The 57,671-nt window shown below is 43.7% G+C and carries 41 protein-coding genes and 1 pseudogene (2 of these 42 cut by a window edge); 30 read left to right on the forward strand and 12 right to left on the reverse strand.

The window, feature by feature from the left end:
* Nucleotides 1-1,450 carry the 3' portion of an RNA-binding domain-containing protein gene (locus D0T66_RS10495; protein WP_163357243.1) on the forward strand. The gene continues 14 nt to the left of window position 1, outside the view, so 1,450 of the gene's 1,464 nt are visible here — the last part of the coding sequence; its start codon lies off the left edge, out of view; it ends in the stop codon at nucleotides 1,448-1,450.
* 421 nt (nucleotides 1,451-1,871) lie between these two features.
* Here the strand turns inward: D0T66_RS10495 and D0T66_RS10500 are convergent, their stop codons facing one another.
* Nucleotides 1,872-2,294, reverse strand: a complete 423-nt coding sequence (locus D0T66_RS10500; protein ID WP_221412208.1) for a nuclear transport factor 2 family protein — start codon at nucleotides 2,292-2,294, stop codon at nucleotides 1,872-1,874.
* Between the two features lie 147 nt (nucleotides 2,295-2,441).
* Between D0T66_RS10500 and D0T66_RS10505 the strand changes: the two genes are divergently transcribed.
* A complete protein-coding gene (locus tag D0T66_RS10505) occupies nucleotides 2,442-2,798 on the forward strand; it encodes a helix-turn-helix domain-containing protein (protein ID WP_163357244.1) in 357 nt (118 codons plus the stop codon).
* Nucleotides 2,799-2,824: 26 nt separating this feature from the next.
* On the opposite strand, the gene D0T66_RS10510 is transcribed toward D0T66_RS10505, so the two are convergent.
* From D0T66_RS10510 to D0T66_RS10540, 7 genes are all read right to left on the reverse strand, one after another.
* Complete coding sequence (locus D0T66_RS10510) at nucleotides 2,825-3,190, reverse strand: MmcQ/YjbR family DNA-binding protein (protein ID WP_163357245.1); 366 nt, start codon at nucleotides 3,188-3,190, stop codon at nucleotides 2,825-2,827.
* Between the two features lie 143 nt (nucleotides 3,191-3,333).
* Entirely contained in the window at nucleotides 3,334-4,113 is a 780-nt protein-coding gene (locus D0T66_RS10515; RefSeq protein ID WP_163357246.1) for a DUF4253 domain-containing protein, read from the reverse strand.
* A gap of 353 nt (nucleotides 4,114-4,466) precedes the next feature.
* Complete coding sequence (locus tag D0T66_RS10520; protein WP_163357247.1) at nucleotides 4,467-5,876, reverse strand: sialate O-acetylesterase; 1,410 nt, start codon at nucleotides 5,874-5,876, stop codon at nucleotides 4,467-4,469.
* A 21-nt stretch (nucleotides 5,877-5,897) separates the two neighbouring features.
* Nucleotides 5,898-6,740, reverse strand: a complete 843-nt coding sequence (locus D0T66_RS10525) for an alpha/beta hydrolase (RefSeq protein ID WP_163357248.1) — start codon at nucleotides 6,738-6,740, stop codon at nucleotides 5,898-5,900.
* 4 nt (nucleotides 6,741-6,744) lie between these two features.
* Entirely contained in the window at nucleotides 6,745-8,946 is a 2,202-nt protein-coding gene (locus tag D0T66_RS10530) for a glycoside hydrolase family 3 protein (RefSeq protein WP_163357249.1), read from the reverse strand.
* 9 nt (nucleotides 8,947-8,955) lie between these two features.
* Nucleotides 8,956-10,521, reverse strand: coding sequence for a glycoside hydrolase family 43 protein (locus D0T66_RS10535; protein ID WP_163357250.1), 1,566 nt, complete (start codon nucleotides 10,519-10,521; stop codon nucleotides 8,956-8,958).
* Between the two features lie 17 nt (nucleotides 10,522-10,538).
* A complete protein-coding gene (locus D0T66_RS10540) occupies nucleotides 10,539-13,055 on the reverse strand; it encodes a sugar-binding domain-containing protein (RefSeq protein ID WP_185154835.1) in 2,517 nt (838 codons plus the stop codon).
* 309 nt (nucleotides 13,056-13,364) lie between these two features.
* Here D0T66_RS10540 and D0T66_RS10545 point away from each other — a divergent pair, with 309 nt between their 5' ends.
* From D0T66_RS10545 to D0T66_RS10605, 13 genes and pseudogenes are all read left to right on the forward strand, one after another.
* Nucleotides 13,365-15,752: a glycoside hydrolase family 31 protein gene (locus tag D0T66_RS10545; RefSeq protein ID WP_163357251.1), complete on the forward strand. Its 2,388-nt coding sequence runs from the start codon at nucleotides 13,365-13,367 to the stop codon at nucleotides 15,750-15,752.
* Between the two features lie 231 nt (nucleotides 15,753-15,983).
* Complete coding sequence (locus D0T66_RS10550) at nucleotides 15,984-17,162, forward strand: glycoside hydrolase family 5 protein (RefSeq protein WP_163357252.1); 1,179 nt, start codon at nucleotides 15,984-15,986, stop codon at nucleotides 17,160-17,162.
* 46 nt (nucleotides 17,163-17,208) lie between these two features.
* Entirely contained in the window at nucleotides 17,209-18,423 is a 1,215-nt protein-coding gene (locus tag D0T66_RS10555; protein WP_255489804.1) for a cellulase family glycosylhydrolase, read from the forward strand.
* 227 nt (nucleotides 18,424-18,650) lie between these two features.
* The gene (locus D0T66_RS10560; protein ID WP_163357253.1) at nucleotides 18,651-20,711 is read left to right on the forward strand and encodes a beta-galactosidase; all 2,061 of its coding nucleotides are present in this window, start codon (nucleotides 18,651-18,653) and stop codon (nucleotides 20,709-20,711) included.
* A 34-nt stretch (nucleotides 20,712-20,745) separates the two neighbouring features.
* Complete coding sequence (locus tag D0T66_RS16355) at nucleotides 20,746-22,698, forward strand: glycoside hydrolase family 97 protein (RefSeq protein WP_255489805.1); 1,953 nt, start codon at nucleotides 20,746-20,748, stop codon at nucleotides 22,696-22,698.
* A 57-nt stretch (nucleotides 22,699-22,755) separates the two neighbouring features.
* On the forward strand, nucleotides 22,756-24,357 hold the full coding sequence (locus D0T66_RS10570; protein ID WP_370520795.1) for an alpha-L-fucosidase: 1,602 nt from the start codon (nucleotides 22,756-22,758) through the stop codon (nucleotides 24,355-24,357).
* 18 nt (nucleotides 24,358-24,375) lie between these two features.
* Nucleotides 24,376-26,367, forward strand: a complete 1,992-nt coding sequence (locus D0T66_RS10575; protein ID WP_163357255.1) for a glycoside hydrolase family 97 protein — start codon at nucleotides 24,376-24,378, stop codon at nucleotides 26,365-26,367.
* A 14-nt stretch (nucleotides 26,368-26,381) separates the two neighbouring features.
* Nucleotides 26,382-27,254, forward strand: a complete 873-nt coding sequence (locus D0T66_RS10580) for an esterase family protein (RefSeq protein WP_163357256.1) — start codon at nucleotides 26,382-26,384, stop codon at nucleotides 27,252-27,254.
* 292 nt (nucleotides 27,255-27,546) lie between these two features.
* The gene (locus D0T66_RS10585; RefSeq protein WP_221412209.1) at nucleotides 27,547-29,808 is read left to right on the forward strand and encodes a glycoside hydrolase family 3 C-terminal domain-containing protein; all 2,262 of its coding nucleotides are present in this window, start codon (nucleotides 27,547-27,549) and stop codon (nucleotides 29,806-29,808) included.
* Nucleotides 29,809-29,810: 2 nt separating this feature from the next.
* Nucleotides 29,811-29,960: a hypothetical protein gene (locus tag D0T66_RS10590; protein ID WP_163357257.1), complete on the forward strand. Its 150-nt coding sequence runs from the start codon at nucleotides 29,811-29,813 to the stop codon at nucleotides 29,958-29,960.
* Nucleotides 29,947-30,282: pseudogene (locus D0T66_RS10595) on the forward strand (DUF5110 domain-containing protein); the annotation flags it as partial. The gene D0T66_RS10590 and the pseudogene D0T66_RS10595, both read left to right, overlap by 14 nt.
* A 184-nt stretch (nucleotides 30,283-30,466) precedes the next feature.
* Nucleotides 30,467-31,456, forward strand: a complete 990-nt coding sequence (locus tag D0T66_RS10600) for a GSCFA domain-containing protein (protein ID WP_163357258.1) — start codon at nucleotides 30,467-30,469, stop codon at nucleotides 31,454-31,456.
* Nucleotides 31,457-33,928, forward strand: coding sequence for a bifunctional UDP-N-acetylmuramoyl-tripeptide:D-alanyl-D-alanine ligase/alanine racemase (locus D0T66_RS10605; protein ID WP_163357259.1), 2,472 nt, complete (start codon nucleotides 31,457-31,459; stop codon nucleotides 33,926-33,928).
* Between the two features lie 432 nt (nucleotides 33,929-34,360).
* Here D0T66_RS10605 and D0T66_RS10610 read toward each other — a convergent pair whose 3' ends face one another.
* The gene (locus tag D0T66_RS10610; protein WP_163357260.1) at nucleotides 34,361-35,536 is read right to left on the reverse strand and encodes an aminopeptidase C; all 1,176 of its coding nucleotides are present in this window, start codon (nucleotides 35,534-35,536) and stop codon (nucleotides 34,361-34,363) included.
* Between the two features lie 35 nt (nucleotides 35,537-35,571).
* On the reverse strand, nucleotides 35,572-37,665 hold the full coding sequence (locus tag D0T66_RS10615) for an HD family phosphohydrolase (protein ID WP_163357261.1): 2,094 nt from the start codon (nucleotides 37,663-37,665) through the stop codon (nucleotides 35,572-35,574).
* Between the two features lie 351 nt (nucleotides 37,666-38,016).
* On the opposite strand from D0T66_RS10615, the gene D0T66_RS10620 reads away from it, so the two are divergent.
* From D0T66_RS10620 to D0T66_RS10635, 4 genes are all read left to right on the forward strand, one after another.
* Nucleotides 38,017-42,078 (forward strand): two-component regulator propeller domain-containing protein, encoded by a 4,062-nt coding sequence (locus tag D0T66_RS10620; protein WP_163357262.1) that lies wholly within the window; start codon nucleotides 38,017-38,019, stop codon nucleotides 42,076-42,078.
* Between the two features lie 279 nt (nucleotides 42,079-42,357).
* Nucleotides 42,358-42,795 carry a DUF2141 domain-containing protein gene (locus tag D0T66_RS10625; protein ID WP_163357263.1) on the forward strand — a complete coding sequence of 146 codons (438 nt, stop codon included), beginning with the start codon at nucleotides 42,358-42,360 and terminating at the stop codon, nucleotides 42,793-42,795.
* Between the two features lie 106 nt (nucleotides 42,796-42,901).
* Complete coding sequence (locus D0T66_RS10630; protein ID WP_163357264.1) at nucleotides 42,902-43,525, forward strand: hypothetical protein; 624 nt, start codon at nucleotides 42,902-42,904, stop codon at nucleotides 43,523-43,525.
* Nucleotides 43,518-43,805, forward strand: a complete 288-nt coding sequence (locus tag D0T66_RS10635; protein ID WP_163357265.1) for a transcriptional regulator — start codon at nucleotides 43,518-43,520, stop codon at nucleotides 43,803-43,805. The genes D0T66_RS10630 and D0T66_RS10635 overlap by 8 nt, the downstream gene beginning before the upstream one ends.
* A 39-nt stretch (nucleotides 43,806-43,844) precedes the next feature.
* Here the strand turns inward: D0T66_RS10635 and D0T66_RS10640 are convergent, their stop codons facing one another.
* Nucleotides 43,845-44,354 (reverse strand): hypothetical protein, encoded by a 510-nt coding sequence (locus tag D0T66_RS10640; RefSeq protein ID WP_163357266.1) that lies wholly within the window; start codon nucleotides 44,352-44,354, stop codon nucleotides 43,845-43,847.
* Between the two features lie 111 nt (nucleotides 44,355-44,465).
* Here D0T66_RS10640 and pgeF point away from each other — a divergent pair, with 111 nt between their 5' ends.
* Entirely contained in the window at nucleotides 44,466-45,284 is an 819-nt protein-coding gene (gene pgeF, locus D0T66_RS10645; protein ID WP_163357267.1) for a peptidoglycan editing factor PgeF, read from the forward strand.
* Nucleotides 45,285-45,641: 357 nt separating this feature from the next.
* Here pgeF and D0T66_RS10650 read toward each other — a convergent pair whose 3' ends face one another.
* Nucleotides 45,642-46,907, reverse strand: a complete 1,266-nt coding sequence (locus tag D0T66_RS10650) for an FISUMP domain-containing protein (protein ID WP_163357268.1) — start codon at nucleotides 46,905-46,907, stop codon at nucleotides 45,642-45,644.
* Between the two features lie 203 nt (nucleotides 46,908-47,110).
* On the opposite strand from D0T66_RS10650, the gene D0T66_RS10655 reads away from it, so the two are divergent.
* The 10 genes from D0T66_RS10655 to D0T66_RS10700 all read left to right on the forward strand — a co-directional run.
* Nucleotides 47,111-47,341, forward strand: a complete 231-nt coding sequence (locus D0T66_RS10655) for a hypothetical protein (RefSeq protein ID WP_163357269.1) — start codon at nucleotides 47,111-47,113, stop codon at nucleotides 47,339-47,341.
* Nucleotides 47,342-47,966: 625 nt separating this feature from the next.
* The gene (locus D0T66_RS10660; protein WP_163357270.1) at nucleotides 47,967-49,010 is read left to right on the forward strand and encodes an agmatine deiminase family protein; all 1,044 of its coding nucleotides are present in this window, start codon (nucleotides 47,967-47,969) and stop codon (nucleotides 49,008-49,010) included.
* Between the two features lie 12 nt (nucleotides 49,011-49,022).
* A complete protein-coding gene (locus D0T66_RS10665; protein ID WP_163357271.1) occupies nucleotides 49,023-49,535 on the forward strand; it encodes a DUF2867 domain-containing protein in 513 nt (170 codons plus the stop codon).
* A gap of 6 nt (nucleotides 49,536-49,541) precedes the next feature.
* The gene (locus tag D0T66_RS10670) at nucleotides 49,542-50,417 is read left to right on the forward strand and encodes a carbon-nitrogen hydrolase (RefSeq protein WP_163357272.1); all 876 of its coding nucleotides are present in this window, start codon (nucleotides 49,542-49,544) and stop codon (nucleotides 50,415-50,417) included.
* Between the two features lie 4 nt (nucleotides 50,418-50,421).
* Nucleotides 50,422-51,060 (forward strand): hypothetical protein, encoded by a 639-nt coding sequence (locus tag D0T66_RS10675; protein WP_163357273.1) that lies wholly within the window; start codon nucleotides 50,422-50,424, stop codon nucleotides 51,058-51,060.
* A complete protein-coding gene (locus D0T66_RS10680; protein ID WP_221412211.1) occupies nucleotides 51,057-51,797 on the forward strand; it encodes a hypothetical protein in 741 nt (246 codons plus the stop codon). The genes D0T66_RS10675 and D0T66_RS10680 overlap by 4 nt, the downstream gene beginning before the upstream one ends.
* Nucleotides 51,794-52,699 carry a site-specific tyrosine recombinase XerD gene (xerD, locus tag D0T66_RS10685; RefSeq protein ID WP_163357275.1) on the forward strand — a complete coding sequence of 302 codons (906 nt, stop codon included), beginning with the start codon at nucleotides 51,794-51,796 and terminating at the stop codon, nucleotides 52,697-52,699. Before D0T66_RS10680 ends, xerD begins: the two co-directional genes overlap by 4 nt.
* A gap of 93 nt (nucleotides 52,700-52,792) precedes the next feature.
* A complete protein-coding gene (locus tag D0T66_RS10690; protein ID WP_163357276.1) occupies nucleotides 52,793-53,344 on the forward strand; it encodes a DUF3332 domain-containing protein in 552 nt (183 codons plus the stop codon).
* Between the two features lie 374 nt (nucleotides 53,345-53,718).
* Entirely contained in the window at nucleotides 53,719-55,671 is a 1,953-nt protein-coding gene (locus D0T66_RS10695; RefSeq protein WP_185154836.1) for a glycoside hydrolase family 97 protein, read from the forward strand.
* Nucleotides 55,672-55,999: 328 nt separating this feature from the next.
* Nucleotides 56,000-57,671 carry the 5' portion of a TonB-dependent receptor gene (locus tag D0T66_RS10700; RefSeq protein ID WP_163357278.1) on the forward strand. It continues 1,472 nt past the right edge of the window, so 1,672 of the gene's 3,144 nt are visible here — the first part of the coding sequence; the start codon lies at nucleotides 56,000-56,002; the stop codon falls past the right edge of the window.

Raw genomic sequence — 57,671 nt, forward strand, 5'->3', positions numbered from 1 at the left:
AGAACTACTCCAACTACTCCACGATACTGAAAGCTATCGAGTAGAGCGAACGACATCCAAGACAAATGCGGATAAATTCTGTCAGGCAATATGTGCGTTTGCTAATGATATTTCAGGCAATGGGAAGAATGGTTACCTGATGATTGGCGCGCATGACAACGGAGAGTTGAGTGGTTTAAAAGTAGATGATGAACTTTTGTTGACTATCTCCAATATCCGCACAGATGGGAATGTCCTTCCCCAACCGGTAATGACTGTTGAGAAATTCAGTTTTGAAAAGGGCGATTTGCTTGTTGCAGAGGTGCAGCCATCTGAATTTCCTCCGGTTCGATACCGTGGGCGTATTTGGGTGCGGGTTGGTCCGCGAAAGAGTTTTGCGACAGAAGCAGAGGAGAAAATTTTAATGGAGAGGCGCTTATCCAATATCCATACATTTGACGAGATGCCTTGCATGGGGACAACGATGAATGACCTTGATATTGATGTGATAAAAAGGGAGTTTTTGCCTCAGGCAGTAGCGGAAGATATATTGGCAGAAGACAAACGCCATGTTGAGGAACAACTTGCCTCATTGGGATATTATGATTTGCGGTATAATTGTCCAACCAACGGAGCGATTGTTCTTTTCGGTAAGAACCCGGAACGTTATCTGCACGGTTCGTATGTGCAATATGTGCGTTTCAAAGGCAAAGACCGAGCGGGAGATATTATCAACGAACAGGTTTTTAATGGAAATCTTTGTAGGGAGTTAGCAAGAATAGACACTTTCATTGAAACAAGTATTGCGCAGAAAAGACCGATTCCGGTCAGTGTGTTACGAGAGGAAACGGTTTCTAAATATCCCTACTGGGCAACACGCGAGCTTTTGATGAATGCCATCATGCATCGTGATTATCAGACGAATGCACCGGTGCTATTCTACGAATACGACGATCGTATTGAGGTACAAAATCCGGGTGGGCTGTATGGCAAAGTGAGTGAGGAAAATTTTCCGAATGTAAGCGACTATCGTAACCCATTCATTGCAAAAGCCATGAAGATATTGGGATATGTCAATCGTTTCAGTCGTGGTATCTATCGAGTACAAAAAGAACTGGTTGAGAATGGAAACGGCGAAGCGATATTTGATTTTGACCTGATAACCGCATTCCGAGCAACCGAGAATGTTTCACAACGGTATTTTGAGGAAGGTTTTGGGGCTGACACCCAAGAAAATGGGCAAGAAACGCCCAAGAAGCACCCAAGAAGCACCCAAGAAACGCCCAAGAATATTCAAGATGAAATAATAGAAGCAATAAAGAACAACTCTTCTATTACTCGTAAGGAATTGGAAGCCTTATTAGACCGTACACCTGATAGCATAAAATACCATTTGGCACAATTGACCAAGAAAGGAATAATAAAGCATATAGGTTCAACTAAAGCAGGCAAATGGGTTGTAATAGAATAAAATTTCGTATGTTTGTATTGGAAATAGCCTAAAAGCAAATATGTGCAGAACGCTGCAAGTTTTTGGTGACTTTTTAGAGATTATTCCTTTTTTTGAAAAATATATCAATCAGATTGATAGCCACTTAATCGAATAGTTCGATTCCTGGTGGCACCACTTTAAAAAGAAGCTAAATATCTGAAATAAAGATATTTAGCTTTGTTGTTTTGTGTAAAATGTACCCGAGTTTGTACCCATAAATTACATGATAGTGATTTTAGGGTTATATTATATCAGCAAATTGCGATCTATTATATTATTTATATTCAACCCTCTTCTATCTCTCATCAATAAACGAAACTTCAAAAAATAGACTATCAAAGTTTATTTAATCTCAGATTTATTCTTTTTCTTTATCTGAATAGTAAAAAAGCCCTTGCAATCAGCCTCCGACCATTGCAAGCGAATCGGCATAGTCCCTCCAATGGACAATTTTTCTGTCTTTCAGATATACGATAGAACAAAACTTGTTATCGTATCCTTTAGCATGTACCGCGTATTCCAGTACAATTACTTCGGGGTCGAGGCCTTTGCTTACTATCAGATTGTCTGCCGATTGCAGGGAAATCGGATATCCACCAAACCATTCCATATACGCATCCCGCCCCACTATTTTGGAGGTAAAACCCGGAATGTGATACATGAACTCAAAAACAGCATTTTCAGCCACTGCATCCCAAAAATGTTCTCCATCGACATAGCCTTTCAATCCTTCCATAACGATGCTGAAAAAGGGTTCTGCATTTTTGTTAAATCCCGGATGATTTCTGTCTACAACCTTTGTTTTACTTGAACTGTCTGTCATATACCTAATTATTAATTATACCGCAAAAATACCTATATTTGCTTTCCAATTGATATTACTTTCCCTTGGGAAAGCGCTATCGAAAAGGAAAGTAACAGGTAAAGTATGGATGAGAATAAAATTAAAAGAAAAACAACCTGCCAATCCATGAGTGAGGTTGATCGTCAACGAGAAATACTTTTGGTTCTTGATACGATGGCGGTTTTATCTGGGAAATGGAAAATTCCTATTATCACGACACTGTGGCTCGGCAGTAAACGTTTCAAAGAAATAATACGGGCTATTCCGGGACTGACAGATAAGAGTTTATCCAAAGAATTAAAGGAAATGGCGGAAGACCAACTTATTGAGCGTATAGTATATGATACTTATCCTCCCAAAGTTGAATACACACTGACAGAGCATGCCGAATCTTTAATTGAAATTATTGCGACATTGCGCGACTGGGGAGTGTTGCACCGGGAGAAAGTATTGGGAACGAAAATATCCACACATTGTAAATAAGATTTATGACAAACAGAGTAGCAGGACTACAACGAATAATTCTCCAGATATTCCGCTTGTGTCTTTTTAGGTAGTTTTTTCAACACTTCCTTTACTGAGTGACGAATCCAGTATTGAACGGTATCGTCGTTCATATCTCCGTTAAGAGTAATACTATTCCAGAATTTCTTGTTGAAATGCCAAGCTGCTTCCACGCTGGCGTAGCTTTCCCGTAAGTCAACCGCCTGCGTAGGATCGCATTTTACTGTTATTTTCAAGACAGGATCATCTAAGCGTATGACCGCAAACCATTTGTCGAATATCCTGAAAATAAGGTATTCGTCCTTAAAAGGCATATATTCTGTTGCTTCCTTTATAGAGAGGCAATATTCCCGTAATTCTTCGATGTTCATTTTTCTTGTTCCAGTCTTATTTTCATATCATTTATCGCCTGTAAAGGTACGCTTTTAGTCCATATTATAGCGGATCACATTTATCTATGTTACAACAGGTAACCACTCATGAATTAAGCACATTCAATTCATAGGCGTAAGTATTAATCCCACCACAGATAGATACCATTCATACGCTCCATTTCTTTAATAAGTTCGGTTTTGTTACGATAAATTTGTGTTATTGAATCGGGGCAGAATTGAATCACTTCATCGGCAAATTTCTTGAACTTCGGCGTGCGTTCGTTCCACAATTTGTGTTTCTTGTGATATTTTTCGTTAGTCGCACCCAACTGAAAATCATATTTGGGTTGTTCGTGAATGAAAAATATATGCAACCAATCCCTGCCACAACCCCAAAGGACTAAATCATACTGTTGTTGCCATTCTTCGATTTTGGCGATCACATCCGAATTATCAAGACCGTGATTTATTCCATTGGTTTGTTGCCACCTCAAAATATCGCTTGTAGTTTTATTTTTTGCTAAAGCCATGTAATATTCTCCATATTGCTTGCCGTCAAAATAGAATAGGGTATACCCTTTGTCCAAATATTTTTGTTTATTTCGGTAGATTATACGGTGAATTTCTTCCATTGACTCATCGTCCTTACGAACATAAAAGGCACAAATACCATCTAACCCAGACTTTTCAAAATCCAGATTTCGGTAGTCTAAAATAGAGGGTAATATCTTAATTTCGGAAACGTTATGCGATTTTATGATTTTTGCTAAACGCGGGTCTATACCAACTGATTGACACAATTGCTTTTCTTTTTCGGTCAGCTTGATGTTTCGGCGAGACAAATTATAGAAAAAATCCCTTATTTTCTCTATCGTTTCATCCGAGAATCCTAAAACCTTATTTACTTTATACCAATCCATGCCATAGACTACTTATATGTTTCTTTATCAATGACAAAATTAGCAAATAACTTGCGATCAGTCGTTATTTTCACCTTCTTAAATAATTAAGCTCCCGCTCATTATATCCATAAACTTATCCAGTCGGTTCGTCCCATAGATTGTTCAAACCATTTCTGTATCCAATCTTTATATTATCATCTTCCATATTCACAACCGATTGATTTTCTATAAAAAAAAGTGTTTTCAGTCAAATTATTGCTGGAATTGATTCTGAACTATTTGTGGTTACAGACTTTTAGCAGGAAAGTTCTGATAAATAAGATATAATGTATTCGGTAGTTCCCGTATTGGATTTGTTTTTTCAGAAGATCCTACATATTTTTTATCTCTTCTGTTCGGAAAGCTACAACTGGAATCCCTTCAGTAGAAAACAAATTCCCGATACTATCATCATCAAAACAATAGCTGATATCCACTTTTGAGGTGGACTGCAATCCACTTGTCGATATAACTAATTTACTCCCTTCTATTTTACCGGAAACTTCTTTCCATATTCCGTCGTCCCCCGATATTCTCAATCCTTTTATTTTATTACCTTTAATAACTAAGCCTTTCTTTAGGCCGTCGAATGTAATAAATATCTTATTTCCTTTCCGGTAAGCTTCTTTGAACACAGGACTTTCGTAATCCCCGACAAACTTGCCGTATGTATCGTCCAAAGCCAGATAAGAGAGCCGTAAACCTGCTCCTCTTTTATCTCGTGGGTGTATATCCTGTACGTTATCTACCATATCGGATACGGTTATCATTTTAACTTTATTCATCATTTGGGGAAGCATTGCCTGCTGTTCGCGCAGCCGTGCCGGACCGTTATCTGTGGATTGGTATGTGAATGGAGCTATCTGAACAAGGTAAAATGGAATCTCTTTATTAAAACCTGTACGCCACGAACCAATCAATCGTTGCATCAAACGGGCATAAGTATTGGCATACGGATGGTTGGCCTCTCCCTGATACCAAATGCATCCGGCTATTTCGTATGGCATAACCGGGCGAATCATGCTGTTGTATAACGCACCTGGCTCCGCAGGCCACCACTGAGAAGCACCATAGAAATAATCAGACACTACAGGGTCTGACATCACATTCTCGCGCGGTGTCCACACCTCGGCGGGAGTCCCACCCCAAGCGGCGACAATAATTCCGACAGGCACATTCAGTTCTTCACTGATATTTCGCCCGAAAAAATAGCCGATAGCGCTTGTTTGGCGCATGGTTTCGGATGTGCAGAGCTTCCACTGCGAAAAGCAATTTTCCTGAGGTGTAGAGGCTCCTATCTGCGGGAGGTGAAAGATGCGGAGATTGGAAAAGTTAGCGTTCTGCGCCTCTTCATCACCGTTATTTATACCGTGGTTCACACTCCATTCCATATTGGACTGACCGCTGCATAGCCAGACTTCGCCGAGCATCACATCCGACAGTGTGACTTGCGAAGAACCGTTGATATGAATTTTGTATGGACCGCCCGCTTCTCCTGTCCGGATGCGTGCCGACCATCTACCCATATTGGTCACTCGCGTATTTATCGTATCTCCGTTTAGCCATTCGGGTACAATGCTGATGTGTTCGCTTGGAGTGCCCCATCCCCAGATGGTAACTTCGGAGTTTCGTTGCAATACCATGTGGTCTGTGAAGACAGCAGGTAGGCGGATTTCGGCTTGTAGAGCCGACAGGCAAAGTATCTGGATAAGAAGGAAACAAAATATGCTGTTTTTTTTCATAAGTTCTTTTCTGTTTATATATTAGTTAATTTCTTCTCTGAGCCATTTTTCCAGTTCTTCTGTCCACTGGCGTTTGTAGATGAAGCCGTCTCCATATCCCCAGCCATGACCGCCTATAGGATAGGTATGTAACGAAGCTGATACTTTGTTGCGTACTAAAGCCATGTAGTAATTCACCCCATTAGCTGCCGGAACTGCATCATCGTCGGAGGAGAGGAAAATAAAGGCTTTGGGCGTATCTGCCGTAACCTGCAATTCATTTGAATATTTTTCAACCAGTTCTTTCGACGGGTTTTCTCCCAACAAATTCACTCTCGAACCGCCATGCGTGTAACTATTATCCATCGTGATTACCGGATAGAAAAGTATCTGAAAGTCCGGGCGTGTTTCCTTGCTACTGTAGTGAGTGGCAAGGGTAGATGCCAAATGCCCTCCTGCCGAAGCTCCCATGATACCTATCAGGTTGGGATTAATATTCCATTCGGAAGCTTTTGCCCTAACCAAACGCATTGTTTGTTCGGCATCCGACAAAGGTATCTCGTGATTACCTACCGGCATCCGATATTTCAATACAATGTAGGTAATGCCCATACCGTTCATCCAGTCGGCCATGGCATGTCCTTCGTGATCCATAGCCAACCATCCGTATCCCCCACCCGGACACATGATGATGGCTTTCCCATTGGGATTCTTGGCCGGATACACGGTAATAGAGGGGTCATTCATTATAGAACTACGTGAATCTTCTTTGGGTATTCCGTTGTCGTTGGGCGCTCCATTGGGCCATAACGGCATCTCAATTTTGTTTTGAGACATGATGCCGGTACTTATACAGATTAAACAGATAAGTAGAATCTTTTTCATATTTTTATTTAATGCTAATGGTTATTGAATTCTTAATGTCAGTTGAAGAGGCTGCACAGTGTAACGTAAATTTATCATTTTCCACAACCCATGCGTGCGCTGTGTCGTCGAAGTAAGCCAAATCTTTCACAGGGATAGCTATCTCCACTGTTTTGCTTTCACCTGCTTTCAGGAATACTTTTTGGAAACCTTTCAATTCTTTGGTCGGACGAGGCAAAGAGGGTTTGTTTTGCGAAGCATATACCTGTACTACTTCTGCTCCGTCTACCTTCCCTTTGTTCGTAAGAGATACCGATACTTTAATAATATCATCCTTACTATATTCTTTTCGGTCGGTAACTGCTTTTCCATACTTAAAGGTGGTATATGATAAGCCATAGCCGAATGGAAAGAGCGCAGGAATCTTTTTGGTGTCGTGCCAGCGATAGCCTACCAAAATATCTTCCATATACACCTGACGGATGCTGTCGCCCGGATAAGACATTGTGCCAAACGACATGGCTCCATTATCCTCCCAACGTTTAGGGATACTGAATGGTAACCTTCCTGAAGGATTCGCTTCACCCGAAATCACATTGGCAGTAGCGCTTCCTGTTTCCGAACCGAGATACCACGACTGCATGAGTGCCGGAATTTTATCCAGCCATGGCATAGCAACTCCGTTTCCACTAATGATAATAATACCTGTGTTTTTATTTACTTTCAGCAAATCTTCAATCAGTTCATCTTGTCCGAAAGGCAATCCGTAAGAGAGACGGTCGCCCGACTCACAATCCTGATTAAAGTTTTTGTTCAATCCGCCAAAATAAAGCACTACGTCGGCATCTTTGGCGAGCGCCAAAGCTTCCTGTTTTAGAGAATCGGCATTGTAAGGAGATTCGGTAGCAAATCCGTAAGACGTCGGACCTGAGCCGTAGCCCATCGTATAGAAGACTTTATCAGCTCCGTATTTTTCTATTAATCCCTCCAGTGGAGTGATTTCTTTACTCACTTTCACATTCGATGAACCTCCGCCTGTACTTAATCTGCGAGAAGCATTTTCGCCGATAACCACTATTTTATTATAACGCCCTTTTGGGATAGGGAAAAAGCTGTTGTTGTTTTTCAATAATACAATACCTTCTTCGCCCACTTCTCTGGCTACGTCGTAGTGTTCTTTCGTCGTAAAGCTGCCATAAGGTTTGTTCCTGTCCATATTGGTGCGAAGATTCAATCGTAATATCCGTCTAACCTTATCATCAAGGCTCGAAACAGGAAGTTGACCGTTCTGTATTTTCTTTAGATAGGGGTCAGCCAAATAATATCTGTTGAAGGCGAACTTCTCTCCTGTGGTAAGACCATCTGTCCATGTCCCCATCTCAATATCCAAGCCGTTAAGGGCAGCTTCGTCCGTATTGTGCGTACTTCCCCAATCGGAGATAAGAACACCGTCAAAAGCCCATTCTCCTTTGAGGATGTCGTTGTTCAATCGCTCGTTGTGCGTGCACCACTGACCACGGTATTTGTTGTAAGAACCCATTATGGCCCATGCTTTTCCATCGATTACCCCGGCTTTAAATCCCGGTAGATAGATTTCGTACAATGCACGGTCAGACACTTCAACATCGATGTGTGCGCGCCATGTCTCCTGATTATTCAAGGCATAATGCTTGATACAGGCAGCCACCCCATTTTCCTGTACGCCTTTTACGTAAGCAGGAACCATCTTCGACACAAGGAAAGGGTCTTCGCCCATATATTCGAAGTTCCGTCCATTGGCTGGAGTGCGATAGATGTTGAGTGCAGGACCCAGCAATACATCTTTCTTCCGATAGCGTGCTTCTTCACCAATAGCTTGTCCATATCTTAATGATAATTCGGGGTTCCATGTGGCAGCCAGACAAGTCATGGCAGGGAAAGCGGTGGCGGCATCGTTTGTCCAGCCGGCGCTGTTCCAACTGTTCCATTCCAATTCCTTATTAACGCCGTGAGGCCCGTCAGTCATCATTATCTCGGGAATTCCCAAACGGGGAACACCGGGAGTAGTGAAATTAGACTGGGCGTGTATCATCGCTATTTTTTCTTCCAACGTCATTCGTGAAAGAGCATCCTCGATACGTGCTTCCATGGACTTGGAATCATCTAAATAGATGGGAGTTTGCTGACTTTGTGCTCCTGCATGTATTCCGAACAGGCTAAGTAATATGTAAATAAATAGTTTTTTCATTTTTAAATATTAATATGCATAATCAAACCAGTCAAAATCGGCAATCCCTTTGGATGACTTTTGTGAAGCCGCATAGAGTGCGAAGTAGATTCCTGTGAATCCTCCAACAGTTTCGCTGCTTATATAGCGCACATCCATTTTTCCCATAGGGTTGAATGTCTTGTTATCCGTAGAATAGGAGAAGCTGTAATAATCGTTGCTGCCCTCTACGCGTAGATAGAATTTACCTTTTGGCAGTTCTACTTCTTTCTCGATGTGCTTCATATTGCCCAGACGGTAGCGCAGTGTAATGATTTGTTTGTCTTTATCGCCCTGACGCACAAACAGGTCATAGCGGTGTTCGTTGGTCATATATACAGTGATACCCCCTTCATCATTAAGCGAAGCTTTATCCAGTTCAATGGCAGTAGTGGCGGTACAATTAATATGTTGTTGCCTGCGACCTACGAAAGTAGGAGTCGCACCTCGGTCATCCAGCTGAACAGTGGAAGTTTTCAGTCGCAAGTGTCCCGAACGTTCTGTCAGCGAGTAGTTCGACATTATAGGGTTGTAGAGGTAATTCCACTCAAGTCCCAGTTTCGGTGTATCGAAGTTATTCCGGACAGGCGCAGGTGTATGTGGTTTCAAAGGTAGCGTTTCGCAATCCATTTGCAGGTGCGCAGTGCCGTCGCCGTTGATTACAGGCCATGCGTTTTTGTCCCATCGTACGGGAACGAGGAAGGTCTCTCTTCCGAGCATATGATGTAATCCCGATTGCGGACGGAAGCCAAGGAAAACCATCCACCAACTACCATCATGTGCCTGTACAAAGTCGCCGTGTCCGACAGCCTGTATAGGGTTCATTTGCGCATTCTCGTTAATGTGCGTCATAATGGGATTGGCAGGGTTAGATTCGTATGGACCGTCGATTTTGCGGCTGCGCGCAATGGTTATTTTGTGACCATATTCTGTTCCTCCTTCGGCAATAAGCAGATAGTACCAGCCATCTTTCTTGTAGATGTGCGGCGCTTCGGGGTAACGTCCGCCTGTACCGCCCCAAATAGCTTTGGACTCGGTAAGTTGCTTGCCCGTTTTAGGGTCGATTTCGCATAGGGTGATTCGGTCAGGGATAGAAAGCATGTAGCATTTACCGTCTTCGAAATAGAGGGAAGGGTCGATGCCGCCTTGTTCCAGCCAAACGGGTTCCGACCATTCTCCGGCAGGGTCTTCAGTGTAAACAATGAAGTTGCCTTTGTCGCAGACATTAGTCGTTATCATATAAAAAGTACCTTCGTGATAGCGAATAGTAGGTGCGTATATGCCGCCTGAAGGAGCACACTTTTTCAGGTTCAATTGTGATTCCCTTGTAAGGCAGTTTCCGATTTGCTCCCAATTGACAAGGTCTTTACTGTGAAAGACAGGTACTCCGGGGAAGTATTCGAAAGTACTGTTTACCAAATAATAATCGTCACCGACCTTGCACACACTGGGATCGGGATAGAACCCAGGTATTACAGGGTTGCTGTAACCTTGCTGCGCTACGCAGGGTATGGTGAGGAAGATGAGAATAAATATTTGTAGAAAAATACGTTTCATATTATTTAAGTTTTTAATTATTTGCATTTTATGTTTATTGTTGCGCTTTTCAATCCCTCGGCGGTAGCTGTAAGCTCAATATCTCCCTTCTTGCCATCTGATTGTACTACTACCAATGCCTTTCCGTTGAATAACGCTCGCGAAGGCTTTTTGAGGGAATGATGATTAGTAGGGTCGCCATTGTCCGTTCCGGCAATAAAGCCATTGCCCTTGGTACTGAAATTAATCATATTATCTGCTATTGGCACCGGATATCCGTCGGCATCCAATGCCTCTACAGTAATGAAGGAAAGGTCTGTGCCATTGGCATCCAATGTATCCCGGTCGGCTGTGAGGCGGAGTTCAACAGGATTACCTGCAGTTTTTATTTCGCGAACGAGGACTTCTTTACCGCCTTTGCGAGAGATGGCTTTCAATGTACCTGCCTGATAAGGAACGCGCCACCATACTTTCACCTCATCGCCTTTTTTAGAGCGTTTACCCAATGATTCTCCATTTAAGAACAATTCCACCTCATCGGCCTGATTATAATATGCCCATATGTCTACAGCTTGTCCCGGTGTCCAATTCCAGTGTGGGAAGATGTGGAGCATTGCCTTATCTGTCCATTCGCTCTGATACATATAGTATACGTCTTTCGGGAAGCCGGCCAAGTCAATTATGCCGAAGTACGAACTACGCGATGGCCACCAGTACGGAGTCGGTTCGCCCAGATAGTCAAAGCCCGTCCAGATATACAAGCCCGAAAGGAAATCATATTTTTTGGTAAGTTGCCAGCTGCGTTCGTGAGTGGTTCCCCAAGGCGTGCGGCTATTGTCATAAGCAGAGCACTGGCTTCCCTCTTTTTCATACGGAGAATCCCAACGTTCGGGACGTATAAACATTTGATCGGAAGGCATCTCATAGTATCCGCGCGTCATCAGGGAAGACGTGGATTCGGTAATAATATACTTTTTACCCGGATACATTTCGGGAAGTTTGTCCCAAAGTTCGTCGCTGTAGTTGAAGCCGTAAATATCCAACGCTTCCGATTTAAAGAGGTTGTTATATGGACGCGGCTCTTGATTGCCGGCAGTGATGGGGCGGGTGGGGTCGAGTTCCTTCACTATATTGGCCAGCTTGATGGTAAGCAGGGCGTTGGCATGCAGGTCGTCAGAGTGCTCGTTTTTGTTCATGCTTTTGGCAAAGTTGAACAAGATATTGGCCTGCTGAAGGTCGATCGTATCTACGTCCATGTGTACCCATTGTTCCAGTACCTCATTGCCAATGCTCCACATGAATATGGATGGGTGGTTGCGGTCGCGCAGAATAAAGTCGGTGAGGTCGCGTTCGTGCCACTCGGCAAAGAACCGTGAGTAATCTTCCGGAGATTTCCGTTTGTGCCACATATCAAATGCCTCATTCTGAACGATAAAGCCCATACGGTCGCAAAGGTCGAGCAATTCGGGTGCAGGAGGGTTGTGTGCGGTACGTATACCGTTGCATCCCATATCTTTCAATATTTGAAGTTGACGCTCCAAAGCTCGTTCGTTAACTGCTGACCCGAGACATCCCAAATCGTGGTGCTGACATACACCCTTGATTTTCAATGGCTCTCCATTTAATATAAATCCTTTCGCACGGTCGAATTCAAAAGAACGGACGCCCAGCGGAGTATCGTATTCGTCGATTACCTTACCTTTTTCAATCACTTGAGTAGTGATGCTGTACATATAAGGGTGCGAATCTGACCATAGTTGAGGATTTTCGAACGTCATTATTTGTGCGGTTTCTATCTTCTCTTCTTTGAGAACAGTTACTTTATTGCTCACTTTTACTTTTACTTTTCCATCGGTATCTTTAATGGTCGATACCAGTTCAGCCTCACGTGTTTCTTCGCTATTGTTTTCAAGCGTTACCCGCAAATTTACCTCCGCCGATTCCGCCGATACATTTTCGGTAGTTACGTATGTTCCCCAATGGGCAATATGGAGTGGATCGACTGTCACGAGCCTTACATTCCGGTATATCCCCGATCCTGAATACCAACGAGAGTTGGGTTGTTTGCTATTATCCACCCTTACCGCGATGGTGTTGTTTTCTCCATATTTGAGATATGGAGTAAGATCGTATCTGAAGGAAATATAACCATTAGGTCTTTCTCCAAGTAAATGTCCGTTTATCCATACAGAACTGTTCCAGTAAATACCGTCAAAGTCGATGTATGTTTTTTTGCCTTTGTCGCCTGCATCCGGCGTAAATGTTTTTCGATACCAGCCAATTCCTCCCGGCAGAGCACCACCTCCCGGAGTTGCCGGATTATCTACTGAAAAATCTGCCTCGATACTCCAATCATGCGGAAGATTAAGTATCCGCCAAGAAGTATCGTCGAAGCTCTCGATTGAGGCTCTGGGATTATCGCCCAGTATAAATTTCCATTCGGAATTGAAGAGGCTGACTTTTCTCGCCTTTTCTTCTGTCGTACCTTTTCCGTTACATCCATAGAATACCAGCAGGGCGGTAAACAGGTACAAAATCGTGTGTTTTTGTATCATATTCTTAAATTTTAAGTATTATTTATTTCAGTTGCTATATTGTTGAAATTTGTCACATTACAAAAATAGGATATACAGTTTGCTTCATTAGTCCCGTATGTTTTGTATGTGAATACCTTATGGAAAAGCATAGGGGGATTTTTGTTTCATATTAGAGGGTTTTTTGATAACGTACGCCTTTCTAAAACATTTGCCACCAAGCTGGCTGATTATTTATTCTATTTTTGCAAAAAACGTTGTAATCGTTACACAAGGTTGATACCCATAATTTCTGTTTTAAGTTGATTTTATAAATTTCATCAAAATATCATGAAAAAGAATTTAAGTACAAGGGTGTTCCTCCTGCTGATATTGGCAACTTTCCTTATAACAGGACGAGCCGAAGCCCAAACTTATGAGCGCACCTCACAAGGTGTCAAAGCCACTATACAGAGCACTTCGGTTGAAATTTGTTTTTTTACCCCCTCTACAGTGAGAATTTTAAAATCTCCCGAAGGGTGGAATTATAATAAAGAAAGTCTCTCTGTTGTTGGTAAACTGGAAAATGTAAAATTATCGGTTACTCAAAAAGGAAACATATTAGCTATAAAAAGCAATCAGCTCACTGTTAACCTTAATCAGGAAACAGGGCAGATAGCCTTTACCTCTCCTGCCGGAAAATCACTTCTGGAAGAGCAGGGAGTAGGCTTCGATGATTTTAACGATGCGGGAGTAAAGACCTTTAGCGTTTACCAATCTTTCACGTTAGAAAAAGAAGAAGCCATTTATGGACTGGGTCAGTTGCAAAACGGCAAGATGTCGCAACGCAATCAAACCAAGCGGCTTATCCAAGACAATCTTGAAGATGTGATAACTTTCTTCCAATCTGTAAAAGGATATGGCATATTCTGGGATAACTATTCGCCAACTACTTTTAAAGACAATCAGGAGGAAACCTCTTTCCAGTCGGAAGTGGGAGATTGTATCGACTATTATTTTATGTATGGTGGAAACGCCGATGGGGTGGTTGCACAAATGCGCTATCTGACAGGTCAAGTGCCTATGTTTCCCTTGTGGACTTATGGTTTCTGGCAAAGTAGAGAGCGCTACAAAAGCCAAAAAGAAATAGTAGGTGTAGTGCAAAAATACCGCGAACTGGGGGTCCCTCTTGACGGGATTATTCAGGACTGGAGATACTGGGGTAATAACTATTTATGGAACGCAATGGATTTCCTGAACGAAGAGTTCCCCGACCCGAAGAAGATGATGGAAGATATCCATAACCAGAATGCGCACATGATTATTTCCATCTGGTCGGCTTTCGGTCCTCATACAAAGCCTTATCACGAACTGGATAAAGAAAACATGCTGTTCAATTTCAAAACCTGGCCTGAATCCGGATCATTTAAATGGCCTCCCAATCTGGATTATCCTGCGGGAGCACGTGTCTATGATGCGTACAATCCCAAAGCACGCGACATCTATTGGAAATACCTGAATAATAATCTACTGCCACTTGGTATAGACGGATGGTGGATGGACTCTACCGAACCCGACCATTTCCATATCAAACCGGAAGATTATAATACTCAAACCTATCTGGGCTCTTTCCGTAAAGTGCGGAATGCATATCCTTTGATGACAGTAGGTGGCGTATATGACCACCAACGTGCCGTTGCTTCCGATAAACGTGTATTTATTCTTACCCGTTTCGCCTTTGCAGGGCAGCAACGTTATGGTGCAAATACCTGGACAGGAGACATTACTGCATCATGGGAAGTATTTGAAAAACAGATACCCGCCGGATTAAATTTTTCTCTTTGCGGTATTCCGCACTGGAATAGTGATATTGGCGGATTCTTCCTTTGGCAACACCCGTTGATGCTGGAAGACCCTGATTATCGTGAACTCTATGCCCGCTGGGTACAATTCGGTACGTTCTGCCCGATGATGCGCTCGCATGGAGAGGGTGCTCCAAGGGAAATTTATCAGTTTGGAAAAAAAGGCGAGCCGGTATATGATGTGATTGAAAAATACATCAACTTGCGTTACAGCTTATTACCCTATATCTACACCACTTCGTGGGAAGTAACAGCCAATCAATCCAGCTTTATGCGCGCTTTGGCAATGGATTTTGCAGATGACCGTAATGTATGGGATATTCATAACCAATATATGTTTGGTAAGTCGCTATTGGTATGTCCTGTTACGCAACCGATGTACACTAAAATGGTTTCAAACACTATCCGTACAGAAGACTTTAGCACAGTAAAATCTACACGGGTATATCTGCCCGAAGGTACTGACTGGTATGACTTCTGGACAAACAAGAAAGAAACCGGCGGGCAACACATTCAAAAAGATACTCCTATCGACATTTTGCCGCTATATGTAAAAGCAGGTTCCATTCTCCCGATAGGCCCTGAGGTACAATATGCCACAGAAAAGAAATGGGACAATCTTGAAATAAAGATATATCCGGGGAGTAATGGTGAATTTATGCTGTATGAGGATGAAAATGACAACTACAATTACGAAAAGGGAATGTATAGTACAATCACCATGAAGTGGAACGACCGTACACGCACATTGACTATCGAAGACCGAAAAGGGGCGTTTTCAGGAATGCTGAAAGAACGAAAATTTAGTATAGTAGCCATAGACGGTACAAGAAAAACGGTTTCTTATAATGGAAGAAAAGTAGTGGTTAAGTTATAATTTGCAGACTAAATAGAGGGGCAAAATAAATTTACCATTAAGCCGAATACCCGTCATAAATAGCCTGCGGAGTGTGTATTAACAAAAGTTACCCTAATTAAAAACAACCCTGAGATGCCTTTGGTGTCTTAGGGTTGTTTTTTGAAACATTCAAGCATAAGTATCTCTGTTATGTCGTTTATTTTCGCAATACGGATTCTGTTCACCATTAAATGATTAAATACCATATCCATGAAAAAGCAATCGAATATAATGATTATACTGACTATCTTCCTCTTCACTTGCCTTGATGCGCAAGCGCAAAAAGATATTAGCATCCCCCCCGATAAGACCGGCATGGAAAGCGACGCTATCCAGTTATCTTCCAAAATAACGATGGGCTGGAACCTCGGTAACACATTGGAAGCTATAGGTGGAGAAACCCACTGGGGCAATCCGGTTACTACCGAAGCGATGATAAAAGAGATTAAAGCGCTGGGTTATAATGCTGTGCGCTTACCGTGTGCATGGGATCAATATTTGGAAGATCAAACCTCCTACAAAATAAAAGATTGGTGGATGAGCCGTGTGAAAGAGGTTGTGGACTACTGCATAAACAACGACATGTATGTACTGCTAAACATCCACTGGGATGGAGGTTGGCTCGAAAACAACTGTACGCCGGATAAGCAAGCTGCTGTAAACATAAAACAGAATGCTCTTTGGGAACAAATAGCTGTTTACTTCCGCGACTATGACGAACGTCTGATCTTTGCCGGATGTAATGAGCCTAATGCAAAGAATGAAGAACAGGCAGAAGTGCTTAGGAGCTACGAGCAAACGTTCATAGACGCTGTTCGCCGCAGCGGTGGTCGCAATGCTTACAGAAACCTCGTTATACCTTCCCCCGAAACGAATATTGGGCTGGCAGGAAGCATAATGAAACTGCCTGAAGATTGGGTCGAGAATCGTATGATACTTGAAGTACATTATTATGACCCTTTCAACTTTTGTATTATGGAGAAAGATGAATCGTGGGGAAAAATAGCGTATTTCTGGGGTAAAGGATTTGAGCAATATGCTGTAGGCGAATACGAAGGACGGTTCTCAACTTGGGGATTGGAAGATTATCTGCTCGAACAATTCCAGATAATTAAACGCAATTTCACCGATAAAGGTATTCCGACCTTCCTGGGCGAATTTGGAGTTGCAAGAAGACGATTCGATGACCCCAAGATGCAATTAGCCCACGATCAGTCGCGCGGTTACTTCTACCAGATTGTAACCGAGCAGGCCAAAAATCATGGAGCTGTACCTTTTATATGGGAAATAGGCGGGGTTTTCGACCGTCGCGACAATATGCGGATAACCGACCCCGAGGTATATAACGGCATGCTCCGTGGGGCTGCTGCCGGCAAATATCCATACTGACGATTAAGAAAATCAATACCATAATTATATTATTAAAACGACTACCATGAAAACATTATTGAGTTGCATGATTATACTAACATTCGTCCTTTCGGCATGTTCCGATAGCGACGGAAAGACAGAGATCGATATACAACAAACTTCCTTCAATTTCGCAAAAGAAGGAGGTTCAGAGATGCTTTACATACTCACCCAAGCAGATATAACTGTCCGAAGCTCCGAAACATGGTGTCAGGTCACCGTTCAGGGTTCCTCGCAAAATACTCAGCAGTATAAAATAACAGTAGGAGCCAATCCTTTGCAAGAAATTCGCCATGCTAAGCTCATTGTTAGCGCCGAGGGATTCGAAAAGGAAATACCTGTAGAGCAGGAAGCTTCTTTCGAGGAAAAGGGCAAATACATCGTACGCGAGAATCTCACTACTCGCCAACTGGTCGACGAAATGGGATTAGGCATAAACCTCGGTAATACGTTGGATGCCACCGGCGACTGGATTAACCCAAGCAGCATCTCTAATTACGAAACCGCATGGGGCAGCCCCATCATTACAAAGAAAATGATTGAAGGATACGCCAAGGCCGGTTATTCTTCGCTGCGAATTCCTGTTAGTTGGAGTAATATGATGTCAGATGATTATAAAATCCATCCCGACCTTATGGACAGGGTTGAAACGATCCTAAACTGGACACTCGACTGCGGCATGGTAGCCATCATAAACGTACACCACGAGAATGAGTGGGTAAAGAAAGTTCCGACAGACAATGAGGCTAAGAAGAAATTTACTTCGGTATGGGAGCAAGTATGCAAACGTTCTAAAAAATATGGAGACCAGTTGATGTTTGAACCGATGAATGAAATCGGCTATGATGAAATATGGACTCCGTGGGGCGGAACCCAAAACGATAAAGCAAAGGCATTTGGATATGTAAATGAACTCAATCAACTCTTTGTCGACATCGTAAGAGCTTCCGGCGGTAACAATGCAAAACGCCACCTTTTAATGGAAGTTTACAATACAGGCTTAGAATATGCCTATGATCCACTCACCAAAATTCCAAACGACCCGGCAAACCGCATAGCAGTGACTATGCATTATTATACACCGGCTACGTTTGCCATATTGGGCAACGGTGTAGACGCCGGATGGGGTATAGGTGTCCCTTCGTGGGGAACAACTGAAGAGTTCAAGGAGCTTAACGACAACATGGATTTGTTGAAGGTAAACCTTGTAGACAAAGGTATACCCGTACATTGTTGGTGAATATGCATGCGACGGCACGGGCAGGACGCGGGAAGTAGTAAGGCTATTTTGTGTTTCTGTGACCGAAGCCATCTATTCGAGAGGGATGTGCCCTATGCTTTGGGATGTTCAGGGAGCACAGCTCTACGACCGTAGAACCTGTACATGGGATCCTATCTTTGAGGAACAAATGAAGGCAATTCCGGCTAAATATCCTCGTAATAAATAACAATCATTCGCAAATAATCATGAAAACTAAATTAAGCCTGATTCTATGGCTGGCATTTTTGGCTGTTTCACACGTCAATGCACAATATACGTTTGAGAAACCTTTGTATGGTGCGGCATACTATCACGAGTATATGCCTTATGAACGATTAGACGAAGACATCCGCCTGATGAAAAATGCCGGACTTACCGTTGTGCGTGTCGGCGAATCTACTTGGGGCGTATTTGAACCACAGGAAGGCGTATTCGAATTTGAATGGATGGATCGCATCATAGATAAGATGCATCAGGCAGGAATTAAAGTTATATTGGGAACACCCACATATTCCATTCCTGCATGGCTGGCCTACAAACACCCTGAAGTATTGGCTGAGCATCAGCGTGGTAATAAAGCCTATTATGGTATCCGCCAGAACATTGACTTCACTAATCCGACATTTAAATATTACAGCGAGCGTATTATCCGCAAGCTGATGGAAAGATATGCCCAACATCCGGGTGTTATTGGCTATCAGGTAGATAACGAAACCGAAGCGCGAGGAGTGAATAACCGAGATTATTTCATCGGATTCAGAAATTACATCAAAAGTCGTTTCAACAATGATCTGGATCTACTTACAAAAGAGTGGGGAATGAACTACTGGGGCATGAATATCAATACCTGGGAAGAATTCTATGTCCGTGATGGTGTAACCAATCCTTCGTACAAGAACGAGTGGGAACGCTACAACCGCAAGCAGGTGGCAGACTTCCTCAACTGGCAATGCGATATCGTAAACGAATACAAGCGCAAAGATCAATTTGTGACGCACTGCTTTATGCCTGACTTCCAAAACATTGATCAGGTGGAAAGTTTCCGGCAGATGCAATATCCGGCAATTAATGTTTATCATGATGTGCAGGATAAGCAAGATGGGCAACGCATAGCCTATGCAGGCGACTTTGTTCGCACAGTGGCCGGCAACAATTATATTGTGATGGAAACCAATGCCCAAGGCATTGGCTGGGATGCACGCGGACAGTACCCGCCGTACGACAAGCAGTTGCGACAGAACGTATATGGGCATTATGCTTCCGGTGCAAATATGGTAGAATATTGGCACTGGTCTACTCTTCACTACGGGCAGGAGACTTATTGGCGAGGAGTTTTGGGGCACGATCTACAACCCAACCGCATATATAATGAGTTTAAGACTACGGCGGAAGAGCTTAAAAAGATTGGTAATTCTTTGGTTGACTTGAAAAAGAAAAACAAAGCAGCAATCCTCTATAGCCATGATTCATATCATGCCCTTAGTTTCATGCCTTATACTTATAAGAGCAATTACCCTATCGATATGGTACATAAGGCATTGTACTTCCAGAATATCGAAACCGACATTGTTCCTTGCGACAAAGTTACCGACTTTAGTCAGTACGATATGTTGGTTATCCCTCCTCTTTATGTCGCTACGGATGAGTTGTTATTGGCTATCGACCAGTTTGTAAATGATGGAGGACACGTAGTGATGATGCACAAAAGCGGATATTGCAACGAGCATTCAGCCGTTAGGGCAACATATGCTCCCGGGCCATTGCGCAAGGCTTGTGGATTTTACTATCAGGAGTATTCCACTATTGGCGGCATGTCGCTGAAAAACAACCCTTTTCAATTAGATAATTGGGATCAGATAAGCGATTGGTATGAGTTCCTGATAACTGAAACAGCAACACCGTTGGCTTACGCCGAACACGATTTCTTCGGTAAATGGCCTGTCATTACAGAAAACAATTATGGTAAAGGAAAATTGACCTATATAGGAACATATCCTTCTCAAAAGCTATTAGATGCTATCGTGAAAAAGGTTGCACTAGAAGCAAAGGTTATATCATCAGATAGCTATACTTTTCCTATTATCCAACGCTCGGGAACAAACAAGCAAGGAAAAACCGTGCGTTATATCTTCAATTATAGCGGCGAATCTAAGGATTTGGTTTATAAACATCCACAGGCTAAAGAACTGATTTCGGGTAAGACTGTGAAGGAGAATGATAATCTCACGCTGGGAGCGTGGGACGTGCTTATAATGGAAGAAAGATAATCTGTTGTAAATTAATTAATAACATACTAAAATAATGATGATGAGAACATGTATAATCAGCATATTGCTAAGTTTGTCTTTTGGCCTTTGTGCCCAAACTGTCAATTTGCAATCCCCCGATGGGCAAATCTCTTTGGACATCAACTTGTCCGACAAACTGTCTTACTCCGTTTCTTATAAAGGAAATCAAGTAATAAATACTTCACCTCTCGGTTTCGAGTTTCAGGACGAGCCAGCCATGCATAGCGGCTTTACCTTACTCAATAGCCCTCAATCTATCTCGCAGCGTGATTCTTGGACACCCGTAGTGAAAAATAAACACGCACACATAGATGTGCAGTGGAACGAAAGCCATATCGCTCTGATAGAAAAAGAAGGCGAAAGACGCCGGATGGATCTCTTTTTCAGGGCTTACAACAATGGTATTGCCTTTCGCTATCAGCTATATAGCAGCAAAACTATCGGCGACAGAGCCATTACCCGCGAGTTGACCGGATTCTCCCTACCTGCTCATGCTCATGCATGGGTAGCCGAATACTACGGCTACATTTCCAGTCAGGAAGGTGAATTTAATAAGCGCCCTGTTACTGAATTGACGGCACAATCCATAGCGGGACTACCTTTGCTGGTAGAAGTTGATAAGCAAAACTACCTCGCTATCACCGAGGCGCATATCGACAACTACCCGGGATTCTACATCGGTCGCAGAACTGACGATGCTGAAGAACAAGTATTACTTACTACCAAGCTTTCTCCGCTGCCGGGCGAAAAAGAAGAAGGAGCGAAAGCCCGCTTCTCCGATAAAATCTATACTCCTTGGCGTGTAGTGATGATTGGCGACAATCCGGGACGCTTCATCGAGTCCGAGATCGTTCAATCCCTTAACCCGTCTTGTGCTATCGAAAATCCTTCGTGGATAAAGCCAGGGCTTTGTGCTTGGGATCACTGGTGGAGTGGGGAAGTGAAAATGGAAATGCCTGTCATCAAAGAATATATTGATTTTGCTTCTGCACAGGGATGGCCTTATATGCTGATCGACTGGCAGTGGTACGGGCCATTTAACCAACCCGAAGCCAATATTACCCAACCTGCACCCCAAATCAATATGCCCGAAATACTCGCTTATGCCCGGGAGAAGAATGTGCGTATCTGGCTATGGTTATACAGCACGGATGCCAATCGGAATAATGCTTATGAAGAAGCATTTGCTCTGTATCAGCAATGGGGCATTGCCGGTGTGAAAATCGATTTTATGGATCGTGACGATCAGGAAATGGTAAACTGGTACCGTAAAGTTATCAAAAAAGCAGCCAAGCATAAATTAATGGTCAATTTCCATGGTTCTTACAAGCCTGATGGTATAGAACGCACTTACCCCAACATGATAACCCGCGAAGGCGTACTGGGAGAAGAATATTCCAAGTTTTCAGATAGGATCGTTCCCACTCATAATGTCACTTTGCCGTTTACACGTATGTTGGCAGGACCTATGGACTACACTCCCGGAGGTTTCCTCAATGTTACTCCTGAACAGTTTAAGAACCAGTCGCCGACTATGATTATGAATACACGGTGCGCCGAACTATCGAAGTTTGTGATTTACGAAAGTCCTTTTACCGTTTTTTGCGAACATCCGAAGCATGTGCTAGGCCAGCCCGGAAGCGACTTCCTTCAGATTGTGCCTACTGTGTGGGACGATACCCGCTTTATAGACGGCTATCCGGGAGAGTTTATCGTGATGGCTAAACGTTCAGGCAAAGAATGGTTCCTGGGAGCGATGAATAATAATGCTTCCCGCACCATCAGCATTGCTACCGACTTCTTACCCGACGGCAAATATGAGTTGGAATATTGGGAAGATGCCAAAGACGCAGGAAAAAATCCTACAAAACTCCGAAAAAATCGCATGACGATACAAGCCGGAAAGCCGATAAAAATACAAATGGCAAATGGCGGAGGATACGTAGCAGTATTGAAACCGCTCTAAATCAGAATAAACAATATCATAAATAAAAATATAACGATGAATAAGAATAAACTTAAAATGCTATTCCTTTCTGTAGCTCTCACAGGCGTTTTAGCTGCTTCTGCCCAACAAAAGAAGCAAGAGCAGGCAGAGCAAGGCAAATTTCAGCCGACCTGGGAATCGCTATCACAGTACGAGACACCCGAATGGTTCCGAAATGCCAAGTTCGGAATCTGGGCACACTGGGGACCTCAATGCCAGCCCGAAGCGGGCGACTGGTATGGCCGTGCCATGTACGAGGAAGGCGGAGATGCTTACAAAGTACACCTCGAAAAATATGGGCATCCTTCCGAATTTGGGTTCAAAGATGTAATAAACGAGTGGAAAGCCGAGAAATGGGATCCTGAAAAACTTGTCGCCCTCTACAAACGTGTAGGTGCTCAATACTTCTTTGCTATGGGTAACCATCATGACAATATGGACTTATGGGACAGCAAATACCAATCGTGGAACTCTGTAAACATGGGGCCTAAACGTGATATTCTGGGCGAGTGGGAAAAAGCTGCCCGCAAATATAAACTCCCTTATGGTGTCAGCATACACTCTTCACATGCATGGACATGGTACGAAACCGCACAAGGTGCTGATAAAAAAGGACCTTATGCCGGTATTTCTTACGATGCCCGTGTCGTGACTAAAGAAGATGGTAAAGGCAAATGGTGGGAAGGATATGACCCGCAGGAACTTTATGTCCAAAACCATGCCCTTAGTGGTCATGCATGGGCTGCGTGGGACTGGCCGGAAGGCACCTCAGTACCTCCTCAGGCTTACTACGATAACTTCTTCGACCGCACTGTCGACATGATAAACAAGTACAATCCCGACCTCGTTTATTTCGATGATAGTGTATTGCCATTCTTTCCCATCGACAACACAGGTCTGGAAGTTGTAGCCCACTACTACAACCACAACATGAAACAGAATAAAGGCAAGCTCAACGCCGTTGTTTTCGGCAAGAAATTGCAAGATCAGCACAAAGAGGCTATTGTGTGGGATGTAGAAAAAGGCGTACCGTCGGAGTGTCAGGACAAAGCCTGGCAAACTTGTAGCTGTCTCGGAACTTGGCACTATAACCGTTCTACTTATGTAGACAACTGGTATAAGTCGGGCAAAATGGTTATCCACATGCTTATCGACATTGTCAGCAAAAACGGAAACTTATTGCTAAGTGTCCCTATAAAAGGAGATGGAACCATCGACGACAAAGAAGAAAAGATACTGGAAGACATTGCTGCATGGATGGATATCAACAAAGAAGGTATCTTCGACACGCGCCCTTGGCGTATTTTCGGAGAAGGTCCTGTTGCTGAAACTGCTATCCCTTTGGACGGAGCAGGCTTTAATGAGGGGAAAAACGCACCTTACACTTCGGCAGACATTCGCTTTGTGGAGAAGGGTAAAACGCTATATGCACACGTAATGGAATGGCCTGAAGATGGAAAGGTTTTGATTAAATCTTTGGCTTCGGATAGTCCTTATTATACCGGCAAGATAAAAAAAGTAGAAATATTGGGAGGCGGAAAAGTTGATTTTCAAAGGAAAAGTAACGGACTTTTTGTAAGTTTGCCAAAAGGTAAGAAACCTAATGATATATCCCTGGTGCTAAAAATAACGAACTAAATCTATAATACATTAAATATGAAAAAAACTATTTTAGCTCTATTGTGTATGGCATTTGCTTTCAGCAGTTATGCACAAAAGCAACTTACAGCGACATCTCCTGATGGCAGAATTGTGGCTACCGTGACTTTGGATGATAAATTGAAATACTCGATTGCTCACGACGGAGAAACCGTTCTACACGATTCCCCTATCTCGCTTACACTCAGCAGTGGCGAAGTATGGGGCGAAAAACCTCAGCTATCGCAGAGTACCCAAAAGAATATCCGGCAAACTATCGCTTCTCCTTTCTACCGAAAAGACAAGATTGAGGATGAATATACCTTGCTCACCCTCAATTTCAAGAAACAGTGGAGCGTTGAATTTCGGGTCTATAATGATGGGGTAGCCTATCGTTTTGTAAATAAGCGTAAAAAAGCATTTACCATTGCAGGCGAAGAGGTTGCTTACAACTTCGGCGGCGATGTCACTACTACCGTACCTTACGTAAAGTACGGAGAGGATGCTAATTACGAATCGCAGTTCCATACTTCCTTCGAAAACACCTATACTGTCGACAAGCTTTCTAAACTCAATAAAGGACGTCTCATGTTCTTGCCATTGGTCGCTGAAACTTCAAGCGGGAAGAAAATATGTATCAGTGAGTCCGATTTGGAAGGCTATCCGGGTCTTTTCCTTTCCAGCGCACAAGGCAACCACTCGCTGACAGGTATGTTTGCACCCTATCCCCGTGCATCCGAATTGGGAGGGCATAACATGCTGCAATTCTCGGTGACCGAGCGTGAGCCTTACATCGCTAAAGTAAATGGGGCGCGTACTTTCCCGTGGCGTATGGCTATCATTACCACAGCAGATAAAGAATTGGCAGATAGTGATATGACCTACAAATTGGCAGCACCTTCGCGCATTTCGGATATTTCATGGATTAAGCCCGGAAAAGTAGCATGGGATTGGTGGAACGACTGGAATATTACCGGCGTTGACTTTATTTCGGGTGTCAATAACGATACGTATAAATACTATATTGACTTTGCTGCTGCCAACGGCATAGAATATGTTATTCTGGACGAAGGATGGGCTGTAAACCTGAAAGCCGACTTGATGCAGGTAGTTGATGAAATCGATATTAAAGAACTGGTCGACTATGGTGCCGCCAGAAATGTAGATATTATCCTGTGGGCAGGCTACCACGCTTTCAACCGCGATATGGAGAATGTATGCCGCCACTATTCAGAGATGGGAGTGAAAGGTTTCAAAGTCGATTTTATGGATAGGGACGATCAGGAGATGGTAGAGTTCAACTATCGTGCTGCCGCTACCTGTGCCAAATACAACATGATACTCGACCTGCACGGCATGTACAAACCTGCCGGGCTGAACCGCACCTATCCCAACGTTCTGAACTTTGAAGGTGTACACGGATTGGAGCAAATGAAATGGTCGTCTGCCGAGGTAGACCAAATGAAATATGATGTAACCATCCCATTTATTCGTCAGGTGGCCGGACCGATGGATTACACACAAGGCGCCATGCGTAATGGAGCGAGAGGAAACTATCATCCTTCGAACTCTCAACCGATGAGCCAGGGAACTCGCTGCCACCAATTGGCAAGCTATGTTGTGTTCGAATCACCTTTCAATATGTTGTGCGATACGCCTACCAACTACATGCGCGAACCCGAGTCTTTGGAATTTATTGCTGCTATCCCTACCGTATGGGACGAGACCATTACCTTAGATGGCAAAGTGGGAGAATACATCGTTACTGCGCGCCGTAAAGGAAATGTATGGTACATCGGTGGAATGACCAACTGGGATGCCCGCGACCTGAAAGTAGATCTCTCTTTCCTTGGAGGAAAGGCATACTCAGCCACCTTGTTTAAAGATGGGGTGAATGCACATCGCCATGGAGAAGATTATAAAAAAGAGAGCATTCAGTTGAAAGGCAAAAAGAATCTTGATATCCATTTAGCATCGGGAGGCGGTTTTGCCCTTCGGGTGGAAATGTAAAAGTAAAAAACTATATGAAACGAATCATATTGTTAATAGCCGCCTTATCTCAGCTATGTCTGCTATTTGCCCAATGGGGACCGCAAAGTAAGGTTGTCCACCACAGCATGCAAAGTAAGGTTCTCAATGCTGAACGGGAATATACTATCTACCTTCCCAAAAGCTACGAAGCCGAAACGGATAGGAAATATCCTGTTCTTTACTTGCTACATGGTATGACCGATACCGACAAAGCTTGGTTTTGGCGGGGGCATGCGAGTGAAGTCATGGATCAGCTTGTTGCATCAGGAGAAGCTGTAGAAATGATTATTGTAAGTCCAAATGCCGGCGGCAGCTTTGACGAAGGTCATTGGAACGGCTATTTTGATATGCCCGGCTGGAAGTACGAAACATTCTTCTTTACGGAATTCCTGCCGCATATCGAAAGTACCTACCGTGTGATTGGAGATAAATCGCATCGTGCTGTGGCGGGGCTTTCTATGGGTGGCGGTGGTGCTGCTGCCTATGGACAGAAACATCCCGAATTGTTCTCTTCCGTTTATGCAATAAGTGCCTTAATGGATATTCCGCAACAAGGAGCCGCTCAACCTCGCGAACCCGGGGACAAATTGGCTATTCTTACGCAATCCGTTAAAGATAACAGTTGTGTGAAATATGTGGAGAAAGCAGATGAGGAACGCAAAAAACAATTGCGTACAGTCAAGTGGTTTGTGGATTGTGGCGACGATGATTTCCTGCTGGACAGAAACATCGAGTTCTTCCAAGCCATGCGCAAAGCCTATATTCCTTGCGAATTTCGCATACGTGATGGTGGACATAGCTGGGAGTATTTTCATTCGGCACTCTACACAGGCTTGCCGTTTGTGAGCCGTAATTTCGGGAAGTAATATTTCAGCATAGATAAATCTTATCCCGACTCCAACCAGATAATTTATTTGGTTGGAGTTTGTTTTTTACCTCCGGCGATTGCATATATTGATATGGTAATGGCGGAGCGTGCAAGTATAGTATGCCTCAGCACTTCCTTCTGATGCCTTGTAACATTTCTGCCCCCTATTTAAAACATTATATACCCATACAGGTTTTTTAGATATTCGCTTTGCAAACATTTGAACCGTCCATTCCGGAAAGCACTGTTTATCTTTGTATCAGATAATTATTAAAATAAACTATATATCCATGAAACAAATCATTAAAAACGTAGCCCTGCTTATGCTTATTCCCATTATGACAGGATGCAATGCCCCTCAAAGCTCTCCTCAGGAGAAGCTCACCGTAAACGATGAAAAGATCACTGAAATTATTGCCCAGATGACTCTCGAAGAAAAAGTGGAAATGCTTCACAGCAAGACTATTATGTCCTCCGAGGGAGTTCCTCGCTTGGGTATTCAAGATATCAAATACGCCGATGGCCCTTTTGCTGTCCGCGAGGAAATAGGAGAAGGTTTCCAACCTCTGAACTGGACTACCGACTCTGCGACCTATTACCCAACAGGTTCTGCACTTGCTGCAACTTGGTCTTATGACCTCTCCTACGATTACGGTAACGCTCTCGGAACCGAAGCCCGCCGCCGCGGGAAAGATATCATTCTCGGCCCTGCTATGAATATTCAGCGTTTGCCTATAGGCGGACGTACTTACGAATATTTCAGCGAAGATCCTGCTCTGAATGCGATACTTGCTGTTGGTTATACCAAAGGTATGCAGGATGCGGGAACAGCCGCTTGTCTCAAACATTATGCGCTCAACAATCAGGAAACAAACCGTGGGAGTGTGGATGTGATAATTGCAGAGAGACCGATGCGCGAGATCTATCTCAAAGCATTCGAAGCTGCCGTAAAAGAGGGGGGTGCTATGTGTGTGATGCCCGCTTATAATAAAGTAAACGGCTATTACGGTTCCGAAAATAACCACCTCAACAATGTGATCCTTCGTGGCGAATGGGGATTCAAGGGTATGACCGTATCCGATTGGGGAGGTACGCACAGCACTATGGGAGCCGCTTTAGGTGGATTGAATGTGCAAATGACAGGAGATAATTACTTCGGCCCTGCGTTGATCGATTCGGTACGTGCAGGCAAACTCAACGAATCTGTTGTGGATGATAAGGTACGTGAGATTCTTCGTCTTCGTTTTGCTATCGAAGCCATTCCGAATGACAAAGCCAATACTGTCAAGATTTCCCAAAAGGAACAACAGCAAGTAGCCTACAACGTTGCTGCCAAATCTATCGTCCTTCTTAAAAACGAGAAAGAAGTTCTTCCTATCGATACAAAAAAGACGAAGAAGATAGCTGTTATCGGGCTTAATGCCACAGCCACGACTGCTTCGGGCGGTATGGGGGCAGGAGCTAAAACTCCTTACGAAATAACTCCGTTGCAAGGGCTCAAAAACCGCATAGGCAATGACGTAGAAATACAATATGCACCTGCTTACAAAAACTACATGGGTATGTTTGCAGGAAGCAAAGCCAATACTCCCGAAATTGCCCAAACCTTGGATGAAGCTCCTGATGCGAAATTGTTAGCCGAAGCTATCGCTGCTGCTCGCAATGCAGACCTTGTCCTTTTCTTTGCCGGAACAAACAAATTCATTGAAAGCGAAGGTATCGACCGCGAAAATATTCTTCTGCCTGTTAGTCAGGATATAATTATTGCTAAGCTTGCCGAAGTGAATCCGAATATCGTAACCGTAGTTGTATCGGGCGGTCCTTGCGACTTGAGAGTAGTTGAAAAGAAATCGAATGCTATCGTTCAGGCTTGGTGGAATGGTCTTGAAGGCGGACATGCTTTGGCCGATGTATTGCTTGGCAACATTTCTCCTTCGGGAAAACTACCTTTCACATTCCCGCTGAAACTTGAAGATTCTCCGGCTTATGCTTTGGGCAATTTCTCGAAAGAAGTGGTGAGTGATGGAGACGTTTTTGCCGCTCAATTCAGACACGATATTGTAGGAGAAACCGAATATGATGAAAATGTTAACAGTCCGAAGGCTCACTATTCCGAAGGCCTGTTGGTGGGATATCGCTGGTTCGATACGAAGAATATGCCGGTGCTTTATCCTTTCGGTCATGGTCTTTCTTATGCAAGTTTCGACTATGCCAATATCCAGAGCGATAAGAGCAAATATGTTGCTGACGATGTTATAAAAATCACTTTCGATGTAACCAATAAAGGTTCTATGGAAGCTGACGAAGTGGTGCAACTCTATGTGCGTCGCCCCGATGCAACAGTTGAATGGCCGCATAAAGAGTTGAAAGCTTTCAAGCGTGTTACTCTTGGTGCAGGAAGCACTCAAACAATCACTCTTGAAGTTCCTGTTTCCGAATTGCGTTACTGGGATGAGGCGACTAACGGCTGGCAGCTCGAAAGCGGAACGATCGAAGTGCTTGTAGGGACTTCCTCTGCCAAGCTTCCTCTAACAACTAAAGTAAATATTTAAAAATGAAGAAAATATTCTTCTTCCTTTTACTGCTGGGCACGACTTATGTCAGTGCCCAGACTGTTTCTGACTGGGAAAATCCGGCTGTGGTCGGCATCAATAAAGAAGCTTATCACGCCACTCTGACGCTGCCTTCCTCCTTATGGCCCTGAAATTGAATATGTCGATGAAAAATTACCTGAAAATATTACATTGTATGTATATGCCGGTCAGGATGGTACATTTACGCTGTACGAAGACGAAGGCGTGAATTACAATTACGAGAAAGGACAATACAGTATGATTCCGATGACGTACGACGAGGCATCGCGTACATTGGTTATCGGCGACCGCCAAGGCGAATATCCGGGCATGCTTAAAGAGCGGATGTTCAATGTGGTATTTGTAGACAAGAAGAATCCCAAAGTTTTCAATGTAAATACAAAAGGAGTAGAGGTTTCATATAGCGGAAAGAAAGAAGTAATAAAGCTGTGATATAACATGTGAGACTTGATAGTTATTCTACTCCGTAAGCTTCCATTAAGCAGTATCCGGTCAGCATTTGCTGGCCGGATATTATTTTAAATAGCTTGAAACTTTAATCTGCCGGTGATGCAAAGTCGGAAAAAATGTGATTGCGAAAGAAAAACTCTCTTATATTTGTCTCAAAATAGCAAATATGGAGTTTACTACAAAAGTTGATATTCCTCATTCTCCCATGACCATCTCTCACCATGATAGAGTGATGATGATGGGTTCGTGCTTTGCCGAAAATGTAGGAGAAAAGCTCATCCGTGCCAAGTTTCAGGTAAATCTGAACCCTTTTGGTATCCTTTATAACCCTCTCTCGATAAGCCAATCGTTGAACCGGTTGATAGAGAATCGTCCTTTTGCAGAAGACGAATTAGTCGAAGACAACGGCTTATACCATAGCTTCTGGCATCATAGCCGGTTCTCCTCCGATGATAAAGGTGATGCTTTGCGAAAAATCAACGAAGCATTCGCCGAAGCGCATAATTGCCTGAAACAGACCGATATTCTGCTTGTCACTTTCGGGACGGCCTATGTTTACCGTTTGTGTGCGAACAAAATGGTTGTCGGCAACTGCCATAAGTTTCCTGCTGCCGATTTCGAACGATTCCGCTTGAGTGTCTCCGATATTGTCAGCGAATGGAATACTTTATTGGGCAAACTGAAAGCAATTAACCCGAACATAAAAATACTCTTTACAGTAAGCCCTATCCGTCATTTTAAGGATGGAGCGCACGACAACCAGTTGAGCAAGGCGACTTTGTTGCTGGCTGCCGAGGAACTGAAAAAGCAGCACGAAACGATAGCTTATTTCCCTTCTTATGAGATTATGATGGACGAATTGCGCGATTACCGCTTTTATGCAGAGGATATGGTTCACCCGTCCGATGTTGCTGTTCAGTACATTTACGAACGTTTCGCCGAAACATATTTCTCTTCCGATACAATGAAAGTGATAAAAGAATGGGACAAAATCGCCGCCGCAATAGCTCATCGCCCGTTCGACGAAAAGGGTGCTGATTATAAACATTTTTTAAGTCTAACCCTCAATAAAGTAGCTTTATTTAAGGAGAAATATCCATACATTTGTTGTAGCGAAGAGGAGAAACTATTAACCAACCGATTACAAGGCGATTAAATGAAATACAAAATAGAGGAAATAACAAAGGCTTTAGGTTTAAAGGGGCTTGAACCAAAAGACGCGACAATCAGTATTTTACTTACCGATAGCCGCAATTTGTTTTCTCCTGCCGAAACCCTTTTTTTCGCCCTTGTTACGAAAAACAACGACGGGCACAAATATGTGACAGAGTTGTACCATTCTAAGGTTCGTAACTTCGTGGTCAGTAAGATGCTGCCCGAATGGGAATCATTCGACGATGCCAATTTCTTAGTCGTCCCTGATACATTGAAAGCATTGCAGCGTGTGGCAACATACCACCGCAACCGTTTCGATATTCCTGTGATAGGCATTACGGGGAGTAACGGCAAAACAGTGGTCAAAGAATGGCTCTATCAGGTATTAGCTCCGAATTTTCATATAACTCATTCGCCACGAAGCTATAATTCGCAGGTAGGTGTCCCGCTTTCGGTGTGGCAAATGGACGAATATACGGAACTGGGAATTTTTGAAGCCGGCATTTCGCAAGTAGAAGAGATGTCCTCCCTCCAACCGATAATAAAGCCGAACATCGGTATTTTTACGAATATCGGGCAAGCGCATCAGGAAGGCTTCGAGTCGATGAAGCAAAAATGCCTCGAAAAGCTCGAATTGTTTATTAATTGCGATGTCATTATATGCGAAGAGGAAAACGAACTGCTCGAAGAATGTATGCAGATTGCCTGCCTTTCGCATAAACGCATTACATGGTCGCGTAAGGCTGCACACGAAAGCCCGGTCAAGATATACAAAATAAAAAGAGAGAAAAACGCCACTCTTGTGAAAATGACCTTGCTGGATTTCAAGGTGATAATGGAAATCCCTTTTGTGGATGAGGCTTCATTCGAAAACGTGATGCATATCGTGACGGCTGCCGTTTATATGCACATCCCTATCGAAGCGCTTATCGAGCGTGTACGCCAGCTGACGCCTATTGCTATGCGGTTGGATGTGCGTCCGGGAAAGAACGGATGTATCCTGATAAATGATTCATACAATACCGATATCAATTCGCTGAATATCGCACTCGGCTTTCTGGAGCAACGGGCGACAAACAGCGAACTGAAAAAGATACTTATCCTCTCGGATATCCCGCAATCGGGTATAGACAACCATAATTTATATACGATTGCAGCAGACCTTGTCCGGCAAAAAGGAATAGATACACTGATTGCCATAGGGTCGGAAATAGGGCAGCAAAAAGAGCTGTTTACCCATTTGCATGCCGAATTTTATCCCTCTACCGAATCGTTTGTACATTCCTGTAGATGGATGAATTTGCGCGATGCGGTGGTGCTATTGAAGGGGGCGCGCAATTTTTCGTTCGAACAAATTAACCGCCTGCTCGAAGTAAAGACACATGAAACGGTTTTCGAAGTGGATTTGGATGCTATTGTGCACAACTTCAACTTCTATCGTTCTCACTTGAAGCCTGATACCAAAATTATATGCATGGTGAAAGCCGACGCCTATGGAACGGGCGCTTCGGAGGTGGCTAAGACGCTTCAATATCACAAATGCGACTATCTGGCTGTTGCCGTGGCCGAAGAAGGTGTTATTTTGCGTAAGGAAGGTATTTCGATGCCGATTATTGTGCTGAATCCCGAGGTAGGTGGATTTGAAGAACTGGTCACTTACTCGCTCGAGCCCGAAGTGTATAATTTCCGCATACTCGAGGCTTACATCAAGGAAGCGCGCGCACAGGGCGTTTCGAATTACCCCATCCATCTGAAGATAGATACGGGTATGCACCGTTTGGGCTTCACTCAGGAAGATATTCCTCATCTGATTGATTTGCTTTGCACGCAAGTGGGGGTATCGGTGCGCTCCGTATTTTCCCATCTGGCAGCAAGCGAAAGCTGGCAGTTCGATGATTTCACTACACAACAGATATCGACATTCAAAAAAATATCGAAAGAATTATCCGATAACCTTCCTTATCCTGTTATGCACCACATTCTCAACTCGGCGGGAATAGAACGCTTCCCCGAAGAGCAGATGGATATGGTGAGGCTCGGGATTAGCCTGTATGGCGTTAGTGCCAGCGGTTTAGACCGCTTGCAGAATGTATGTACATTGAAGACAACTATTTTGCAGATAAAGCATATTCCGGCAGGCGAAACTGTCGGTTATGGGCGTAAAGGTAAAATTGAAAAGGATTCGACTATCGCTACCATCCGTATAGGCTATGCCGACGGGCTTTCGCGGCGATTCGGCAATGGAGTGGGGGAGGTCGTTGTTAACGGGCAGAAAGCGCCGATAGTAGGCAATATCTGTATGGACCTCACGATGATAGATATTACGGGTATAGAGGCTAAAGAAGGCGATTCGGTTGTCATTTTCGGAAAAGAGCAGCCGGTGACTACATTGGCTGAAAAAATAGAAACGATTCCGTATGAAATATTGACTGCTGTGTCGCGAAGGGTAAAGCGCATTTTTTTTAAAGAATAGAAACTATAATAAGTTTTTGTTAGTTCGCTGCAAGAAGGACTGATGTGCTTCGCACAGTTACTTCGCCCTTCGGGCAGTTACAAGTTACGAGTTACAAAAAACTTTATCTATACAAGAAAAGTTGACATATAGATTGTCATCCCGGGCGGATGCGAGGGATTTCTTTCCATTAACGGCATGAGATGCTTCGCCAAAGGCTCGGCATGACAAAACTCTACGGTTATAAAAATAAAAAAGTAACCACACTAAAAAATGCACAAATAATATATACTTTTTGTATGCTTTTTTTGCTTAATATCCTTATAATGAATATGATTTGAAGTGCACAAAAGTAACACGAGGGTAACAAAAAAGCGACACTTTTGTAACTTTTTGGGGTACAAAAAAAGAGGCTATAAATAGCCTCTCTTGGATAGGTTTATTTAGGGTTGGTTAGAACTTCAATTTCTTGTTGATATCCTTAGGGAGCGCACCTTTGTTGATAACGAAGCTGATAGTCTTGTAGCGCACGAACGCTTCCGAAGCATACCAGATGCCTTTGTACGTGCCGGCTTCGCCCCAAGAGTTCTTCACCATATAGTATTTGGTACCGTTCTGGTCTTTGGCGATGCCGTAGATTTGCATGCCGTGGTCGTCGGTTGTTTCGTAGTTGTCGTATGCTGTCTGGCGCATCTCCTGCGTGATATCTTTCTCTTTCACAGGACCTTCGGTTACTCTTCTTCTCAAAGCGTTAAGCTTCTCATTGCGGGATAAGCCTAACCAGTGTGCCTGGTCGGAGCCTACATTCTCGGCAGCCAGCTCGTCAGGAATAACCGCTATACCATCGCGGGTGAAGCCGAGTTCGCTCACATCACTTGCCCAAGCGATTGTGTAGCCGTTTTCGATGGCGTTGTCCATCACTTGCATCATCTCGTCGATAGGCAAGTTGTACGAAAGCGCCCAGCGCCAGTTGTCGGGAACTTCCACAGCAAATGGCTCATAGAACGGGTGGTGTGTGAAAGACGATATTGAGATAAAGTCCTCCTGTTTTAAGCCCAAGCTTTTGGCAAAGGCTTGCGGAGTGTACTTCTTGCCTTGGTATGTAAACTCGGCAGGCACTGCTCCGAAATAAGCATCCAATATACCGTCGAGACCATTCTTCCAGGCAGTGGTCAATTTGCGGTTCTTGTTTTCGACCACGCCTTTTACATAGCCGCTCAATACTGCTTCGAGCTCGCCGTGTACGTGCATGTCTTCGCCATAGTTCAGCCCTTTATAAGCAGCTTCGGGCATAACGCCGTATTCGTTAAGCGTTTCGATTACGTCGGCGAAAGAACCTCCCTGAGCATAGTTCAGGTGGCCGCTCAGACGGACATACTTTTCGGCTTGGTCTTTATAGTTGCGGCGGACGATATACATTTCCGACAGGTCGTGTTCGCCTTTGCCCATGCGGATTAATTCCGATTCGAGGAATCCCACAGCCGAGAAGCTCCAGCAGGTACCGCTGTTGCTCTGGTTTTTGATAGGAGTTATAGGGTTCTCTTTCACAACGGTGAATTGGTATCCTTGCGCAAATGCTCCGCATACCGCGAACAAGGATACAGCTAATATAAGTATTCTCTTTTTCATGTAATTAAATGATTTAAATAGATTAATATGTTTTCTTATGTGGTTACATCCTCCGAATCCTCCTTCAATTCAGGCTCTTTCAGCTCGGGATAAGCGATTCGGGAATGATAGATGGTTTCGAGCTTATCGATGAATACCTGCTTGGCCAACTCTATCTCGTGGAAAGTGATAGGTGCATTCTTCAATAAGCCGTCCTGTACCTGCATGTCGATGAGCTTGTTCACCAAGGAAGTGATAGACTCTTCGGTGTATTCGGTCAGGCTGCGCGAAGCTGCTTCTACGGTATCAGCCATCATTAGCAAGGCCGTCTCCCGCGTAAACGGATTAGGTCCCGGATAGGTGAAGTCGGCTTCGTTTACTTCCTCGTCGGGATGCTCATTCTTGTACGAGTTGTAGAAGTATTTGGCCTTTCCCCGTCCGTGGTGGGTTTCGATGAAGTCTATAATCTGTTGCGGCAACTTGTGCTTTTTGGCTATAGCTACGCCATTGGTTACGTGGGCGATAATGATGCGGGCACTCTCTTTGTAAGACAATCCTGCATGCGGATTCATCCCCGGCGATTGGTTCTCGGTGAAGAATTCGGGGTTCTCCATCTTGCCGATGTCGTGATACAAGGCTCCTGTACGGACTAATGCCGAATTGGCTCCGATGCGTGTTGCGGCTGCCGATACGAGGTTGGCGACCTGCATGGAGTGCTGGAATGTTCCCGGAGCGAGCTCGGACAGGCGTTGGAGCAATGGCTTGTTGATATTGGACAACTCTATCATCGTCACTTCCGATATATATCCGAATATCTTCTCGCAAACGTAGATAAGCAGGTAGGAGAAGGTAATAAGGATGAAGTTGATACAGAAGTAGATATACAGCTTCGGGTTAATCTGTGTGATAGCGCCTTCGGTGCATAATATCCAAGCCGAATAGACAACCATGTAGGTGATGAGTATGGTAATACCCGTGAATACGAGTTGCGACCGTTCGGAGAGCTTGTTGAGGCTGAATATGGTAATCATACCGATAGCCAGCTGGATGATGATAAACTCGGCCATCATCAGGTGCGGAATCATCATTGCCGATATGAGGACAATGGTGATGTGCACCATAAAGGCTGTACGGGCATCGAGGAATGTGCGAACCAATATGACCGGTATCGCAAATGGTATGACGAAGAGCAGGTTGACAGACTTGTAATAGTCGACAACGACTGCCGTGAGTATGCAGAAGAGGCAGACTTGTATAAGGATGAAAACGACGCTCTTCTTGGAGTTGTATTCGCGCTTGCGGAAGAAGCGCATATAGGTCATCAGTGACAGTACGAGTATCGAAACGCACAATATCTGGCCAACTAAAATCCATCCCCATTGGGTTTTAGTACCTAAGCGGCCTCCGGCTTCTTTGACATAAGAGTTCAGGATGTCGAATGTGCGGCTGTCGACAATCTCGCCGCGGTCTATAATCTTCTCGCCCGACTGCACCATCCCGTCGTAGAGGGGGATTTGCTGGAGGAGTTCGTTCTTTGCTTTAGTGGTCGTATTCTCGTTGAAGTTGATATTCGCCGTCAGGTACTCGTTTATATTGATGGCTCTCAACTCGTTAGCGTCCAAAAAGCCGGGTATGTCCTTCAGTATCTTTTCGTAAGCGAGTTTGGGGGTGTAAAGCGAGGATATATGCCGTGTCACGGCTACATTACTATCGTCGTCGCGCAGGCGAATCTGCTTCTTTTCGTCCTTTATCAGCTGCTCGTAATCTTCGGACGATATGATGCCCGCCTTATAGACAACGCCCATCTGTTGCAACACATAGTCGATATAAATATCCGGTACGCTTTTGGCTAAGGCGTCCTGAGAGAAGTGGGTTTTGGCCTTCTTTTCTATCGACTGGTCTTCTTTGAAATAGGGTTGAAAGGTTTTCAGCAGGCTGTCCTTTTCGGCAGCTAATTTGGCATCCGATTTCATTATCTGGAAATCGAACGGGGCTGTTAGCAGCCCATAGCGCCAAGGCCTGTTCTTGTCGTAGCTATACTGCGTCTGGCTATCACGGGGCATGAAGTATGTGATGAGCAATATAGTCGCGATGAAATAAACCGGAGCTGGTATTTTTATGTTGTTTATCAAGTTCTTGATTCTTCCCATTCACGTATATGATTGACTAATTAACACAAAGCTACGAGATTTTTCGGGAATAATGTGCCTCGACACTGGCTTTTGTTCATAAAAAGCCTTAAATACATGCTGTTATACTATAAGTCGAAGGGTATATGGCAATATGTGGGATGTTTGAGTCTTGAGCGTTCTTTTATAGTATTGTAAATAAATGGGTTGGCCGTCTATGGCAATGGTGTGCTATGGCTTTATGTCATATATTCGGACTATTAAGTCCTGAATAGAGACGTTAAATCAGGCTAAATAGTTTTGTGTCATAAATAAAGACTTTATATTTGTTTTCACTGAACTAAGTGTCATATATACAACCGGAAATCTACTATGCGAACATCTAAATGTGTGTTATTGAGCGTCTTGCTCTTGCTGTGTGCGTCTCTCTCCGAAATACATGCTTATAACCTGCGGCAAATATCCAGCAAAGACGGCTTGTCGAACAGTGCTATCCTATCCCTGTATCAGGACAAGGACGGATATATGTGGTTCGGCTCGTGCGACGGATTGAATGTGTTCGATGGGCTGAATATCAAGGTCTATAAGCCGACAAACAACAAGAACTACCTTTCGGGCAACCTCATAGAGCGAATTATAGAAACAAAGGAAGGTATCTTCTGGGTGCATACCAATCATGGGTTGAACAGGTTAGATAAACGGTATAATCATGTAGAATACTTCAACCAATACAGCGGAACTTACTTCCTGTGCAAGACGAAGGAGAACGACATCTTCATCATCCGGGAGGATGGCGCATTGCACTATTACAGAGACGATGACGGCCTGGACTTCCTGAAGATTGACCTGCCGGGAGTGGTCTTTGACAATGTGCTGAATATCGTGGCCGACAGCAATGACTATCTGTGGGTTTTCAGCAACGATGGCACCAGCAGTTGCTATAAGATAGTAAGGGACAAGTCAGGGGCGATAAGCCTGACCTTCGATCACAAATTCGGACATCCAAAAAACCTCCGTTACTGTTCGGTGGACGGGGAGATGGTTTACTTTGTAGATGAGGACTATACCTTATATGAGTATGACCTCAACAGCAACAAGAAGTACTATATAGATGACCTGAGCAAAGTCATTAAGGAGAAAGGCGATATATCCTCCATAGTAAAGTTCAACAACGACTACTTCATCGGCTTCCAGACAAACGGGCTTGTATGCCTGAGGAATACGCCCGAGAAGAAGGAGAGCTACGAACTGGAAGAGATCAATGTCCGTTCCGGGATCTTCACCCTTTACAAAGACCGTTTCCAGGAGATACTTTGGATAGGTACCGATGGCGACGGGGTGTATATGTACTCCGAAGATGCCTATTCTATCCAATCGGTACAGTATCGCGACTTTACCTACAAGGTAAATAAGCCTGTACGTGCTATCTACGTCGACAAGGAGAACTCCATGTGGCTCGGCACTAAGGGCGACGGGATTATCCGCATCCGCAATTATGAGTTCCGCCAACCCATACAGGAAAGCAGGATAGACTATTATACCACGACCAACAGCCAGCTGACTGATAACTCGGTATATGCTTTCACTCCCGGCCGCCTGAATATCATGTGGATAGGAAATGAAGAAGGACTAAACTACTACTCCTATGCCGAAGGCCGGATTAAGAAGCTCGATGTACTCATCGACGGAGAACCGCTTAGGTATGTGCACTCTATCTACGAAGAGAATACTAACCTGCTTTGGATGGCGACAGTGGGAATGGGCATAATAAGTGCCGAGATAGCAGGGACACCGGGTAATCCTGTACTGAAGAACATCAAGCGGTATACCTATGACAACGGCTACTTCTCGTCCAACTTCTTCTTCACTATCTATTCCGATCCCGATGGGAATATCTGGTTCGGGAACAGAGGATACGGCGCTTTCCGTTACGATCACAGGATTGACGATGTCAAGCAGCTACGCTTCGGGAATGACCCTGCCAACCAAACGCTGAACGATATATTCTGCCTCACCAAAGATCCTGTGGGAAACCTGTGGGCAGGGACGAGTTTCGGGCTTATCAAGTATGCCCCGAATCAGACCGAAACAATCTATAACGAGCAAAACGGATTCCCGAACAGTACCATACACGGGATGCTCGAAGGCTCGGACAGGACGCTTTGGCTAAGCACCAATCAGGGGATCATCAAGTTCAATATGTCTACCGGAACCTTCCAGAATTACGGGCATCGCAATGGGCTGAATATAACGGAGTTCAGCGACGGTGCTTTCTATAAGGACGAGAGGACAGGCGCCCTGTACTTCGGAGGGATCAACGGTTTTGTCAATATTGTGGAAGAGAAGTATAAGCAGACAACTTATATACCTCCTGTGCACTTCAACAACCTGAGCATCTTTGGTAGCGATGCCAATATTCACAACTTCCTGAGCCAGGAGAAAGACGAATCCGTACTGAAACTCAACTACAACCAGAACTTCTTCTCCCTCACCTTTACGGCTATCGACTATATCAATGGTAATAACTATACCTATTACTATAAGCTGGAAGAATTGAGCGACAAATGGATTGACATCGGTTCGGACAATACGGCTTCCTTTACCAACCTGTTCCCCGGAACATATACCTTGCAAATCAAATATCGTAACCGGATAACGGGCGAAGACAGCCCTGCCTACTCCCTCATTGTCAAAATCAGCCCGCCATGGTATATGTCTACTATCGCTTATATTATTTATGCCTTGATAATCTTAGGGATAGCCTTTGGCTGTTTGCGCTTTATCATGGCACGCAACAATAAGAAGAAAGAGGCGATGTTGAACATTATCTATCAACAACATCAGGAGGAAGTTTACGAATCCAAGCTGCGCTTCTTTACTAACATTGCGCACGAGTTCTGTACTCCGCTGACGCTGATTTACGGGCCATGCAACCGCATATTGGAGCATAAGGGATCGGATTCCTTTGTGTTGAAGTATACCAACCTTATCCAACGGAATGCCGAGCGCCTGAATGCCTTGATACAGGAGCTGATAGAGTTCCGCCGCATCGAAACAGGAAACAGAAATCCGCTTATCGAAGAGCTGTCGATTACCGAGCTGGCCTACAACGAGATAGAACGCTTCAACGAGCTGGCTGAATCGCGGGATATATTCTTCGAGAAGAACATACAACCCCATATAATATGGAACTCGGACAAGGGTTTCCTGATGACTATCATTACGAATCTCCTTTCCAATGCCTTCAAATACACCTCCGACCACGGCAATGTCAAGATAAGATCCTTTATCGAGGATGATGCGCTGTGTATCATCGTTTCCAACACGGGAAAAGGTATCAAGCAAGAGAACCTCGGACGGGTATTCGACCGTTACAGCATCCTCGATAACTTCGAGAACCAAGATGAAAAGAACGTTTCGCGCAATGGGCTGGGACTGGCTATCCTGTATAGCATGGTCAAACTTCTGGACGGAACGATAGACGTAAAGAGTGAACTCGGCGGCTGGACTGACTTCATCCTGCGCCTGCCTTTCGTACAGGTCGACAATGTAGAGCCGGAAAACAATAAACCGCTTTCGACACTCGATGCCCGCAACAATAAGACCGAAGCTATCGTGGAACTGCCTAAGTATGAGTTTGATAAATTCAAACAGACTATCGTAGTTCTCGACGACGACATAGAGATGCTTTGGTTTATCAGCGAGATATTTGCCGGCAAATACAATGTCATTGCACTCAACAAGCCTTTAGACTTAGAAAGTGTCTTAGACGAGATACAGCCGAACATCATTATCTGCGACGTACAGATGAATGGCAAGGACGGCATTTTGCTCGTGAAGGAAATCAAATCCAATCCTAAGCAGGCACATATACCGTTCATTCTGGTATCGGCCAATCACAACGTGGATGAACAGATACGGGGATTAGCCGCCGGAGCGGAGATGTATATCACCAAGCCGTTCAATATCGACTACCTTCAGGTTTCGGTCGAAAGGCTTATCAGCCGCAAGGAAATGCTGAAGGACTATTTCAGTTCGCCGCTTAGCGCCTACGAGTTGACCGATGCCAAGCTAACCCACAAAGAGCACAAGAAGTTTGTCAAAGATATCTACGATGTTATTTATAAAAACCTCATTAATAAAGATTTATCTGCGAAATTCATTGCCGATGAGATGAATATGAGTACAAGACATCTCTATCGTAAGCTGAATGATATAAACGAACAAAGTCCTGCGGATATCATCAAAGAGTGCCGCCTGCACGTTGCAAAAGACTTGTTGATGAACTCGAAACTGACTATCGACGAGATAATTTACAAATCGGGCTTCTCTGTTCGCAGTACCTTCTTCAAGGTATTTGCCGAAAAATATGGTTGTACACCGAAAGAATTTCGCGAAAAAAACATACAACATATAGATACGAAGCAAGACTGATATAAAAAATAACAAGTTGTAACATAAACGTTATCAAGTAATTATATAATAAGAGAGAATTTTTTTATAAAAAGTTTGCAAAATAATTTGGTTTATAAAATAAACTTGTTTATGTTTGCATTGTGAAGATATTTTAATGTATTGAAAACAGAGAATAAAAAACCAACCGGAATAAAATTATTTTTTTAAACTATTGGTTTATAAAATAAACTACTTTACATTTGTATTGTAGTTACAACAAGAATCTTTTTTTATGTATAACTCAAAAAAATAAACAAAATGAAAAAATTATTAGTTGTAACAGTTCTATTAGCAGCGATGTCAATGATCACAGTTAGCGCTCAAAACAAACTAACGGTAGAAGTCACAGGAATTAAAAACCCTACGGGTAAACTCTATGTAGCCTTATTCGATACCGGAACGACTTTTCTTACTGATAAAGCAGTTGCCGGAAAGATTGAAAAAATTAACGATACCGCCATGCAATTGGAATTCGATGTTGCGGACGGTGAATACGCTATCGCTATATTTCAGGACGAAAACGATAATGCTAAACTCGATTTAGGACAATGGGGAATACCTACCGAGAAATATGGTTTCAGCAACAACGTCGATCCTGCAGCACTTAGACGTCCGCCGGTATTCGAAGAATGCAAATTCACGGCGAATGGCAATACCACAGTTGTTGTTACCCTGACGAATGCTATTGTAGAATAAGTTTGATAATAAAACCAATCCGAAAGAAGGAGAGAAGCAATCCATAAGCAAGTTAAAATGACTACTTTTGTTATCTCTCCTCGCTCGAGGACTAACATACGAAAATATGGAAAAGAACTTTAATGAACAAGACAGCCTACGCCTTATAGACGAGATGATAGCGCAGACACGCAATAATATCCGCATAGGTTCGGCTAATTCGATGATATTCTGTGGATATTACACGGCGGCGGTAGCCCTTTTGAACGTTTTGCTATTTCATCTCTTACCCAATCCTTATCTCTCTTTTTGGGTTTGGGCGCTCACCATCCCTATGGCTATCATTGCCCGCATTATTGCATCTAAACAGGATAAACGCTCAATCGTCCGCACGCATATCGATCGCATCGTTGCAAAAATATGGCAAGGTTATACCTTCTCGGTATTCATTCTATTAGGCTGTATCTATCTTGCCGTATTCATATTCGAAGTTAAGACCTTTACCCTTATTATTATGCCTTCGATACTTGCTCTGACCGGGTTAGCTGAATATGCAACCGGTATAGCGACAAACTTCAAACCTTTCGTCCGTGGTGCCTTCATTTTCTGGTTAGGAGCGTTACTGTCGGTGTTGCTGTTCTTTGTAGCAAAACAATTAGACTTCCAGTTTATTATTCTGGCTATTTGTATGGTAACAGGATTCATCATCCCGGGACATATACTTAACCGTAAAGCGAAAGAGCATGTTTAAAGAACTCGATCCCTTGTTGCACTCACAGCTTCGGCTGGCTATTGTATCCATCCTGATCTCGGTGGAAGAAGCAGACTTTGTCTACCTGAAAGAGAAAACAGGTGCAACAGCCGGAAACCTGAGTGTGCAGATCGATAAACTCAACGAGGCGGGCTATATAGGAGTGAACAAGTTTATCGACGGGAAAAAGCCCCGGACGGTCTGTAAGATAACAAAAGCAGGCATCGACGCTTTCGATGCTTATGTAAAAGCCCTGAAAAGCTATATCAAGCCAAAATAGGAGGAAGGAGCCGGTTGAATACGGTTCCTTTCGGCTCGATTAATAGAAGAACGAATCCCTGACAGCGTCGCGCTCCCTTTTGAGGCGCTCTTTCTCAGCCTTGTAAGTATTCGACAACTCTTTCAGCTGTTCTTTCCGGGCTTTCTTATCCAAGGACTTATCGTTCTCGATCGCTTTTTTGCCCGAAGCATATTGCCTATCCCACTCCTTGATGCGGCCGTCGTACTCCTGCTTCAACGATTCCCGTATATTCACTTCGGGAGGAATATTGTTGAACTTCGCATCCCAGATCTTCCGCTGCTCGGGCGTCAGAATACTCATAATACTCTTCTTCTGCTCCAGCAATAACAGCTTTCTCTGCCGGTTGACCTCATATCCCGATAAGGATATATTGCGTCCTATCTCCTCGAACTTTGGATAGGCCTCCTTATTTATCTGTTGTATCTTATTGCTCTGTTCGATACTAAGCTTCAGATCGTTGGATGCCTCCTGAGCGTAAATCGCCAGCGACGATAAGCAGGCTAAGAAAATAAAGAATGTCGTCCTCATAATAGCTGTTTGTAGAAACTTAACGCTGCGAATATACTATATTCGTCATACAGAATCCTTGCCTTTTAACAAGAATTAGGGTATATTTATCATCCGAATAAATCATTGCCCATGCAACAGGAACAGATAAATAACCTCGAGATTCTACAATTTGAACTGCTAAAAGTCAAATCCTTATGCCACTTCTCTACTACCCGAAGGGGAGGTGTGAGCGAAGGCAACTATGAGAGCCTGAATATGGGCAACCTTTCGGATGACTTTCCCGAAAACGTATACGAGAACCGTAAACGATTGACCAAAGCCATCGGGGCAGAGGCGAACAACCTCTTTGTCCCGCATCAGACACATAGCAGTAATATCTGCCTCATCGACCAGATGTTTCTGTCCCTCCCTCCGGAGGAGCAACAGGCAAGGTTGCGAGACGTCGATGCCCTCATCACCAATCAGCCGGATATAGCTATCGGCGTCACCACGGCCGATTGCGTCCCTGTACTCCTTTTCGATCCTGTGCGGAATGTCCTTGCAGCCATTCATGCCGGTTGGAAGGGGACTGCTGCCCATATTGCCGCCCAAACTGTGCACGTGATGCAGCAAGCTTTCGCTTCCGCCCCGAAGGATATAGTAGCAGGCATAGGCCCTTCCATCTCGCCCGAAAAGTTCGAGGTAGGCGACGAGGTAGGCAATGCTTTTAGCGAAGCAGGCTATGATCTTGCTCATATCTTGTTTCGCAACGAGGAGACAGGGAAGCTGCACATCGACCTTTGGGAAGCCAACCGCTTGCAATTGATAGAGGCAGGCGTAATTGCAGCCAACATCGAGGTCGCCGGACTTTGTACTTATTCCGATGCCGATCGCTTCTTTTCAGCACGCCGACAGAGCATTCACTCGGGGCGTATGCTGACAGGAGGGATGATTCTATCCGCTGAATAGCTGTCAAGTTCTGTCAAAAACCTTACATTGTTGATAATCAATTGAAATTTAGTTAAAACTTGACACTCTTGACAGATTTGACGCGATACAGTGTTTTTTTTCACCCCCTCCAACCTCCCCCACAAGGGGAGGCTTATAAGTATAGATAAAGATAGGCTGATATCTTTCCAGCAATAAACCAAAAAGTCCCTCTCCAAATGGAGAGGGATATAGGGAGAGGTGATTCCCCCTCTTGTGGAGGGGGCAAGGGGGAGGTAGTTTCCCCCACAAGGGGAGGCTACCTATATAGATAAAGTTTCTTGTAACTCGTAACTTATAACTGCCCGAAGGGCGAAGTAACTGCAACGCTACGCGTTGCTATTCGTCTTTCTTGCAGCGGACGGACATTAGGTAGTATCTACTGCTTGATGACCGATTTATATTACTATCAGTATTATAGCCGACTCGATAGTAAGCATTACTACTGCCATTAGAACTCGCTGACCATAAAAAAAAAGAAGTCCCGTATCCACTGGCTGTAGTAGCACTATAATGATATCCTAACGATAATACATCGAATCCACCATTAACTGAAGTTTTGCTATCGCCACTAGTAGCCTGATTATTTACCTTGGTTGTGCTTTTTGTTACCTTACCCTGTATGCCTCCACGCCACCCCGTTGTCGTCTCCCAACTATTAGTCCAAGTGGCGTCAGCAGTACCCAATGTATAGCGACTGGCATGCATGGTCAGTTCCTTTTCCAACTTGTTCCATTCTCTATCACTTGGCAGATGCCAACCTTTGGGGCAGATACCTTTTATCCAACCTTTCGATTCCACTGTCTCTACTTCATTTGTTCCGGGTGTGGCAGGATTAGCCGATAGATATCCTACCTGCCCTTGGTCAGCAGTTGATTTATTCTCTTTGTATGTTGCCGCCGGCCAGTTGTAAAAAAGTCCATAATTGGCTGTTGTATTGACGAGCGGGTCGTTATGCGCAATTCTGTTCGGGCCAATATATTGAGGATCCGTATCACTGTTTGCCGTGTGCAATGTCAGCAATGACCCATCCGGCAAGTAACGTGTTGCTAAGTTCTCGGTCATCCACGTACCCGCGTCACCGAAATCAGCATAGTGATAAGTTGTTGTTTCATCTTTGTAACTTAGCGTTATCTCGTCTACACCGTTGTCTGTTACCCTGCGTACATCACCCGCTGTTGTTAATTCCATCAACAAAGAGTTGTTCCATTGAGTACCCGTCCAGACATATATACCCGATTCCATATCGATATTCTCTACTTTATCGTAGCCACCGATGTTAAAGACCAGTAGCCCGATATGTGCTTCATCTTCGACGGCTTTGTTGGCATCTATGTATCCTCCGCTGCCATCGCTGGTAAACATCGGGAATAGGTTACTTATGCTGGTCAGTTCTACGCGTGGCAGCAGAAACCCTTTGGTGGAGGTGACAAAATCATCCTGCTGCTTTAGGTCTAAGAGCGCTCCCTTATTAGGTCGCTCTCCGCTTCCGATAGTTACCTGTGCATTCAATACGCACATGTTGCCTGCAAATGTCAAGGCTATGATTAGCATAGCCGTCTTGAAATGGTTGAGTTTTTTGCTCTTTGTTTTAGTCTTTCTCATCGTTCTCATTTTTTTTGATTTCGTTTTGATGCCCCATAGGGCAAGGTGAATAAATGGTGTTTGTTTGAGCCCCACCAAACCTCCCCGTTGGGGGGAGGCTTAAGGGAAAAGGATATATATCTTTACTCCCCCTCTGCAGGAGGGGGTTAGGGGGAGGTAGCATTAAAGAACAGGCCTTCCCCGCACGACCAAAGGAAAGGAAGTTGAACGGACAAAAGGGCGTCGGTACGGGGCAGCCTGTGAGATATATTAGAAGTGTGTTTGAAGGTTCGCATTGTATCATTCCGCATGAAAATGTCATCCCGAGTGGATACGAGGGAGCTCGCTGCGATTTGAGTGTAGGGGGCAATAAACATTGCCCCGTATATATGGATTCGCGGGCGCACACGCAGGTGCGCCCCTACATGGGTTCTATTGTTGATAGAAGAGAATGATATACTTCCCCCTTCGGGGGATTGAGGGGGCTCGCTGTTAACTGAAAAATGGCCCCACATTCCCCCTTCTGCAGAGGGGGACGGGGGGGAGCATCCACGGTCATCACGACCCGGGATGCCCCTGGTATTAACACAAGCAATTATTAAGTTGACAAGTAGACGAGTTACGAGTGACAAGTGGGGACAAAGCCACATAGCAGTCCGCAAGTTATTTCTTGTAACTTGTAACTGTGCGAAGCACGAAGTAACTGCCCGTAGGGCGCAGTAACTTTTTTTATCAAAAATTTGGTAGTCTAAGAAATATTTATTATATTTCGTGTGTGTGTGTGTGTGTGTGTAAGCGCAAAGTACGATATTACCATATTGATATGGTACATGTTAAATGAAAATATCGGCTTAAAATTATACACTATTTGAACGCTTATATTAAATTTGTAACTCCACAAAGATATAGGAAATATTCCTAAGCAATTACATTTTTCTGAATTTTAACATGAAATAATTACGATAAAATGTTAATATTAATTTATCAACTTTTTGCATAAATAAAAAAGTCCGATTAAATTAGCCATTTAGCAAGAGTCTTTTTATCTTAGCCAATCATTATCTAATTCAAGTATACCGAATGAGTACAAAAAACAATATATTGCTCCCCTCCGAGTGGTATCCGCAAGGCGCCATACAGCTGACATGGCCGCACCAGTTCGGCGATTGGGGCTATATGATCGAACGGGTGACAGCTTGTTTCGTCAATCTCGCTGCCGAAATTATCAAGCGGCAACGGCTGATCATTGTTTGCCACGATGTGGAATTGGTGAAGTACGAATTGCGCAATAGCGCGCAGTATTTCGACAACCTTGTACTCCTCGAAGCTCCGACGAATGACACGTGGGCGCGCGACCATAGCGGAATATCCGTTTTGAAGGATGGCGAACCCTGCCTGTACGATTTCACCTTTAACGGTTGGGGATTGAAATTTGCTGCCGATCACGACAATCAGATAACACGTGCGTTGTTCTCGAAAGGGATATTCGACGGAAAGGTGCACTATATCAATCGAAAGAATTTCGTATTGGAAGGCGGTGCAATCGAATCGGACGGAAAAGGAACATTGCTGACAACCACCGAATGTTTGTTGTCGCCTAACCGAAATTCTTATATGAGCAAAGAAGAAATAGAATCCTATCTGAAAGAAATCTTCGGACTGAAGCGTGTTCTCTGGCTCGATTACGGATTCCTTGCGGGAGACGATACCGACAGCCATATAGATACATTGGCGCGTTTCTGCGACGAGCATACGATTGCCTATGTCAAGTGCGAAGACCAAAACGACGTCCATTATGAGGCATTGGCAAAGATGGAGGAGCAACTGAAAAGCTTTGTCGACTACGAAGGAAATCCATATAAGCTCATCCCGCTGCCGATGGCAAAACCTGTGTATGAAGATGACGAACGACTGCCTGCTACTTATGCTAATTTCCTGATTATGAACGAGACTGTTTTAGTCCCGTTCTATCATGTGAAGGAACTGGATGAGGAAGCAAAGACGCAGTTGCAGAAGGCTTTTCCTACGCGCGAGATTGTAGGAGTCGATTGCTCGGCACTCATTTGCCAGCATGGTTCGCTGCATTGTGTGACGATGCAATATCCGATGGAAATGATTTCGTAAACATATATCAGGATGAAAATTGTCAGTAGTAAAATCCCTCAACAGTCACTTACACAGGAGTATCTTCCATGTAATTTCCGGGATGTTTATAAATGTACAATTCAATCCGCATCGGCAATAACTCCCGATGATTTGCAGGTCGCATTCTGGACTCATCATCCTAAATGGCTTGCCCGGCTTTTTAGTATAAGAAATGCAATCGTAAAATGGTTTGGGCTGAAAACAGACAAAGGGGAGTTTCAGAAAATAGAACAATGCCTCAGGGAAGGCGGGACATATAATATGATGTCTGTTGCAGCGAAATCGGAAAAAGAGACAGCTATCATATTAAAAGATAAACATTTGGATGCATACATGTCTGTTTATATCGAAGATAGCCAATCAAACAGCAAAGATATTTATGTGATTACCATTGTCCACTTCCATAATCTGCTCGGCTATATCTATTTTTACGCAATTGCCCCGTTTCATAAAATAGTGGTAAAAGGTATGATGAAGCATACATTAAAAAAATATTCTAAATAAAAAGATATGAAAGTCGCACTTATACAGCAGGCAAACACTGCCGATGTAACCAATAATAAACAACGGCTGAAGGAAAAAGTCCGCGAAGCAGCCAAACAGGGAGCGCAACTCGTTATTTTTCAGGAACTGCATAACTCGCTTTATTTCTGCCAGACGGAAGAAACCGATTTGTTCGATTTAGCCGAACCGATACCCGGCCCTACGACTGACGAGTTTGGTGCTTTGGCGAAGGAGCTGGGCGTTGTGATTGTCCTTTCCCTGTTCGAAAAGCGGGCGACAGGGCTGTATCATAATACGGCTGTGGTATTGGAAAAAGACGGAACGATGGCAGGTAAATACCGCAAAATGCACATCCCTGACGATCCGGCCTATTACGAGAAGTTTTACTTTACGCCCGGAGATATTGGCTTCAAGCCGATTGAAACGTCTTTAGGTAAATTAGGCGTATTGGTATGCTGGGATCAATGGTATCCCGAAGCAGCCCGATTGATGGCGCTGGCAGGAGCCGAGATGTTGATTTATCCTACGGCTATCGGTTGGGAATCGACCGATACGGACGAAGAAAAGCAGCGCCAATTGGGGGCATGGGTAACCGTTCAGCGGGGACATGCCGTCGCTAACGGACTGCATGTGGTAGCTGTCAACCGTGTGGGCTATGAGCCTGATCCATCGGGGCAGACAAATGGCATCACTTTCTGGGGAAACAGCTTTGTTGCAGGGCCACAAGGAGAATTTATCTATCAGGCATCGAATGAAAAAGAAGAAGTGAAAGTCTTGGAATTGGATATGAAACGCTCCGAAAATGTACGTCGTTGGTGGCCTTTCCTGCGCGACAGGCGTATTGATGAGTTCGGCGATCTGACGAAGCGGTTTATAGATTGATATCATGAAAAAAATACGGGCAATTATACTTCTACCACTTGTTTTGCTTTGCTTTTTCTCTTGCAAGGAAGAGGTACAATTGCCTGCCGATAGCGTATCGGTCGGATTTTATGATTTTATCCCTCAAAGCTATGGTGAGCCGAGAGATACTATTTTTTACGGATTGAAAATTTATGGCGCGATAGAAGTAAATAAGGATTTTAATGTGAAGATTGTCCGGCGGACATACCCGGATGGTTATTTGCTTGTAGATACTCTATTGTCCGATGAACAGAAAAAGGAATGGGAAGAAATGATTTCTTATTATTTAGAAAAAGCACAGGGCGAAGTCCCTCTTGAGAAGTTGCCGCCAAGACAAGAGGCTGATTGTGTGTGCGATGGCCCTTTCATCTACCTGTTAATCGAAAAAGAAGGAATGCAACCGGCCTTTGTTTTATATCGTGGACTTTCGGATGTGCCCGATAGATTAGCGTGCTTTTTTCATGATAAGAATGACAATGGGATATCTTTGAGTGAAACCGATTCGGTGATGACAGAGATTAAAAAAGACGTCTTTGTTACATTGCTAAAATATGATAATGCCCTTATGGAGCCTAATCCGATAATGCGTGAATTAGTTTCTCCTCTGATTATAAAAGAATGAAAATGAGCAAAAATCTGCTATACCTGTTTTGTCTTATCCTTTGCACAGCCTGCTATGCAAGGGAGCAAAAGCCTGTGGAAACGGAAGAAGAAAAAGAAATAGTGTTGGAAGAAAGTTTCATCGATACCAGAAGCTACAAACAGCTGAAAACAGATATCCGCACCAAAAGGCTGGAGTACCAAAAGGCCTATAATAAGGGAAATAAAGCCGCCAAAGACAGTATCGTTGCTGATGCTCAACAATTCTTGGCGAACGAAGCCCATCTGTTTTTCAGGGAATGGTATGGTACACCGTGGACATTCGAAGGGCATACCCAGACACCGCGCGAAGGCTCTATCGCCTGTGGCTACTTTGTTACTACCACCTTGCGTGATATGGGATTCGATATTCCGCGTATCTATTGGGCGCAGCAAGATGCCTTGTATGTTGTGAAGAAACTATCTTCCGATGTCAACCGCTTCTATCAGGTTCCGATGGATGATATTGTGAAGCATATAGACGAAAAAGGCGAGGGGCTGTATATTGTCGGGCTTGACAATCATGTGGGGTATATCTATTTCCGGAACGGGGAGAAAAACTTTGTCCATTCCAATTATTACCGGCGCAATATCGGGGTGATGTCCGAACCGTTGGTGGGAGAAAACCCGTTGAATAACTCGCAATTGCGTGTGATAGGCAAGATACTCGACAAGGAAATGACAAAAAACTGGATTCAGAATAAGAAATACGAAAAATGACAGCAGAAGGAAAAGACAATATTGCCTATAAATACAGGAACTACCTCGTATTGGAGCGCTCTTTGTCGCCCAATTCGGTAGATGCCTATACGAAAGATATGGCAAAACTGTTGTCTTTTATGCAAGACGAAAACCTGACCTATCGCGATGTCACACTCGACTACTTGCAGCAATTTGTTGCCCAGTTATATGATTTAGGCATTAATGCCCGCTCCGTAGCCCGCATTATATCGGGGATTAAATCGTTTTTCAATTTTCTGCTGCTCGATGGTTATATCGAAGCAGATCCGTCCGAATTGCTGGAAACACCCAAAATCGGGTTAAAATTGCCTACATTCCTGACAATAGATGAAATCGGAGCAATCCAAAAAGCTATTGACGTTTCCACCAAAGAAGGACAACGCAACCGTACGATTATCGAAGTGCTTTATAGCTGTGGACTGCGCATTTCGGAGCTGACTAATATGAAATTCTCCGACCTCTTTCTGGATGAGGGATTTATAAAGGTCGAAGGGAAAGGAAGCAAACAACGTCTTGTCCCTATTTCGGAGACAGCCATTGCCGAGTTAGAGAATTATATGCATTATCGTAAACAACAACAACCGAAAAAGGGAAGCGAAAACATTATTTTTCTGAGTAACCGCGGAACGGCTATCTCCCGCATCATGGTTTTTCATTTTATTAAGGAATATGCGGCGAAGGCTAATGTTAAAAAAAACATCAGTCCGCACACTTTCCGGCACTCGTTTGCTACCCATCTTTTAGAGCGCGGAGCTAATATTAGAGCCATTCAGCTGATGTTGGGGCACGAGAAAATAACCACGACAGAAATCTATACACATATGGATAAAGAATTTTTAAGACAGGAAATTATTGAACATCATCCCCGCAATAAGCGTTAATGATTAATAATAAATCTTTTATATATCCCGTTAACCTAAAAAGCGATGATCGTGAATAAGGTATAGGAGTAGTAACTTAAAATAGTGATTCAAATGAAAAAGCGTTTTTTATCAGTAGCTACAGTATTAGCATTATCAGGCTGTATCATGTTTTCGTCATGTATCGGGTCTTTTAATCTGACCAATAAGGTCTTGAGTTGGAACCAGACAATCGACAGTAAATTTGTCAACGAACTTGTCTTTATTGCCTTGTGGATAGTACCGGTGTATGAGGTATGTTTCCTGGCAGACATATTAGTCGTTAACTCCATCGAATTCTGGACGGGAGACAATCCTGTTCAACTCGGCGAAGTGAAGCAGGTAGAAGGTAAGAACGGAATCATGTACACCATCGAGACACAAGAAAACGGTTATCACATTCAGAATGAAGAAGGTACGGAAATGAATCTTGTCTACGACAAAGAGACAAAAACGTGGAGCGTTGCCACTGCAAACGAAGAACATAAGCTGTTCAAATTCGAAGATGAAAATAATGTTATTGTTTACCTGCAAAACGGTAAAGAACAACATGTTGAACTTTCATCTCAGGGAGTAATGGCATTCAAACAGACTGTTTTGTCATCAACTTATCTTGCCCAAAGATAAGTATCCCGTTTCTGATAAGATATAGTGAAAGATATTCCCCTGCCGGGGAGTATCTTTTTCTTTTTCGTGCGTCAATAGTACGTATTAAAAGTTTTTGTTGTTGTCCGATTCTCCTGAGGTAAGCGAGATAATTTTGTTTTACCTCTTGAACGTAAATAGGGTTAAATGCGGGGTGTGCAAGTTTTGATTTGTGACGTAATAGTCTATTTTTATGACATCCTCTTTTTTTTATAAAAAATAACACATTGTATTCGAATGAATCCACATACATTTGGTATTAGCATTGTTTTACAAAAAATAAGGGCAATAAAGTTAAAAAGATTAACCTTTTGCCAGTAAACAACGAGAACCTTAGGAATATTATGAAAAATAAAATGAGAATCTTATTTCTTCTCTCATTGGCTCTTATTGTGTCGGGCATACTGAAGGCACAAGAGTCGAAGTTGACTTCACCCGACGGAAAACTGACACTTTCCGTTCGAATCGATGATAAAATCTATTATGATATAGCCTGTAATGGCGAATTGCTGTTGAAAGATTGCTTTTTGCAGATGACCGTAGACGGCAATCAGTTGGGCGAGAAACCCCGCTTGGCAAGCAAGAAAGTCAAATCGGAATCATCCACGATAAATCCTGTCGTCCCGTTCAAATTTTCTACGGTCGATAACACTTATAATCAGCTTCTCCTGACTTTCAAAGGAGGTTATTCGGTAGAATTCAGAGCCTATGACGAAGGGATAGCATACCGCTTCGTTACCAACCTGAAAGGTGATAAACAAGGAAAAGTACAAGTTCAGGGCGAAACTTTTGCCATTAACTTCCCTTCAGTTTATTTAGCACATCTGCAACAGGCGGGTAGCTTCAAGACAAACTACGAAGAATCCTATTCTCATCTGAATACGAACGAATGGAGCCCGTCGGACAAGATGTCTAATCTGCCTGTGCTCCTCGATACGAAGAAAGACTATAAGATATTAATTTCCGAGTTCGATGTATTCGATTATCCGTGCCTTTTCCTTAAAGGAACGGGAACAAACGGAATGACTTCGGTTTCGCCAAAAGTGCCGCTCGAATTCGGGGAAGATGGCGATCGTAGCCTGAAAATACTGAAAGAAGCTGATTATATAGCCAAAACAGCGGCCAAAAGAAGCTATCCGTGGCGCTATTTCATGATAGCGAAGAACGACGGAGAGCTTGTCGAAAATACAATGCCTGTGAAACTGGCGCCTAAAAGCGAATTGAAAGACGTTTCGTGGATTAAACCGGGACAAGTCAGCTGGGAATGGTGGAACGATGCTTCGCCATACGGGCCGGATGTGAATTTTGTTTCGGGCTACAACTTAGATACGTATAAGTATTATATAGATTTTGCCTCACAATTCGGTATCCCATATATTATTATGGACGAAGGCTGGGCGATGACCGTCTTCGATCCGTACACTCCTAATCCTAAAGTGGATGTACACGAACTGATCCGTTACGGAAAAGAAAAAAATGTCGGTATCATCCTTTGGCTGACATGGTTGTGTGTAGAAAACCACATGGATGTATTCAAAACCTTTGCCGAATGGGGCGTGAAAGGGGTTAAAATAGACTTTATGGATCGTAGCGATCAATGGATGGTCGACTATTACGAACGTGTAGCAAAAGAAGCTGCCAAATACAACATCCTTGTTGATTTCCATGGCTCGTTCAAGCCGGCCGGATTAGAATACCGTTATCCGAATGTCCTTTCGTATGAAGGGGTAAGAGGATTGGAGCAGATGAGCGGTTGCCAGCCAAACAATACGATTTACCTTCCGTTTATGCGGAATGCAGTAGGGCCGATGGATTTCACTCCCGGTGCGATGATCAACATGCAACCGAATGTTTATTGCGGTAATCGTCCGAACTCGGCAAGCGTAGGGACGAGAGCCTATCAGATGGCGTTGTTCGTTCTCTTCGAAAGCGGTTTGCAAATGCTCTGCGACAACCCTACTCTCTACTATAACAACCGCGAATGTACCGAATTCATCACCAAAGTACCTGTGACGTGGGACGAAACAAAAGCTCTCGCCGCCGAAGCTGGGGAAGTGATTGTAGTAGCAAAGCGGAAAGGCGATAAATGGTATATCGGAGGCATAACGAATGGGAAAGAGCGGGAGCTGATAATCAGGCTCGATTTTCTGAATGGAGGGAAAACATATACGATGACACATTTCGAAGATGGAATAAATGCAGGCCGTCAAGCAATGGATTATCGCAGAAAGACATCGCAAGTGAAGAAGGCAGATGCCATCAACATAAAAATGGTTAGAAACGGCGGATGGGCAGCCGTTATCGAATAATAAAGCAACTAATTATACAAGAATTCAACCTGAAATAACTAAGAACTTTAACTTATGAGAAAAATGAACAAACTAACTCTTAAATCTATGCATGTCGCCGACGGTTGAAATAGTTGGATGAACCATGCAAAAACTATGTGAATGAACCGAAAAACTTAAACTCTCTCAAACGTCTTATTTAGTCTTAAATAAGAAATATGGAAAACAAGTGAAAATATTTAATCTTCTAACCAAAGTCTATGTAGGAAAAGTACAACCAAGGAACCAAAAGTAAATCAGATCTTAGATTAAGAAATCACATTTTAATATTAACAAAAATAGTTATGGTATGACTAACAAAAAATATAAGCTAATAATGTTAGCCGGTTTATTGATGTCCTTTGCATTCGTGGGCGCGCCCACAGCGGGATATGCACAGACCGGTGTAACGCAACAAGCCGGCTCCGAAATAACCGTAAAAGGTTTTGTGAAAGACGGTGAGGGCGAGCCATTGATTGGTGTCAGTGTAAAAGTAAAAGGAACCGACAAAGTGGTTATCTCTGATATCGATGGAGATTTTACTGTTAACTGTAAACCTACCGATGTTTTACAATTTTCGTATATCGGGTACACTCAGCAAGAAGTGTCTGTAAATGGCAGGACTTCGTTGAATGTTACAATGAAAGAAGATGCCAAGGTTTTGGATGACGTTGTCGTGATCGGTTATGGTACCACTACACGCAAGAGCGCGGTAGGTGCTGTAGACCAAATCAAGGCAAAAATGATGGAAGACCGTCCCGTAGCGAATGTGCAACAAGCATTGCAGGGAGCATCTCCGAGTTTGGTTATCCAGCAACGTAGTATGGACCCGAATAATAATACGATGAACGTCAACATTCGCGGTATCTCTACGATGAATAACAACTCCCCGCTTATCGTAATCGATGGGCTCGTTTCGGACGACAATAGTTTGAACAAATTGAATCCGTCTGATATCGAAAACATCTCGGTATTGAAGGATGCCAGTACAGCGGCTATCTATGGTTCGCGTGCATCCAATGGGGTAGTAGTGGTTACTACCAAAACCGGTAAAAAGAACCAACGTCCTATCGTACGCTTGAGTGGACAAGTAGGATACCAGGATCCTGAAGTACTCTTCCGCCCGGTAGCCGGATGGCAGAATGCTACATTGTGGAACTTGGCACTGACTAATTCGGGTGCTACTCCTAAATATAGTCCCGCTCAAATTCAGGATCTCTACGATCGCAGAAGCGAAGAAAAATGGGGACCGGACGAAATCTTCCAGACTGCATTGCAACAGCAATATAACGTGAGTGTTTCGGGTGGTAGTGAGCATACAACCTATATGTTCTCGGCAGGATACTACGATCAGGAAAGCAACTTTGTAGGTCCTAATTATGGTATTCAGCGCTATAGCCTTCGTTCGAACATTACTGCAGAGTATGGCCGCTTCAAAGTGACATCGATTTTGGGATACACCCGCAACGATAACAAAAAGAGCGTAGATGGTAATGCTATCATCAACTCTACACGTATTCCGGCATACTACAATACCAGAATGAAAGACCAGTATGGCAGATATGTAGTAAATGACTTACTGACAGACCAGAACCCATTGGCAGGATTACACAATGCAGGTCGTGAATTGAATAACAACGATTATGTGAATGTAAACCTGAATATGGAAGCGAAAATAATCGACGGATTGAAACTGAGAGGTATTTTCGGTGCCGAAATCTTTGCTGATCATCGTTCTATCAGAAGAAATACAGTAGGCCTTTACAGACAAGGGGCTGCTGAGAATGCAGATCCGTTTGTATATATGAACCCTAAAAACTCAGTAGAAGATTTTAATGCGGATGCTCGCCAGTTGAATTATCAGTTATTGCTGGATTACAACAAAACATTTGGGGATCATACCATTACCGCTTTGGCCGGTATAACAAACGAATCGTATAGCAGAAAAACAAATGAGGTTAAAATAGCCAATGTCGATCCCG

The organism is Dysgonomonas sp. 25, from assembly GCF_010501075.1.
Classification (GTDB): domain Bacteria; phylum Bacteroidota; class Bacteroidia; order Bacteroidales; family Dysgonomonadaceae; genus Dysgonomonas.

Excerpts from the sequence above, each read along its gene's own strand:
- D0T66_RS10500 (WP_221412208.1), bottom strand. The coding sequence starts at position 2,294 with ATGACAGACAGTTCAAGTAAAACAAAGGTTGTAGACAGAAATCATCCG.
- D0T66_RS10505 (WP_163357244.1), top strand. The coding sequence starts at position 2,442 with ATGAGTGAGGTTGATCGTCAACGAGAAATACTTTTGGTTCTTGATACG.
- D0T66_RS10510 (WP_163357245.1), bottom strand. The coding sequence starts at position 3,190 with ATGAACATCGAAGAATTACGGGAATATTGCCTCTCTATAAAGGAAGCA.
- D0T66_RS10515 (WP_163357246.1), bottom strand. The coding sequence starts at position 4,113 with ATGGATTGGTATAAAGTAAATAAGGTTTTAGGATTCTCGGATGAAACG.
- D0T66_RS10520 (WP_163357247.1), bottom strand. The coding sequence starts at position 5,876 with ATGAAAAAAAACAGCATATTTTGTTTCCTTCTTATCCAGATACTTTGC.
- D0T66_RS10525 (WP_163357248.1), bottom strand. The coding sequence starts at position 6,740 with ATGAAAAAGATTCTACTTATCTGTTTAATCTGTATAAGTACCGGCATC.
- D0T66_RS10530 (WP_163357249.1), bottom strand. The coding sequence starts at position 8,946 with ATGAAAAAACTATTTATTTACATATTACTTAGCCTGTTCGGAATACAT.
- D0T66_RS10535 (WP_163357250.1), bottom strand. The coding sequence starts at position 10,521 with ATGAAACGTATTTTTCTACAAATATTTATTCTCATCTTCCTCACCATA.
- D0T66_RS10540 (WP_185154835.1), bottom strand. The coding sequence starts at position 13,055 with ATGATACAAAAACACACGATTTTGTACCTGTTTACCGCCCTGCTGGTA.
- D0T66_RS10545 (WP_163357251.1), top strand. The coding sequence starts at position 13,365 with ATGAAAAAGAATTTAAGTACAAGGGTGTTCCTCCTGCTGATATTGGCA.
- D0T66_RS10550 (WP_163357252.1), top strand. The coding sequence starts at position 15,984 with ATGAAAAAGCAATCGAATATAATGATTATACTGACTATCTTCCTCTTC.
- D0T66_RS10555 (WP_255489804.1), top strand. The coding sequence starts at position 17,209 with ATGAAAACATTATTGAGTTGCATGATTATACTAACATTCGTCCTTTCG.
- D0T66_RS10560 (WP_163357253.1), top strand. The coding sequence starts at position 18,651 with ATGAAAACTAAATTAAGCCTGATTCTATGGCTGGCATTTTTGGCTGTT.
- D0T66_RS16355 (WP_255489805.1), top strand. The coding sequence starts at position 20,746 with ATGATGATGAGAACATGTATAATCAGCATATTGCTAAGTTTGTCTTTT.
- D0T66_RS10570 (WP_370520795.1), top strand. The coding sequence starts at position 22,756 with ATGCTATTCCTTTCTGTAGCTCTCACAGGCGTTTTAGCTGCTTCTGCC.
- D0T66_RS10575 (WP_163357255.1), top strand. The coding sequence starts at position 24,376 with ATGAAAAAAACTATTTTAGCTCTATTGTGTATGGCATTTGCTTTCAGC.
- D0T66_RS10580 (WP_163357256.1), top strand. The coding sequence starts at position 26,382 with ATGAAACGAATCATATTGTTAATAGCCGCCTTATCTCAGCTATGTCTG.
- D0T66_RS10585 (WP_221412209.1), top strand. The coding sequence starts at position 27,547 with ATGAAACAAATCATTAAAAACGTAGCCCTGCTTATGCTTATTCCCATT.
- D0T66_RS10590 (WP_163357257.1), top strand. The coding sequence starts at position 29,811 with ATGAAGAAAATATTCTTCTTCCTTTTACTGCTGGGCACGACTTATGTC.
- D0T66_RS10600 (WP_163357258.1), top strand. The coding sequence starts at position 30,467 with ATGGAGTTTACTACAAAAGTTGATATTCCTCATTCTCCCATGACCATC.
- D0T66_RS10605 (WP_163357259.1), top strand. The coding sequence starts at position 31,457 with ATGAAATACAAAATAGAGGAAATAACAAAGGCTTTAGGTTTAAAGGGG.
- D0T66_RS10610 (WP_163357260.1), bottom strand. The coding sequence starts at position 35,536 with ATGAAAAAGAGAATACTTATATTAGCTGTATCCTTGTTCGCGGTATGC.
- D0T66_RS10615 (WP_163357261.1), bottom strand. The coding sequence starts at position 37,665 with ATGGGAAGAATCAAGAACTTGATAAACAACATAAAAATACCAGCTCCG.
- D0T66_RS10620 (WP_163357262.1), top strand. The coding sequence starts at position 38,017 with ATGCGAACATCTAAATGTGTGTTATTGAGCGTCTTGCTCTTGCTGTGT.
- D0T66_RS10625 (WP_163357263.1), top strand. The coding sequence starts at position 42,358 with ATGAAAAAATTATTAGTTGTAACAGTTCTATTAGCAGCGATGTCAATG.
- D0T66_RS10630 (WP_163357264.1), top strand. The coding sequence starts at position 42,902 with ATGGAAAAGAACTTTAATGAACAAGACAGCCTACGCCTTATAGACGAG.
- D0T66_RS10635 (WP_163357265.1), top strand. The coding sequence starts at position 43,518 with ATGTTTAAAGAACTCGATCCCTTGTTGCACTCACAGCTTCGGCTGGCT.
- D0T66_RS10640 (WP_163357266.1), bottom strand. The coding sequence starts at position 44,354 with ATGAGGACGACATTCTTTATTTTCTTAGCCTGCTTATCGTCGCTGGCG.
- pgeF (WP_163357267.1), top strand. The coding sequence starts at position 44,466 with ATGCAACAGGAACAGATAAATAACCTCGAGATTCTACAATTTGAACTG.
- D0T66_RS10650 (WP_163357268.1), bottom strand. The coding sequence starts at position 46,907 with ATGAGAAAGACTAAAACAAAGAGCAAAAAACTCAACCATTTCAAGACG.
- D0T66_RS10660 (WP_163357270.1), top strand. The coding sequence starts at position 47,967 with ATGAGTACAAAAAACAATATATTGCTCCCCTCCGAGTGGTATCCGCAA.
- D0T66_RS10665 (WP_163357271.1), top strand. The coding sequence starts at position 49,023 with ATGAAAATTGTCAGTAGTAAAATCCCTCAACAGTCACTTACACAGGAG.
- D0T66_RS10670 (WP_163357272.1), top strand. The coding sequence starts at position 49,542 with ATGAAAGTCGCACTTATACAGCAGGCAAACACTGCCGATGTAACCAAT.
- D0T66_RS10675 (WP_163357273.1), top strand. The coding sequence starts at position 50,422 with ATGAAAAAAATACGGGCAATTATACTTCTACCACTTGTTTTGCTTTGC.
- D0T66_RS10680 (WP_221412211.1), top strand. The coding sequence starts at position 51,057 with ATGAAAATGAGCAAAAATCTGCTATACCTGTTTTGTCTTATCCTTTGC.
- xerD (WP_163357275.1), top strand. The coding sequence starts at position 51,794 with ATGACAGCAGAAGGAAAAGACAATATTGCCTATAAATACAGGAACTAC.
- D0T66_RS10690 (WP_163357276.1), top strand. The coding sequence starts at position 52,793 with ATGAAAAAGCGTTTTTTATCAGTAGCTACAGTATTAGCATTATCAGGC.
- D0T66_RS10695 (WP_185154836.1), top strand. The coding sequence starts at position 53,719 with ATGAGAATCTTATTTCTTCTCTCATTGGCTCTTATTGTGTCGGGCATA.